Source organism: Stenotrophomonas sp. JAI102 (genome assembly GCF_013409105.1).
Taxonomy (GTDB): domain Bacteria; phylum Pseudomonadota; class Gammaproteobacteria; order Xanthomonadales; family Xanthomonadaceae; genus Stenotrophomonas; species Stenotrophomonas maltophilia_AA.
The window spans coordinates 281,516-337,557 of the sequence record NZ_JACCCI010000001.1; the positions used below are offsets into that span (position 1 = coordinate 281,516).

Annotated in this window: 50 protein-coding genes and 2 tRNA genes (2 of these 52 running past the window's edge); 26 read left to right on the forward strand and 26 right to left on the reverse strand. The window is 67.9% G+C overall.

Translation table 11 applies throughout. The features are described 5' to 3' along the window. The 6 genes from HDC96_RS01355 to HDC96_RS01380 form a co-directional block, all read right to left on the reverse strand. Window positions 1-1,490 carry the 5' portion of an acyl-CoA dehydrogenase C-terminal domain-containing protein gene (locus HDC96_RS01355; RefSeq protein ID WP_179458429.1) on the reverse strand. The gene continues 304 nt to the left of window position 1, outside the view, so the window shows 1,490 of its 1,794 coding nt (coding positions 1-1,490); its start codon is at window positions 1,488-1,490; its stop codon lies beyond the left edge, outside the window. Window positions 1,491-1,536: 46 nt separating this feature from the next. Then, window positions 1,537-2,022 carry an LEA type 2 family protein gene (locus HDC96_RS01360; protein WP_179458430.1) on the reverse strand — a complete coding sequence of 162 codons (486 nt, stop codon included), beginning with the start codon at window positions 2,020-2,022 and terminating at the stop codon, window positions 1,537-1,539. Window positions 2,023-2,219: 197 nt separating this feature from the next. Further along, a complete protein-coding gene (locus tag HDC96_RS01365; protein ID WP_179458431.1) occupies window positions 2,220-2,759 on the reverse strand; it encodes a lipocalin family protein in 540 nt (179 codons plus the stop codon). Between the two features lie 123 nt (window positions 2,760-2,882). Next, window positions 2,883-3,599, reverse strand: coding sequence for a hypothetical protein (locus tag HDC96_RS01370; protein WP_257018556.1), 717 nt, complete (start codon window positions 3,597-3,599; stop codon window positions 2,883-2,885). A 98-nt stretch (window positions 3,600-3,697) separates the two neighbouring features. Continuing rightward, a tRNA-Phe gene (locus tag HDC96_RS01375) sits at window positions 3,698-3,773 on the reverse strand. Window positions 3,774-3,976: 203 nt separating this feature from the next. Continuing rightward, the gene (locus tag HDC96_RS01380; RefSeq protein ID WP_179458432.1) at window positions 3,977-5,158 is read right to left on the reverse strand and encodes a YbfB/YjiJ family MFS transporter; all 1,182 of its coding nucleotides are present in this window, start codon (window positions 5,156-5,158) and stop codon (window positions 3,977-3,979) included. 94 nt (window positions 5,159-5,252) lie between these two features. Between HDC96_RS01380 and HDC96_RS01385 the strand changes: the two genes are divergently transcribed. Further along, window positions 5,253-6,059, forward strand: coding sequence for a helix-turn-helix transcriptional regulator (locus tag HDC96_RS01385; RefSeq protein WP_179458433.1), 807 nt, complete (start codon window positions 5,253-5,255; stop codon window positions 6,057-6,059). Here the strand turns inward: HDC96_RS01385 and HDC96_RS01390 are convergent. Further along, window positions 6,049-6,438, reverse strand: coding sequence for a hypothetical protein (locus tag HDC96_RS01390; protein ID WP_179458434.1), 390 nt, complete (start codon window positions 6,436-6,438; stop codon window positions 6,049-6,051). The two genes, HDC96_RS01385 and HDC96_RS01390, sit on opposite strands and share 11 nt — an antisense overlap. A 208-nt stretch (window positions 6,439-6,646) precedes the next feature. Here HDC96_RS01390 and HDC96_RS01395 point away from each other — a divergent pair, with 208 nt between their 5' ends. Then, window positions 6,647-6,817 carry a hypothetical protein gene (locus tag HDC96_RS01395; protein ID WP_176989378.1) on the forward strand — a complete coding sequence of 57 codons (171 nt, stop codon included), beginning with the start codon at window positions 6,647-6,649 and terminating at the stop codon, window positions 6,815-6,817. A 70-nt stretch (window positions 6,818-6,887) separates the two neighbouring features. Here HDC96_RS01395 and HDC96_RS01400 read toward each other — a convergent pair. Both HDC96_RS01400 and HDC96_RS01405 read right to left on the reverse strand, forming a co-directional pair. After that, window positions 6,888-6,963 (reverse strand) — tRNA-Ala (locus tag HDC96_RS01400). 103 nt (window positions 6,964-7,066) lie between these two features. Continuing rightward, entirely contained in the window at window positions 7,067-8,395 is a 1,329-nt protein-coding gene (locus HDC96_RS01405; protein WP_179458435.1) for an acetamidase/formamidase family protein, read from the reverse strand. Window positions 8,396-8,728: 333 nt separating this feature from the next. Here HDC96_RS01405 and HDC96_RS01410 point away from each other — a divergent pair, with 333 nt between their 5' ends. Then, on the forward strand, window positions 8,729-11,059 hold the full coding sequence (locus tag HDC96_RS01410; protein ID WP_179458436.1) for a TonB-dependent receptor: 2,331 nt from the start codon (window positions 8,729-8,731) through the stop codon (window positions 11,057-11,059). 119 nt (window positions 11,060-11,178) lie between these two features. On the opposite strand, the gene HDC96_RS01415 is transcribed toward HDC96_RS01410, so the two are convergent. The 4 genes from HDC96_RS01415 to rnd form a co-directional block, all read right to left on the reverse strand. Continuing rightward, window positions 11,179-11,559 (reverse strand): hypothetical protein, encoded by a 381-nt coding sequence (locus HDC96_RS01415; RefSeq protein ID WP_179458437.1) that lies wholly within the window; start codon window positions 11,557-11,559, stop codon window positions 11,179-11,181. A gap of 65 nt (window positions 11,560-11,624) precedes the next feature. Then, window positions 11,625-13,244, reverse strand: a complete 1,620-nt coding sequence (locus tag HDC96_RS01420; RefSeq protein ID WP_179458438.1) for a DUF4034 domain-containing protein — start codon at window positions 13,242-13,244, stop codon at window positions 11,625-11,627. Between the two features lie 99 nt (window positions 13,245-13,343). Then, window positions 13,344-14,438: a hypothetical protein gene (locus HDC96_RS01425; protein ID WP_179458439.1), complete on the reverse strand. Its 1,095-nt coding sequence runs from the start codon at window positions 14,436-14,438 to the stop codon at window positions 13,344-13,346. A gap of 105 nt (window positions 14,439-14,543) precedes the next feature. Then, entirely contained in the window at window positions 14,544-15,623 is a 1,080-nt protein-coding gene (gene rnd, locus HDC96_RS01430) for a ribonuclease D (protein ID WP_179458440.1), read from the reverse strand. Window positions 15,624-15,831: 208 nt separating this feature from the next. Between rnd and HDC96_RS01435 the strand changes: the two genes are divergently transcribed. Together HDC96_RS01435 and HDC96_RS01440 are read left to right on the forward strand one after the other, a co-directional pair. Further along, entirely contained in the window at window positions 15,832-17,706 is a 1,875-nt protein-coding gene (locus HDC96_RS01435) for a formylglycine-generating enzyme family protein (protein ID WP_257018557.1), read from the forward strand. 102 nt (window positions 17,707-17,808) lie between these two features. Beyond that, window positions 17,809-18,711, forward strand: a complete 903-nt coding sequence (locus tag HDC96_RS01440; protein WP_176989384.1) for a M48 family metallopeptidase — start codon at window positions 17,809-17,811, stop codon at window positions 18,709-18,711. Window positions 18,712-18,741: 30 nt separating this feature from the next. On the opposite strand, the gene xseA is transcribed toward HDC96_RS01440, so the two are convergent. Further along, window positions 18,742-20,082, reverse strand: coding sequence for an exodeoxyribonuclease VII large subunit (xseA, locus tag HDC96_RS01445; protein ID WP_179458441.1), 1,341 nt, complete (start codon window positions 20,080-20,082; stop codon window positions 18,742-18,744). A 60-nt stretch (window positions 20,083-20,142) separates the two neighbouring features. Continuing rightward, entirely contained in the window at window positions 20,143-21,231 is a 1,089-nt protein-coding gene (gene queG, locus HDC96_RS01450; RefSeq protein WP_179458442.1) for a tRNA epoxyqueuosine(34) reductase QueG, read from the reverse strand. 72 nt (window positions 21,232-21,303) lie between these two features. Here queG and HDC96_RS01455 point away from each other — a divergent pair, with 72 nt between their 5' ends. The 6 genes from HDC96_RS01455 (at window position 21,304) to HDC96_RS01480 (ending at window position 28,853) form a co-directional block, all read left to right on the forward strand. Further along, the gene (locus HDC96_RS01455; RefSeq protein ID WP_179458443.1) at window positions 21,304-22,782 is read left to right on the forward strand and encodes an NAD(P)H-hydrate dehydratase; all 1,479 of its coding nucleotides are present in this window, start codon (window positions 21,304-21,306) and stop codon (window positions 22,780-22,782) included. A gap of 2 nt (window positions 22,783-22,784) precedes the next feature. Continuing rightward, window positions 22,785-23,267 carry a tRNA (adenosine(37)-N6)-threonylcarbamoyltransferase complex ATPase subunit type 1 TsaE gene (tsaE, locus tag HDC96_RS01460; RefSeq protein ID WP_179458444.1) on the forward strand — a complete coding sequence of 161 codons (483 nt, stop codon included), beginning with the start codon at window positions 22,785-22,787 and terminating at the stop codon, window positions 23,265-23,267. Between the two features lie 88 nt (window positions 23,268-23,355). Next, on the forward strand, window positions 23,356-24,954 hold the full coding sequence (locus tag HDC96_RS01465; RefSeq protein ID WP_179458445.1) for an N-acetylmuramoyl-L-alanine amidase: 1,599 nt from the start codon (window positions 23,356-23,358) through the stop codon (window positions 24,952-24,954). Between the two features lie 107 nt (window positions 24,955-25,061). After that, on the forward strand, window positions 25,062-26,939 hold the full coding sequence (mutL, locus tag HDC96_RS01470) for a DNA mismatch repair endonuclease MutL (protein WP_179458446.1): 1,878 nt from the start codon (window positions 25,062-25,064) through the stop codon (window positions 26,937-26,939). 10 nt (window positions 26,940-26,949) lie between these two features. Continuing rightward, window positions 26,950-27,891 carry a DUF1684 domain-containing protein gene (locus HDC96_RS01475; protein ID WP_257018558.1) on the forward strand — a complete coding sequence of 314 codons (942 nt, stop codon included), beginning with the start codon at window positions 26,950-26,952 and terminating at the stop codon, window positions 27,889-27,891. Between the two features lie 2 nt (window positions 27,892-27,893). After that, on the forward strand, window positions 27,894-28,853 hold the full coding sequence (locus HDC96_RS01480) for a TraB/GumN family protein (RefSeq protein WP_179458447.1): 960 nt from the start codon (window positions 27,894-27,896) through the stop codon (window positions 28,851-28,853). A gap of 118 nt (window positions 28,854-28,971) precedes the next feature. On the opposite strand, the gene phaR is transcribed toward HDC96_RS01480, so the two are convergent. From phaR to gluQRS, 3 genes are all read right to left on the reverse strand, one after another. Beyond that, the gene (gene phaR, locus HDC96_RS01485; protein WP_152153446.1) at window positions 28,972-29,517 is read right to left on the reverse strand and encodes a polyhydroxyalkanoate synthesis repressor PhaR; all 546 of its coding nucleotides are present in this window, start codon (window positions 29,515-29,517) and stop codon (window positions 28,972-28,974) included. Between the two features lie 134 nt (window positions 29,518-29,651). Further along, window positions 29,652-30,392 (reverse strand): acetoacetyl-CoA reductase, encoded by a 741-nt coding sequence (phbB, locus tag HDC96_RS01490; protein ID WP_179458448.1) that lies wholly within the window; start codon window positions 30,390-30,392, stop codon window positions 29,652-29,654. Window positions 30,393-30,444: 52 nt separating this feature from the next. Next, window positions 30,445-31,347 (reverse strand): tRNA glutamyl-Q(34) synthetase GluQRS, encoded by a 903-nt coding sequence (gene gluQRS, locus HDC96_RS01495; RefSeq protein ID WP_179458449.1) that lies wholly within the window; start codon window positions 31,345-31,347, stop codon window positions 30,445-30,447. Between the two features lie 93 nt (window positions 31,348-31,440). Here gluQRS and htpX point away from each other — a divergent pair, with 93 nt between their 5' ends. Continuing rightward, window positions 31,441-32,313 carry a protease HtpX gene (htpX, locus tag HDC96_RS01500; RefSeq protein ID WP_176989394.1) on the forward strand — a complete coding sequence of 291 codons (873 nt, stop codon included), beginning with the start codon at window positions 31,441-31,443 and terminating at the stop codon, window positions 32,311-32,313. A gap of 162 nt (window positions 32,314-32,475) precedes the next feature. Here the strand turns inward: htpX and HDC96_RS01505 are convergent, their stop codons facing one another. Then, window positions 32,476-33,303 (reverse strand): inositol monophosphatase family protein, encoded by an 828-nt coding sequence (locus tag HDC96_RS01505; RefSeq protein ID WP_019182815.1) that lies wholly within the window; start codon window positions 33,301-33,303, stop codon window positions 32,476-32,478. Between the two features lie 119 nt (window positions 33,304-33,422). Between HDC96_RS01505 and HDC96_RS01510 the strand changes: the two genes are divergently transcribed. The 3 genes from HDC96_RS01510 to HDC96_RS01520 all read left to right on the forward strand — a co-directional run bounded on the left by HDC96_RS01510 (window position 33,423) and on the right by HDC96_RS01520 (window position 37,304). Then, the gene (locus HDC96_RS01510) at window positions 33,423-34,196 is read left to right on the forward strand and encodes an RNA methyltransferase (RefSeq protein WP_176989395.1); all 774 of its coding nucleotides are present in this window, start codon (window positions 33,423-33,425) and stop codon (window positions 34,194-34,196) included. Window positions 34,197-34,290: 94 nt separating this feature from the next. Continuing rightward, the gene (locus tag HDC96_RS01515) at window positions 34,291-35,181 is read left to right on the forward strand and encodes a phosphate/phosphite/phosphonate ABC transporter substrate-binding protein (protein WP_218842007.1); all 891 of its coding nucleotides are present in this window, start codon (window positions 34,291-34,293) and stop codon (window positions 35,179-35,181) included. Further along, window positions 35,178-37,304, forward strand: coding sequence for a GGDEF domain-containing phosphodiesterase (locus HDC96_RS01520; RefSeq protein ID WP_179458451.1), 2,127 nt, complete (start codon window positions 35,178-35,180; stop codon window positions 37,302-37,304). Before HDC96_RS01515 ends, HDC96_RS01520 begins: the two co-directional genes overlap by 4 nt. 7 nt (window positions 37,305-37,311) lie before the next feature. On the opposite strand, the gene epmB is transcribed toward HDC96_RS01520, so the two are convergent. Beyond that, on the reverse strand, window positions 37,312-38,316 hold the full coding sequence (epmB, locus tag HDC96_RS01525; protein ID WP_179458452.1) for an EF-P beta-lysylation protein EpmB: 1,005 nt from the start codon (window positions 38,314-38,316) through the stop codon (window positions 37,312-37,314). A 126-nt stretch (window positions 38,317-38,442) separates the two neighbouring features. On the opposite strand from epmB, the gene efp reads away from it, so the two are divergent. The 5 genes from efp to HDC96_RS01550 all read left to right on the forward strand — a co-directional run bounded on the left by efp (window position 38,443) and on the right by HDC96_RS01550 (window position 42,746). Then, entirely contained in the window at window positions 38,443-39,012 is a 570-nt protein-coding gene (efp, locus tag HDC96_RS01530; protein WP_179458453.1) for an elongation factor P, read from the forward strand. A 240-nt stretch (window positions 39,013-39,252) separates the two neighbouring features. After that, window positions 39,253-40,596, forward strand: a complete 1,344-nt coding sequence (locus HDC96_RS01535; RefSeq protein ID WP_179458454.1) for a TRZ/ATZ family hydrolase — start codon at window positions 39,253-39,255, stop codon at window positions 40,594-40,596. A 16-nt stretch (window positions 40,597-40,612) separates the two neighbouring features. After that, window positions 40,613-41,344 carry a bifunctional 2-polyprenyl-6-hydroxyphenol methylase/3-demethylubiquinol 3-O-methyltransferase UbiG gene (gene ubiG / locus HDC96_RS01540; protein WP_179458455.1) on the forward strand — a complete coding sequence of 244 codons (732 nt, stop codon included), beginning with the start codon at window positions 40,613-40,615 and terminating at the stop codon, window positions 41,342-41,344. After that, a complete protein-coding gene (locus HDC96_RS01545; RefSeq protein ID WP_179458456.1) occupies window positions 41,310-42,020 on the forward strand; it encodes a phosphoglycolate phosphatase in 711 nt (236 codons plus the stop codon). Before ubiG ends, HDC96_RS01545 begins: the two co-directional genes overlap by 35 nt. A gap of 18 nt (window positions 42,021-42,038) precedes the next feature. Beyond that, on the forward strand, window positions 42,039-42,746 hold the full coding sequence (locus HDC96_RS01550; protein WP_179458457.1) for a squalene/phytoene synthase family protein: 708 nt from the start codon (window positions 42,039-42,041) through the stop codon (window positions 42,744-42,746). A 31-nt stretch (window positions 42,747-42,777) separates the two neighbouring features. On the opposite strand, the gene HDC96_RS01555 is transcribed toward HDC96_RS01550, so the two are convergent. The 3 genes from HDC96_RS01555 to yidD are packed head-to-tail and all read right to left on the reverse strand — an operon-like array spanning window position 42,778 to window position 45,227. Further along, complete coding sequence (locus HDC96_RS01555; RefSeq protein ID WP_179458458.1) at window positions 42,778-43,623, reverse strand: M23 family metallopeptidase; 846 nt, start codon at window positions 43,621-43,623, stop codon at window positions 42,778-42,780. After that, window positions 43,623-44,969, reverse strand: a complete 1,347-nt coding sequence (locus tag HDC96_RS01560) for a dihydroorotase (RefSeq protein WP_179458459.1) — start codon at window positions 44,967-44,969, stop codon at window positions 43,623-43,625. Before HDC96_RS01560 ends, HDC96_RS01555 begins: the two co-directional genes overlap by 1 nt. Then, the gene (yidD, locus tag HDC96_RS01565; RefSeq protein ID WP_121038212.1) at window positions 44,970-45,227 is read right to left on the reverse strand and encodes a membrane protein insertion efficiency factor YidD; all 258 of its coding nucleotides are present in this window, start codon (window positions 45,225-45,227) and stop codon (window positions 44,970-44,972) included. Between the two features lie 272 nt (window positions 45,228-45,499). Here yidD and dksA point away from each other — a divergent pair, with 272 nt between their 5' ends. Continuing rightward, window positions 45,500-46,771 carry an RNA polymerase-binding protein DksA gene (gene dksA / locus HDC96_RS01570; protein ID WP_179458460.1) on the forward strand — a complete coding sequence of 424 codons (1,272 nt, stop codon included), beginning with the start codon at window positions 45,500-45,502 and terminating at the stop codon, window positions 46,769-46,771. Window positions 46,772-47,561: 790 nt separating this feature from the next. On the opposite strand, the gene HDC96_RS01575 is transcribed toward dksA, so the two are convergent. The 3 genes from HDC96_RS01575 to cysS all read right to left on the reverse strand — a co-directional run bounded on the left by HDC96_RS01575 (window position 47,562) and on the right by cysS (window position 50,772). Beyond that, window positions 47,562-48,815: an MFS transporter gene (locus HDC96_RS01575; protein ID WP_179458461.1), complete on the reverse strand. Its 1,254-nt coding sequence runs from the start codon at window positions 48,813-48,815 to the stop codon at window positions 47,562-47,564. After that, window positions 48,812-49,252 (reverse strand): SufE family protein, encoded by a 441-nt coding sequence (locus HDC96_RS01580; RefSeq protein WP_179458462.1) that lies wholly within the window; start codon window positions 49,250-49,252, stop codon window positions 48,812-48,814. Before HDC96_RS01580 ends, HDC96_RS01575 begins: the two co-directional genes overlap by 4 nt. A 152-nt stretch (window positions 49,253-49,404) precedes the next feature. Then, the gene (gene cysS, locus HDC96_RS01585) at window positions 49,405-50,772 is read right to left on the reverse strand and encodes a cysteine--tRNA ligase (protein WP_179458463.1); all 1,368 of its coding nucleotides are present in this window, start codon (window positions 50,770-50,772) and stop codon (window positions 49,405-49,407) included. 256 nt (window positions 50,773-51,028) lie between these two features. On the opposite strand from cysS, the gene HDC96_RS01590 reads away from it, so the two are divergent. The 5 genes from HDC96_RS01590 to HDC96_RS01610 form a co-directional block, all read left to right on the forward strand. Further along, the gene (locus HDC96_RS01590) at window positions 51,029-51,601 is read left to right on the forward strand and encodes a hypothetical protein (protein WP_179458464.1); all 573 of its coding nucleotides are present in this window, start codon (window positions 51,029-51,031) and stop codon (window positions 51,599-51,601) included. 372 nt (window positions 51,602-51,973) lie between these two features. Continuing rightward, on the forward strand, window positions 51,974-52,984 hold the full coding sequence (locus HDC96_RS01595) for an N-acetylornithine carbamoyltransferase (protein WP_179458465.1): 1,011 nt from the start codon (window positions 51,974-51,976) through the stop codon (window positions 52,982-52,984). 129 nt (window positions 52,985-53,113) lie between these two features. After that, entirely contained in the window at window positions 53,114-54,307 is a 1,194-nt protein-coding gene (locus tag HDC96_RS01600) for an argininosuccinate synthase (protein WP_179458466.1), read from the forward strand. A gap of 154 nt (window positions 54,308-54,461) precedes the next feature. Then, window positions 54,462-55,550 carry an acetylornithine deacetylase gene (locus HDC96_RS01605; protein ID WP_179458467.1) on the forward strand — a complete coding sequence of 363 codons (1,089 nt, stop codon included), beginning with the start codon at window positions 54,462-54,464 and terminating at the stop codon, window positions 55,548-55,550. Between the two features lie 73 nt (window positions 55,551-55,623). Next, window positions 55,624-56,042, forward strand: the 5' end (the start) of a protein-coding gene (locus HDC96_RS01610; protein ID WP_179458468.1) for an acetylglutamate kinase. Its footprint extends 907 nt past the window's final position; only the first 419 of its 1,326 coding nucleotides appear in the window; the start codon lies at window positions 55,624-55,626; its stop codon lies beyond the right edge, outside the window.

A 56,042-nucleotide genomic window follows, 5' to 3' on the forward strand; every position in this document is an offset into this window, starting at 1 on the left:
TCGGCCTTGGCGCGCAGCGGCGCGATGAACTCGGCCAGCGCCTCGTTGCCTTCATTGGCCTTGGCGAAGGCCTCGATCTCGGCGAGCATCAGCTTCAGTCCGGCGCCCTGGCTGGACGCGGTCTTGCGGCCGATCAGGTCCAGCGCCTGGATGCCGGTGGTGCCTTCGTACAGCGTGGTGATGCGCGCATCGCGGGCCAGCTGCTCCATGCCGTGCTCGCGGATGTAGCCGTGGCCACCGAAGCACTGCAGGGCGTTGTAGGTGTTCTCGATGCCCCATTCGGTCTGGCAGGCCTTGGAGATCGGGGTCAGGAAGCTCACCAGGGTATCGGCGCGCTCACGCTCGCCGGCATCGTCGGCGTGGTGGGCGATGTCGATCAGGGTAGCCGCGTGCAGCGCGAGCAGGCGGCTGCCTTCCACCAGCGATTTGATGGTCAGCAGCATACGCCGCACGTCCGGGTGGACCAGGATCGGATCGGCCGGCTTTTCCGGGTTCTTCGGGCCACTCAGCGAGCGCGACTGCAGGCGCTCGCGGGCGTACTTGAGCGCGTTCTGGTAGGCACGCTCGGACAGGCCGATGCCCTGCAGGCCGACCCCCAGGCGTGCGGTGTTCATCATGGTGAACATTGCCTGCAGGCCCTTGTGCGGCTGACCGACCAGATAGCCTTCGGCACCGTCGAAGTTCATCACGCAGGTGACCGAGCCCTTGATGCCCATCTTGTGTTCGATCGAGCCGCAGCGCAGCGCGTTGCGCTCGCCGACCTTGCCCTCGCGGTCGACCTTGAACTTCGGGGTGACGAACAGCGAGATGCCCTTGGCACCGGCCGGTGCGTCGGGCAGCTTGGCCAGCACCAGGTGCACGATGTTGTCGGTGAGGTCGTGCTCACCGGCGGTGATGAAGATCTTGGTGCCGGTGATCGCGTAGCTGCCGTCCGCGTTCGGCTCGGCCTTGGTCTTGAGCAGGCCCAGGTCGGTGCCGCAATGCGGTTCGGTCAGGCACATGGTGCCGGTCCAGCGGCCTTCGATCAGCGGCTTCAGGAAGGCGTCCTGCTGCCACGCCTCGCCGTGCTGCTTGAGCGCTTCGATCGCGCCGTGCGAGAGCAGCGGGAAGTTGCCCCAGGCCAGGTTGGCGGCGTTGATCATTTCGTTGAGCGGCACGCCCAGCGTATGCGGCAGGCCCTGGCCACCCAGCTCCGGCGCAGCGGTCAGGCCGGTCCAGCCGCCGTCGACGAACTGCGTGTAGGCCTGCTTGAAGCCGGGCGGGGTGGTGACCTCGCCGGTGGCCTGGTCGAGCACGCAGCCGATCTCGTCGCCCACACTGTTCAACGGTGCCAGCACGCTGGTGCTGAAGCGGCCGGCTTCTTCCAGCACGGCATCGACCACATCGGCGGTGGCATCGGTCAGGCCGAGGCGCGCGAACAGCGGCTCGACCTTCAGCACGTCATGCAGGGCGAAACGGATATCGGAAAGCGGGGCGGTGTAGCTGCTCATCGGGTACGGTCTCGATCAGTGGCGAAGGAAGGCGGAAAGCCGCCGGTCAGCGCAGGACGCCGGGCAGGCCGGGGGCCTGGTTGAGCGTGCTGCGGCTGTCAATCTCGAAGGTGCGTTGCTTCTTTTCCTGCGGGGTGGCGCTCACCGACCCCTTCAGCGAATACCCCAGGGTGCGGTTGCCGGCGAGTGCATCGGCCATTACCAGGCGTGCGCCCGAGCTTGGCTTGAGCTCCACGTTGACCACATCGGCCGACACCCCGCCGATCGACAGCGCGGGCTGCAGCTGCAGCTGGCCGGCGTCCTGGTCGCTGACCGTGAGCTGCAGCGAGACGGAATCGAAGGTCATCGGCATCGAGCTGAAGTTCTGTAGGCGCAGCGCGACTGTCCAGCTGCCATCGGCACGCACCGTCAACTCCTGCACGCTGGCGGCCGGCTCGGAGACACGTTTGACCGTCTTGTTGCAGGCGGTCAGGCCCAGCGAGGCGATGACGATCAGGGCAAGGGCGAGGCGGGGACGGAAGCGGTGGGACATGGCGCAATCCTCAGGCGGGTGTTGCATGGGTATGAGCATACTACGGCGTATGGTGTTCGCGCTGCCTGCGGCAGCGTGACGCAAGGGTAGGGCACCGGGATGACCGGGCCACGTGCTTTTAGTCTGGGGGGAGCAAGTCAGGCGGGCCGCCGGGCGGCGCGGTCGAGTCAGGCGGGCCGCCGGGCGGCGCGGTCGGGTCAGTCCAGCGGCGCCATCACCCGCAGCGGGGCGAGGTCATAGCCCATCGCCTCGGCGCGGGCCTTGAGCTGCTCGAACAGGGCCGTGTCCATGCTCGGCGAGCGCGACAGGATCCACAGGTACTTGCGGTCCGGCTCGCCGACCACCGCCCATTGGTACTCCGGGTCCAGTGCGATCACCCAGTAGTCGGCCCAGACCAGCGGCACCCAGGACAGCCAGTCCGGCACGAAGCGCACCTGCAATTGCCCAGGGTGGCCCTCGACCGGGCGCGCCACGCCATCGGCGGCCACGCGGTCGCCATCGGCTACGCGGCAGGCGTTGTGCACGCTGATCCGTCCATCGGCACGCAGGCTGTAGGTGGCGGTGATGTCGCCGACGCACTTCTTCTGGAACGAGACCGGCAGGTGCGCGATTTCATGCCACTGGCCGGCATAGCGGTCCATGTCCAGCGCCTCCACCGAGGTCACCGGCGCGGCGGCCCAGGCCGACCCGGAGGCGGCGAGGGCGAGCAGGGCACTGATCAGATAGCGGCGGCGCATTGTCGACACTCCACACGAGACGCAGCGAGCTTAGGCACAGGCAGGACGGAAATTGTGAATATTCCGTCATTCGGCGGCAGCATCACGCCGCTGACGTGCGAGTGGGTGCGTCCGACCCCCGCGCTACTGACTGTCGGCTGAGAGTTCCCGGGTTGCTTTGCCGTTCTCATCAAGGAAGCGCACGCTGGCATCCCCTGAGGGGGTGACCACCAGTTCGAGTCGCGGCTTTCCTTGGCCGTCGCGTAGCGTAAGCATGGCCTCGCGTGCATCCGATTTGCCCAGGAACACGCGCTCGGTGATGGCCGGAATGCCTTCGCGATGAAGTGACTCGTCCCGGTCGGAGAAGAACGGGCGGGACAGACCATCGGCAACGTCGTTGAAGGTCAGCCCCGCGGAGTGTGTCCCCGCGTCATCCACGCCCAGCAACTGCATCTGCTGATCCTGCTGATAGCGATCAAACGTCAGGCTCATGCCGCTGGAAGGCTTGCCGCTCCTGTCGAGCGAACCGTTGTAGATCAGCCCGCCGTTCTCCGTTCCTTCATCGTTGAAGAACAGCATGCCGGCCATGGGGCGGGGATGGGGTTGCTCCTTGTTGTGAATGATCACGCCCGGAAAGAGCGTGCGATTGGAGATCGCCAGCCGCAACGTTCCGTCAGGTTCCTTGATGTTGATGCGCTGTGCATCGATGACGTCAAAGCTGGCGCTGCGCTGTGACGTTGCACCCATCATCAACGCGGTCATGGTGAGGAGGCCGGCAGCTGCGCAGCCCAACGTCAGTCGCCGTTGCTTGCGCTCCAGATGCGCGATCTTCGCCCGTAGCGCTTCGATTCCTTCCGACATTCACTTCTCCCTGTGTGTGCCGCCGTGGGGACGAACAAAGTGCGGCCGAACGACAGACAAAAAAAATGACCTGCATTTCTGCAGGTCATCTGAAAGTGTGGTGGCCGGGGACGGAATCGAACCGCCGACACGGGGATTTTCAATCCCCTGCTCTACCAACTGAGCTACCCGGCCACTTCATCGCTGCGTTGCCGCTGGCGAGGACGCGAATAATACGGAGGTATGCAGGGTTCGGCAAGCGTTTCGCGAAAAAAATTTCACATTTGTTTCCGAACTCTTGTCCGCAGGCGTCCAAGTGCTTGATACAGCGGGTGAGGACGCGTCACCCGAGCGCATGAACATCGGTTCAGGCGACCGCGCGGCGCGGCTGCCATCGATCACGCCGCGGTCGATCCTGCATCGTCGGGCATGCACCACAACAGCACGATGCCGATCGCCATCATGACCGCCGCCAGCACCAAGGCCCCCTGGTAGCTGCCGCTCTCGCGCGCCAGCGTGCCGGCGATCGCGGGGGCGATGATCTGGGCGACGCCATAACTCAGCGTCAGCGTCGCCATCGCCTTGGCCGGGTTGTGCGGATAGTGGCGGCCGACCATGGTCAACGTCAGGCTGACGATGCCGGCAAAGGTCAGGCCGAACAACACCGCGCTTGCCGCGCCCGCCGCTATCCCATCGTCGAGCAGGGGCAGCACGAACGAGACCGTCTGCAGTGCATACGCGAGCATCAACGCGCGGATCAGCCCCAACCGTGCCGCCAGCCGGTCCCAGCCAAACGTCGAGGGAATCGCGGTGATACCGGCCAGTACCCACACCCAGCTGCCGCGACCGGCGAAGGCAGGGGTCTGCACCAGGATGGCGACGATGAACGTCGCGCTGACCACGAAGCCGAACCCCGCGCAGAAGTACGATGCGATCAACAGCCCGCGCCAGCGCCGGCCAGGCGCGGGAGGAGTGGCCGCACCGGTCGCGTTGGAGATCGGTACCGGCGCCGGCATCCAGGCCCAGGCCGGGACCAGGAACACGATCGCCAATGCGCCCAGCGCCATCCATTGCCGGGAGGAGGCCAGGTGATCGGCCATCGCCGCAGCCGCCAGCCCGGAGACCGCGATCCCCAGCCCAAGGCCCGCGAAGTGCAGGCCCAGTTGCGGCCGCCGCTGGTGGGCGAGCAGCCAGTTGAGCACCAGCCCCGAGGCGAGCAGGAGGCCGGCGGTGCTGGACAGGCCCGCCACGAAGCGCAGCACGCCCCAGCTGCCCATCTGGCCGGTCGCGCCCATCAGGCCGGTGGAGACCACCGCAAGCACCAGGCCGATGCGGTAGAAGCGGAACTTCAGCTGCATGTCCCCGACCCGGGCGACCAGCAGCGTGCCGGCCAGGTAGCCCAGATAGTTGAACGTCGCCAGCCAGCCGCCCCCGGCTGCCGACAGTCCCGCGTCGGCGCGCATCACCGGAAGCAGGGGCGTATAGGCGAAGCGTGCCAGGCCCACCGTAAGCACCAGGGCACAGATGCCGGCAGCGATGACCTGCCAGGCATGACGGGGCGGCGGGGCGACAGGGGGCATGTGCGTGGGTGGCAGCGGGGAGGCCCCTATCGTGCGGGCAACGCGGTGATGGTGTCTTTCGATAGAATGACCACTTCTGTCGATGAGGCGTCACATGGCCGCGGTCGAGCGAACTGCCCCGGGCTGGCGTGAAGTCGCCGTGCCGCCGCTGCGCCGGTTGCCATGGCCGGTGGTGGCACGCAGCCAGCGGCTGGATGCCGGCGAGCGGTTTCCGCCGCACGTCCACGCCTGGAACCAGCTGGTGTACGCCAGCACGGGCGTGCTCCAGGCCAGTGCCGGACACGCCCGCCATGTGATCACGCCGCAGCAGGCGCTGTGGGTGCCGACCGGTACGCTGCATCACACCGGTGCATTGAGTGCCTCGGCCTTCCGTAATCTGTATGTAGGTGACGATCCAGCGCTGGGGATGCCGACGCACTGCGTGGTGCTGGACGTGTCGCCGCTGCTGCGCGAGTTGATCATCGAACTCGACCGCACCGTGCCCGATCACGACCGCACCTATTACGCCACCGTGTGCACGCTGATCACCGCGCAGCTGCCGCGCCAGCCGCAGCACGCCCGGCATCTGCCGTGGCCCCAGGATGCCCGCCTGCAGCGCTGGTGCCAGGCGCTCTACGAGCAGCCTGCCGATACCCGCAGCGTGGAGGACTGGGCGCCGCTGCTGGGTGCATCACCACGCACCCTGGCACGCCACTTCGAACGCGAGACCGGCATGCGCCTGCGCGACTGGCGGTTGCGGCTGCGCCTACTGCGCGCCATCGAGTGGCTGGCGCAGGGGCGTTCGCCGACGGTGATCGCGCACGCGCTGGGCTACGCCTCGGCGTCGGCGTTCAACTACATGTTCCGGATCGAGATGGGCATGAGCCCGCTGCAATGGAAGCGGGCACGCACTACGGCGTGACCGGGCACGCCAGGCTGACCAGGCGCTCGTTCTCGAAGCGTGCGTGGATCGTGCCGTTGTCGGCTTTGCCTTCGGGCCACTCTGCTTCGTCGCCCGCACCTGGCAGGGGATCGCCCAGGTGGAAATACACGCGGCCACGGCTGTCGCCGATCTGCACCTTGTTGCATGCCGCGGCCGGCGAGGCCATCTGGCCGCAGTCGCCCTGCAGCAGGCACAGGCGCGTATGGCACTTGCCTGCACCGGACGACCAATGGCCCTGCGCGACCAGGCAACCGGGCTCGGTCGCCAGGATCGCCCAGCATGCCAGGCCGAACACGGTCGTGGCGGACATCAGCACCGGCAGCAGGTAGCGACGTCGGCGGGAAAATGAAACGTTCATGACGCGATGATGCGCCCTGACCGGCGGCGCGGGCAACGCATGCGCGGTGCAGCGTACGGATGGAATGCTGTGACGCCCTGTTGAGCGGCCCGGCGCGTGTGAGTGCGACGTGTGCAGGAGCGCGCCGATCATGATTCGTGCCTCACGATCGGCTGGTTAGTCTGCCCATGAACGCGCCGCGCCGGCGCCCGCACGAGTGAGTAGACCCATGGCAGATACCAAGCCCAGCGAACACGGCAAGCAGGAAGGCATCGAAGAGAGCCAGCAGGACCGTAAGCAGGATGAAACCGCCAAGCAGCGGCCGGGGCAGACCGATCAGGCGATCCACGATGCGGGCACGCGTCGGCCGGAGCGCAAGGACACTCCCGAGGGCGCGTAAGCAACGGCGCGCAGGCGGTGAAAACGAGAACGCCCCGGGAAGCTGCTTCCCGGGGCGTTCTGTTGAATAGTGGTGGAGCCAAGGAGGATCGAACTCCTGACCTCGTCGATGCGAACGACGCGCTCTCCCAGCTGAGCTATGGCCCCACGGGTGGTGCAACTGCGTGGCGTACCCGACCTCGGCCGTACCTCGCGATGGGCCTAGTCTAGCGCCGACCGGCGTTGCCTGCCAAGTGGGGCCGGGTCCGGATCACGGGCGGGCGCCGGGTGCACTGCCCGGTGCCCGTTCCACCTGCCGCAGCAGGGCTTTGTCCAGTTTGGCTGCCACCCCGACGCTGCGCCCGGCCAGATTGGCCACTACGAAGCTGACCGAACTGCCCAGCACCTGCGCCGTTTCGGACAGGCTCAACCCGTAGTCCTGTTCCAGCCACTGCGCCATGCCCGCGGTGGCCGCGCGCAGCGCATCATCCAGCGAGCCGGCCTGGCCCAGCACCATCACTTGCGTGGCCGATTCCACCCGGGGCGCAGATTGCGCGCGGGACTTGATCACGTCCACGCAGAATTCCACGTCCATGGAGGTCTCCAGCGCGTACTGCGAGGTTTCGCCATCGCCCTGCAGCGCATGCGCATCGCCCAGGTAGAGCAGGGCGCCGGGCTGGGACACCGGCAGGTACACGGTGGCGCCCTCGCGGATTTCGTTGAAATCCATGTTGCCGCCGAAACGGCCGGTATCACCGGTGGAGATCGGCGCGTTGCCGAAGCCGGGGGCGACCGCCAGCCCGCCGAGCATGGGCCGTACCGGCACCCAGAAATCCTTGAGCTTGCCGGTGGCGGCTTCCGGCCGCGCGCGCCCGCGCTGGCGGTCCAGCGTCCAGCGCACGGGCTTGTCCAGTGCCGTCGCCTTGGCGGCCAGCGCCGGCGTCTGTGCGCGGCCGACGATGCTGTCCAGGCTGTCGGCATAGTCGCGGTTCAAGCGCAGGCGCTTGATGTGGATGGCCAGCACATCGCCGGGCTCGGCATCCATCACGAAGAACGGGCCGGTCTGCGGATTGCCGAACAGGGCCCGGGTCTGGCCCTGCGCGTCCACGCCGCCGGAATCCAGCGTGGTGGTGCGTACGCTGTCACCCGGCCAGACGGTCAGTACCGGCGCGCGGTGGGGCGAGAATTCGTTGGCGTACGAGGTAGGCACGAAGTCGTGCTGCCGCGGGCCTCCGGCCGGCCGATCCGGCAGGCGGCGCGCGCTGAAGGGGTGGGTCGCGCGCCGCTCGCTGGCGTTGGTGTCGGGGTAGTCGGCGGTCCCGCGCAGCGTCGCGCCGGCCTGTGTGCCATGGAAGCGGTAGGTCGCCCCATCACTGCCGGTCACGACAAACGCCAGCGTGTCGCCCTCGCGGCTGCCCTGCAGCGCATCCCCGTCGAAACGACCCTGCAGTGGACCCTGCTGGTCGGGCAGGGTCAGCAGTTGATAGGCCGGGTTTCCCCACAGGTCGGTGGTGACCAGCCACTGCGCAGGGGGCTCCCCGGCCTGGGCGGCCGAGGCGGACAACAGCAGGAGCAGGGCGGCCAGGCGGCAACGGGACATGGGGGATTCTCGTGGGTGACCGGCGCAGTGTTTGCGCGAGATACACGGTCGACAAGTGCCGGGTGGCACGTGACAGATGGCAGGTAACGCGCCAAACGCGAAGCCCGCCCTTCCGGCGCGCGCGCGGGGCGGGCATAATCCGCGCCAGAAGACACGGCCGCATAGCCAAGTGGACCAGGGGGGCCGGACAGCCGTCGCCCATAACGCCCTGACACCAATCTGCAACATCCAGCCAATACCGTGCCGCATCGCTGTTTCCACAGCGATGTCGATTTCCTATGGTGCCCGGCCATGCCGCCGGCTGCCCCGATCTGTACTACCAGAGACCTCTGCATGCCCGCTCTACGCCACGCTTCAGTGTCGACGCGTCTTCTTTCCCGTTCCCTGCCGCGCCGCCGCGCCCTGGCGCTGGCCTGTGCCTCGGCCGCGCTGATGCTGTCCGCCGCCGCCTCGGCGCAGGACGCCCAGTCCGCCAGCGCCACCTCGCTGGACACCATCACCGTCACCGCCGACCACCGCGAACGCAACCTGCAGGAAGTGCCGGTCTCGGTCGGCGTGGTGCAGGGCGAGAAGATCCGCGACTACACCGCCGGCGGCGATGACACCCTGCTGGCGCTGTCGGGCAAGGTGCCGAGCTTCTACGCCGAAACCACCACCGGCCGCATCTTCCCGCGCTTCTACATCCGCGGCCTGGGCAACATCGACTTCTACCTGGGTGCCTCGCAGCCGGTGTCGATCATCCAGGACGACGTGGTGCTCGAGCACGTGGTGCTGAAGTCTAACCCGGTCTACGACGTGGACCAGATCGAAGTGCTGCGCGGCCCGCAGGGCACGCTGTTCGGCCGCAACACCACCGCCGGCATCGTCAAATTCGACACCATCAAGCCGAGCCAGGATTACAGCGGCCGCGTGCAGGCCAGCTACGGTTCGTACGGCAGCGTGGCGATCGATGGCGGCTTCGGTGGCCCGATCAACGACATCGCCTCGTTCCGCGTGTCGGCGCTGTACCAGCACCGCGATGACTACGTCGACAACACCTACAGCGGCCCGAGCGCCGATGGCACGGTCTCGCCGAAGAAGAACGCGATGGGCGGCTTCGACGACCGCAACGTGCGCGCGCAGCTGCTGCTGCAGCCGAGCGACAACCTCTCGCTGCTGGCCTCGGCCCACGCACGCGATTACGACGGCACCTCGACCCTGTTCCTGCGCAGCGCGCTGACCAAGGGCTCCAACAAGACCGACGTGGCGCGCGACAAGGTCGCCTACGACGAAGCCGACAACAACCCGCAGGCCTACAAGACCTACGGCGGCTCGGTGAAGGCCATCTACGATTTCGGCAATGTCTCGCTGACCTCGATCACCGCCTACGAAACCACCTCCGGCTACAGCCGTGGTGACACCGACGGCGGCGCGGCGGTGAACTACCCGGTCAACGGCGTCCCGAACGGCTACGGCCAGTCGATGGGCCAGATCCGCGATCTGGACCAGTGGACCCAGGAATTCCGTCTGGCCAACGCCGATGACAACCGCCTGAAATGGCAGGTCGGCGCGTTCTACTTCGACGGCCGCGACACCACCGATTTCTATCAGCGCGCCTGGTTCCTGAACACCGCTGCCCGCAACCCGAACAACTGGGTGCGCCTGCGCAACGTCAACACCTCCTGGGCCGGTTTCGGCCAGGTCAGCTATGACGTGACCGACAAGTTCACCCTGACCGCCGGCCTGCGCCAGACCAAGGACGAGAAGAAGACCCGTCTGCTCAAGACCGCCGATACCGCTGCCGGTGCCGTGACCTACAAGGGCCGCACCTACGTGGAAATGTCCGACACCACACCGAGCTGGGACCTGAGCGCGATGTATGCGTTCAACCCGCAGCTGAGCGTGTATGCGCGCGTGGCCCGCGGCTTCCGCGGCCCGACCATCCAGGGTCGTTCGGCCGTGTTCAATGCCGATTTCACCACGGCGAACTCAGAAACCATCCTGTCCTGGGAAGCCGGCATCAAGAGCAGCCTGTGGGACAACCGCCTGCGCGTGAACGCCGCCGCGTTCACCTACGTGGTCAACGACATCCAGCTCAACGGCAACGATTCGGACGGCAACGGCGTGCTGTTCAACGCCGACAAGGCCAAGGCCTACGGCCTGGAGGCGGACATGGAACTGCGTCCGATCCCGAACCTGGCTCTGAGTGCCGGTGTCAGCCTGCTGCACAGCGAAATCCAGGACGACCGCGTGTACGCGCAGGTCTGCGCCCTGAACGGCGCCGTGGTCTGCACGGTGAACGATCCGACCATCAAGGTCGGTGCCAACACCTTCGCGCAGATCAACGGCAACCCGCTGCCGAACGCACCGAAGTACAACATCAACCTGGCCGCGCGTTACGACATGCCGGTCAACGACAGCGATGTGTTCTTCGTCTCCACCGACTGGAACAAGCAGGGTTACACCAGCTTCGTGCTGTATGACTCGGCCGAGTTCAACTCCAAGGGCAGCTTCGAGGGCGGCCTGAAGCTGGGCTACTCCGCCAACTACGGTGCCTGGGAAGTGGCGCTGTTCGCACGCAACATCACCAATGAGAAGAACCTCAAGGGTGTGATCGAGAACTACATGGCCGCGGTCTACAACGAACCGCGCACTGTGGGCGTCTCGCTCAACATGAACTGGTAAGACACGCGACCACCGGTGCCGCAGGCACCGGTGACAGCGCGTGGTTCCGGCAACGCCCCGCGATCGCGGGGCGTTTCTGTTTGTGCACCCCGGTCAGCGACGTGGCGTAGTCATGCCGCTCATACCGACTGCATATCCTGGCGGTCCGGCACGGAGTCGAAGCCGAAGGTGAGCTGCCAGCTGCGCAGGTCCACAGTGTCGCGGTCGCGCGCCTGTTGCCTCGCTGCCCGGGTGGCGCCAAACAGCTTGCCCTGGCCGTCGATCAGCGGGCGCATGCGCAGTACGTCGGCATTGTCCGGCTCGGCTTCGGCCGCCCGGTCCACCCAGACCTTGGCCAGGAACGCGTTGGCGGGCACGCCGTTGCCGAAGTGGAACACGTCGGCCAGGAAGCCGGCAGCCCAGGCCTTGGTGGCAGTGTCGCCACGCCACCACAGCGGGCCGAGCAGGTCGAACACGGCTTCCTGTTTGTCGCGATCATCTTCGCCCTGGTACAGCAACACCGCCAGGTTCTTGTGTGCCGGCCGCCATACGCGGTCGTGAGGGGCGGCCTCATCACGCAACGGCGTTACAGCGCGCGCGACTGCCGCTGCACAGCCGGGTCGGGCGTGTGCTTGAGGGATTCGCTCAGCTCCCAGGCACGGTTGTAGATCGCCACCAGGTCGCCCGCCTCGATGGCGCGCTCGGTCCACGCCGCGGCCTGGGCCGGATCGGCGAACGCAGGGAAATCGCGGCCGGCCACGCGGCCACGGTACAGATCCACCATCGCCGCCATCGCGCGGCGGTCGCCGCCTTCGGCAAGCTGCTGCATCATGTGCAGGCCGGCTGGTACGGATACGTCGCAGAACAGGTTGGCCGCCACTGTGGAGAGGTTCACCTCGTCCTCGTCCGCCATCGCCATCGCGCGGTGCAGATGCCGTGCGGCCAGGGGCGTGTCGACGCTGAAACCGAACAGCCCGGTATGGCGCGCGGCGGACAGCCACGCCAGCGCATGTGCGCTGTCGGTGGACATCTCGACGCTGGCCAGCACCTGCGCGAACAACGCATCGGCGCCTTCGACGTGGGCGAACAGGGCGCAGGCTTCCAGCACGTTCATGCCTTCCTCGACCACGGTGGCCGGGTCCAGCGCGAATGCCTCGACCAGGCAGTCGCATGCATGCGTCATGCGTGCCGCGTCCCAGCGCACGTCGTTTTCTTCGGGCTCATCGCGGCCCAGCTTGTAATCCAGCGTCGCCCACCAGCACAGCACCAGCGCGCGCGTGGGCGCATCCAGGTGCAGGTCGAGCAGGTTCGCGTAGGCGTTGTCGTGCTGGGCGATCGCCTTTTCTTCATCGGCCTCCGGCGCGAACCAGAGCCAGTCGCGTTCCTTCATCACCCGCAGGCGGTTGCGCTGCGGCAGCATCAGCCGGGCCGCATACGGGCCGTCGATGAAGTCCTGCATCTGCGCGTGGCTGCCGCCCCAGCGCGGGTACAGGTAGTACAGGAAAGTTTCGAGCAGGTCGACATCGTCCGCGCGCAACGCCAGCGCGTGCTGCAACCAGTAATCGGCGGCGTACTCGAAGTCGTCTTCGGTGCGCTGCGCCAGCCGTGCTGGCAACACCGGCAGTTCCGCCAAGGGGGCGCCGTAAGGTGCCAGCAGCGCCAGCGCCGACGCGTAGCCGTCCGGATCCTGCTGCTGCAGGGATGCGTACAGCTCCGCTCGCCCGCCGCGCTGCAGCTGGTGCAGCCAGCGCGGTTCACCCAGGTAGCAGGTCAGTCGCATCACCTTGCCCATCACGAAGGCCGGGCGCGGATGCAGCGCGATCGCGTGCAGCCACGCGGCCAGTGCATGGTCGCGGGCAAGGCTGGCCCCGGTCCACTGCGCGTCGCGGATCAGGTCGGCGGTCTCGCTGGACCGTATCTGGCTGGCCACGCGCTCCCACAGCGACCCCAGTGCCACCCAGGGATGGGGGCTGTGTGGCTGTTGCGCGCACCAATGTTGTGCCTGCTGAAGTCGTGCGGGCAGGGTCTGCGCCGGGTCGATCAGGGTGGACAGCAGCCAACCGTAGCCGTAGCGGGGCGACCCGCCATCGAGCCAGCGCTGTTCGAGCCCGGTCAGCAGCCGGTCGAGATCGTCGAAGTGCGCCTGCTGCAGCGCGTCGCGTGCGCGCTGGCGCAGCTCAAACGCGTCGCTGGGGGAATCGGTCATGGGGACCACGTCCTTGTCGAAGATCAATCGCGCATTCTAGGCAATCGGCGTGCAGGAAAGTACGGAAGGGAAATACCCATGGTTGCGCGCGATCAAGGTCTACTTGGCGGCATTAAACACAGCCGTGACCGGCGTTCCAAACACCGGATCGACCGGCCCGGTCGTCCCGATCAGATCGACTTGCAGTGAGTCGATGTTCTTCATCCGCTGTAGCATCTTTTTGCTGACTGCGCGGTAGGGGGTGTTCAGCAGCAGGGTGAAACGCGCATCGCGGGCGCTGATCGGTTTGACGTGGAAGGTGAGCTGTTGCAGCGGGCAATCCACAGCCTTGTCCGGGCCCGTGCGACAGCGCTTGGAGTCGATGCCGATGCCGCCGTTGCCGACGCTGACATGGCTGGCCACCACCAGTTGCCCGGCCGCCACGGTGAAGCTGGCAGGCGCCTGCACGGCCGGGATTTCCGTTTCAAGGCGGGTGGCTACCACCTTGCGCTGTTTGACCGCGTCCACATACATGCCCGCGTGGGCCTGCTGGGTGGTATAGGTTTCCTTGGCCGTGGCCGTGCACTCTCCGGAGACGACACGCACGGTCGTGCAGTACGTGCGGCTATGGTCGGTGGAAGTGACATAGCCCGGGCTCCACTGCCGGGTCAGGTAGGCCTGCTCGAAATCCACATTGCGCAGCCGCACCGTGCCGATGGCAGGCGGACCCTTGCTGGCGGCCGCTGGCTTGCCGGTGGGCTTGGGCAGCGGGCTGTCCAGTTGATAGCCGACCGCCCCGGACAACAGGTAGGTGCCGGCCGGAATGACCTGCACCTCGAACGTCTCCCCCAGATACACTGCCTTGGGGTTTTCTTCCAGCGTATTGGTCGGAAACGACTGCAGGAAGCCGACCGACGCATTGTCGCGGTTGCGCCAGATGACCTGAGTGGAAACCGGGGTGCGGTCGACGATGGTGTCGCGCAGGTAGAAGTCGATGCTGCCGGGCCGCACACCGAGGTCGCCCTTGGCCACCGCGTCGTGCGGATTGGGAATCAGTACGACTGCCAACCCCTCTCCGAGCGAATTTTCGATCAGCGCCAACAGTTTCAGATCGTGCTCCTGCGCGGGGTCCAGTGACTTGCGTGCCAGCGCGGGCGGGGTCGACAGGAGGGCCAACAGGGTGGCGATCAGCAGCGGAGAGCGGTGTCCAGGCATGGCGTACTTCCTTGTGGGGTTTGGCTGGCGACGGGTTGCCGCCAGCGGCTACGCGCCCCTCCGGCGCGTCGGGTCCAACGCTAGCATGTGCCGCGCCTGCCCGGCTCAGGCGGCAGGCAGCAGCGGATGCAGGCGCGATTCCAGTTCCTGCTGGCGCCAGCCCGCCAGCGCGGCCGGCCACTGGCGGCGTTCCAGATAGCTTTCCAGATGCTTGCGCGAGGCCAGTACGCCGTCGGGCAGGCCCAGTTCGGTGCTGCGCGCGGTGACGGCATCCTGCAGCCGCTTGAGGGCCTGCTTGTTGGCATCGTTGGCCGGCAGCGCCAGCGGTGCCTCGGCTTCGTCGGCAAGCGGGGTGATCAGTGCCTGCCATACCTGCGCGGCCAGCTTGCGGGGGGCCTTGGGGAAGCCTTCCATCAGCTTGGACAGCGCATCCACATCGGCGGGCGGGGTGCGTGCGAGCACGGCGGCCAGCTCGTTGTCGAGCACCCAGCTGCGCGGTTTGTCGCTGGCACGCGCCTGCACGTCGCGCCAGCGCAGCAGCCGCAGCAGACGCAGCTGCGCGGGGGTGTCCATGAACTGTGCCGAGCGCATCGCCACGTGCGGCCAGCGCTCTTCATCGTTCTCGACACTGGCGAGCAGGCGCTCGGCGTCATCCTGCAGCCACTGGCGGCGGCCCAGTTCTTCCAGGCGCGCGTCGATGGTGTCGTGGATCTGGAACAGGTATTCGACGTCGTCGGCGGCGTACTCCAGCTGCGCCTCCGAGAGCGGGCGGCGCATCCAGTCCGAGCGGGTCTCGCCCTTGGCCAGGGTGACGCCGGTGACCGCAGTGACCAGTTTCTGGTAGCCCATGCCGCCGCCGATGCCGGCCAGCGATGCGCCGATCTGGGTGTCGAACAGCGGGCGCGGCAACACCCCGCAGGCCACCTTGAAGGTGACCAGGTCTTCGCTGGCGCTGTGCATGATCTTGAGGATGGCGGTATCGGCCAGCCACGGCGCCAGCGCCTCGTTCATGCCGGGGATCAACGGGTCGATCAGCAGGATTTCGTCACCGACCGCCATCTGCACCAGCGCCAGTTGCGGCCAGTACGTACGTTCGCGGATGAACTCGGTGTCCAGGCCGATGCGGGTGGGGCGCTGGCGGTAGCGCTCGTCCAGTTCCGCCGGGGTTTTGATCCAGTAAGCCACGTGGGATTCCATGTACTGCAAAGGGGGTGCTCAGGTCGGGGAGGATAGCGTAACCCCGTGTTACGCCCGGCATGCCGCCGCGCGGTGATGAACGCCCGGGCCGTTGGCGGTCGCCGCCCACGACGGTGGCGATTATGATGATCCCCTGTCCGTGCCGTCGGCATGCCGCCTGGTCTGCACTGCGCCCGGCACACCCCGAGGAGTTCATTTGCGACCGTCAGGCACATTGCCGCTGCTGTTCACTGCACTGTTGGGCCTGCTGGCCGCGTGTTCGCCCGCGCCGGCCCCCGCGCCTGCGGCAACGCCTGCCGCCGCCCCGGCCAAGGCAGCGGGCAAGGCGAGCGCGCCGGTGGCGCAGGTGACCATCGGCGGTGAGGACGCCGCCGAGACCGTGGAGCGCTGGGAGCCGCCTGCCGTGACCCTCGCCGAGGACGGGGTCGCGCAGGCCCGCCGTGATGCCGCACGCGCGTTCGAGGAAGACCGGCTGTACCGCACCGCCGAGGACGCGATTCCGATCTGGCTCGCGCTGCTGCAGCACGATCCCAAGGACCGCGCGGCCGAGGCTGGCCTGAAACGCGCCCGGCAGCGTCTGCTGGACGAGGCCTCCGTCTTGCTGGATCGCCCGCTCAAACAGCGCGAGGCGCTGGCCGAGGCCAGCGAAATGGCCCTGGTCCTGCTCACCCTGGCGCCCGACGATGCCAAGGTGCGCGAGCTGCAGTCGCGGGTGGAGATCGCGCAGCGCGTGGTGGCCTACAACCGCGCCGGCGAAGAGGATCTGCGTGCCGACCGCATCGGCGAGGACGGCGATGGGGCCATGCCCAATTTCCGCGAAGCGCTGGCGCTGGATGCCGGCAATTCGCGTGCCCGGCAAGGACTGGCGGCGGCCGAGAGTGCACTGATCCGGCGTGCGGAAACGGCTGCGCGGGCCACCGATTTCGCCACCGCGGGAACCTGGCTGGCGGAAGCGGCCAAAGTCCGTGACTCCTCGATCACCATCGCCGATGCTTTCGAACGCATCGAGAAAATCCGTGCCGATACGCTGGCGCGGCTGCGCAACGAGGGCTTGCGCGATCTGGCCACGCCGCAGGGGCTCAAGCCGGCGCGGCAGAAGCTGGAGGACGCGCTGCGCATCGCCTTGCCTGGCGATCCCGTGGTGGGACAGCTGCGCGAGCGCATCGAACTGGTCACCCATTACGGCAGCTTCCGGCCGCGCCAGGTCTTCAGCGATGCGCTGCGCGATGGGGGTCGCGGGCCGCAGATGATCGTGGTGCCGCATGGCGGGTTCCAGATGGGCGCGGCCGAGAACGAGCTGGGCGCGACCGATGCCGAAAAGCCCTCGCACTACGTGCGGTTCGAACGCGGGTTCGCGATGTCGATCACCGAAGTGACCGTCGCCGATTTCCGTCGCTATGTGCAGGCCACCAAGGCCCGCCCCCGCGCCACGCGGCGCGGCCATTCGATCGTGTACGACGAGCGCAGCGGCAACTTCGTGCGGCGCAGCGGGGTGGACTGGCAGTCCGATTACAACGGTGCCGAGGCCATCGCCAACCTGCCGGTGATGCATGTCAGCGTGCGCGATGCGGAGAGTTACGCCAGCTGGCTGTCCGAGCAGACCGGACGCTCGTACCGGCTGCCCAGCGAGGCCGAATTCGAGTACGCCCTGCGCGCGGGCAGCAGTGGCCGCTATCCGTGGGGCGATGCGGGTACCCCGCCGGCGCGTGCGGGCAACTTTACTGGTGCCGAGGATGTCTCGCCCTCCGGGCGGCACTGGTACAACGCCTTCGTCGGCTATGGCGATGGGTATTGGGGGCCGGCGCCGGTCGCCAGCTTCGATCCCAATCCCTGGGGCCTGCACGACGTCGCCGGCAATCTCAGCGAATGGGTGGCCGACTGCTGGCATGCCAGCTACCGGCGCGCGCCGTCCGACGGCCTGGCCTGGTTCAACCCGGGCTGCCGGCAGCGCGTGATCCGCGGCGGCAACTGGGCCAATGCGCCGGCTCAGACCCGCGCCGCGTGGCGGCAGTCGCAGGACTCGGACACCACCAGCGCACGGATCGGCTTCCGGCTGGTGCGCGGAATCTGACTGATCGCCCGTGCGGCCGGATTTCACCCGGCCGCACGGCGCGCGTTCTAGGATTGGCACAGCGTCGGGCAGGGTGCCACGGCCATCTCAGGAACCAAGCGCATGCGCAACGATCCATTCGGCGGTCAGCAGCAGGGCCGCGCCCGGCGGCCGGGCCTGTTCGGCAACATCCGCTGGTGGGTGCTGCTGGCGTTTGCCGGCTATGCCGCGTTCTACTGGTTCTCCAACCGGGCGGTGGATCCGTACACCGGCGAAAGCGTGCTGATCGACAGCTCGCTGGATGCCACGCAGGAAAAGGCGCTGGGCCTGCAGGCCTACCAGGAGATCCTGGCGCAGGAGCGGCCGCTGGATCCCAACGCACCGCAGTCGCGCGAGATCCAGGCGATCGCCCAGCGCCTGATCGCCAAGGTGGACGTGGTGGAAACCGCCCTCGCCGAAGAGCATGGGCTGAAGCCGGCGCATTTCGCGCGTGATTTCGAGTGGGAGGTCAACGTGATTCCCTCCGAGCAGGCCAATGCGTTCTGCCTGCCGGGCGGCAAGATGGCGGTGTATACGGGGCTGATCCCGGTGGCGCGCACGGTGGATGCGATGGCCGTGGTGATGGGCCATGAGATCGCGCATGCGTTGCTGCGCCATGGTGCCCAGCGCATGGCCCAGCAGAAGATGACCCAGATCGGGCAGATGGCCGGCGCCGCCAGCGGCATGGACCCGCAACAGCAGCAGATGATGATGTCGGCGATGGGCTACGGCTACCTGCTGCCGTACGCGCGCAGCCATGAAACCCAGGCCGATGAAGTGGGCCTGATGCTGGCCGCGGCGGCCTGTTTCGATCCGCAGGAGGCGATCCCGTTGTGGGAACGGATGGGGCAGGCCAGCGGCGGGCAGTCGACCTCGGAATTCGCGTCTACGCATCCCAATCCCGGCACGCGCATCCAGAACCTGCAGGCGTTGATGCCCAAGGCGATGGAGTACCGGCAGACGTTCTGCGAGAGCGCGGGGCGCTGACCGTCAACGCCTTGTCGGCGATGCGCTGGATCAGCGCGCCGGGTCGTTGACCGTTACGTCGATCACGCCGTCCTGCACGCGCGCCTTGAGCGTATCGCCCGGACGCACCTGCAAGGGCGAGCGCACCAGGCTGCCATCGTCGTCACGGGTCAGGATCGCGTAGCCACGCGCAACCGTGGCCAGCGGACTGACCGCTTCCATGGAGCGGGCAAGCGCGCGCAGGCGCAGGCCCTCGCGCTGCAGCTGGCGGCCGATCGCACTGTCCGCGCGCGGCTGCAGGCGCTGCAGGCGCTCACGCAGCGCGTCCAGCCGGCGCTGCGGATGGCCGCTGCGCAGTACGGCCGCGGCGTGGCGCAGGTGGGCAAGACGGTTCTGATGCTGCGTGGTCCAGGCCGCGTGCAGACGGCGCGCGACGTCCTGCTGCCGGCGCTGCAGCAGCTGCAGGCGCGACTGCGGGCTCTGGGCGTTGAGGCGGAGCAGGGCACGGTCGGCGCGCTGCATCGCCTGCCCCAGGCTGTGCCGCTGCAATTGCGCCAGGCGTGCATCGAGGCGACGCACGCGCAGCAGCAGGTCGCGCTGGTCGGGGACCAGCAGTTCGGCCGCGACCGAGGGCGTCGGCGCGCGCAGGTCAGCGGCAAAGTCGGCCAGGCTGAAGTCGGTTTCGTGACCCACCGCAGACACCACCGGAGTCTGGCTGGCCGCGATCGCGCGGGTCAGCTGCTCATCGTTGAAGGCCCAGAGATCCTCCATCGAGCCGCCACCGCGGGTCAGCAGGATCACGTCGTAGCGGCCGCTGGCATCGGCCGAGCGCAGCAGCGAGGTGAGCTGCGCGGCGGCGCTGTCGCCCTGCACCAGGCTGGGCAGCAGATCGACCTCGAGCATCGGGAAGCGCCGCTCCAGCACGCTCAGCACGTCGCGTACCGCCGCGCCGGTCGGCGAGGTGATCACCGCCAGGCGACGCACATGCGCCGGCAGCGGCCGCTTGCGCTCGGGGGCGAAGAGACCCTCGGCCTCCAGGCGTGCCTTGAGCTGCTCGAAGGCGCGGCGCAGGGCGCCTTCGCCGGCTTCTTCCATGTGGTCGAGCACCATCTGGTACTCGCCGCGGGCTTCGTACAGGGTCAGCCGGCCACGCGCGAGCACGCGCATGCCTTCGCGCGGCACGAACTTCAGCCACTGGCTCTTGGGCTTGAACAATGCCGCGCGGATCTGCGAGCGCGCATCCTTCAGCGTGAAATACATATGGCCCGAAGCCGGGCGCGTGACGCTGCCCAGTTCGGCCTCCACCCAGATCAGCGGAAACGCGCCTTCCAGCAGGTCGCGGGCCAGGATGTTGAGCTGGCTGGGCGTGAGAATCTGCGCGCTGCGGTCCATGGAGGGATCAGGCCAAACGGTACGAACGGGAGGCCATGGTCGCACGTCGGCGGCGATGCTTCATCCCGCCGTGGCGCGCGCGGCGTGCTGCTGCAGGGCCCAGGCCACATGCTCGCGCACGATCGCCGAAGGATGCTCGCGCCGTGCGTGCAGCGCGGCGAGTGTTTCGGCGTGGGTCGGCGCATTGCCCAGTGCCACGGCGATGTTGCGCAGCCAGCGCTCATGCCCGCTGCGGCGGATCGGGCTGCCTTCGGTGCGGCGCAGGAACTCGTCTTCCTCCCAGGCGAACAGCTGGGCGAGCGAGGCGGTGTCCAGGTCGTTGCGCGCACGGAAATCCGGCTCGTCGGTGCGCTTGGCGAACTTGTTCCAGGGGCAGACCAGCTGGCAGTCGTCGCAGCCGTAGATGCGGTTGCCCATCGCCGTGCGCATTTCTTCGGGAATCGCACCGTCGTGTTCGATGGTGAGATAGGAGATGCAGCGGCGTGCGTCCAGGCGGTGCGGGGCGATGATCGCCTGGGTCGGGCAGACATCGATGCAGCGCGTGCAGGTGCCGCAGTGCGCACTGGCCGGCGTATCCACCGGCAGCGGCAGGTCGATGTAGATTTCGCCGATGAAGAACCACGAGCCGCCCTGCTTGTCGATCAGGCAGGTGTGCTTGCCGATCCAGCCCAGCCCCGCGTTGCGGGCGAGTGCGCGCTCCAGCACCGGAGCCGAATCGACGAAGACGCGGTAGCCGAACGGTCCGATTTCGGCGGCGATGCTGTCGGCGAATTTCTGCAGCCGGTTGCGCATCAGCTTGTGGTAATCACGGCCCAGCGCATAACGCGCCACGTAGGCGCGGTCGCCATCGTGCAGGGTGTTCCAGGCTTCGGCGTCGTCCTTGTGGCCGTAATCCATGCCGACCGAGATCACCCGCACGGTGCCCGGCAGCAGTTCGTCCGGCCGCGCGCGCAGCGTGCCGTGCCGCGCCATCCACGCCATCGTGCCGTACAGGCCCTTGCCCAGCCAGTCGGCCAGGTGCGCTTCGTCCTCGCGCAGATCGATGCCGGACACGCCGCAGCGCTGGAAGCCGTGCACGCGCGCGATCGCACGGATGCGTTCGGCGGCGCGGGCCAGGTGGACGGGGGCGGGCAGGGGGACGGCGGACATGGCCTGGGCGGAAACGGAGCCTGGGAAGGGCGCGACAAGGCTGCGCCTGGGCGACAAGTATAGAATCCCGGCATGCCCGAGCTTGCTGAACTGTTCGATATCGCCGCCGCGCGCCGCCTGGATGCGCAGGCCAGTGCCCTGCGGGGCGATGGCGGTGCCTCATTGATGGAACAGGCCGGCCAGGCCGCCTGGCACTACCTGCTGGAGCGCTGGCCGCAGGCGCAGCGGATCGGGGTGGTGGTCGGTGCCGGCAACAACGGCGGCGATGGCTACGTCGTGGCGCGCCTGGCCCGCGAGGCCGGCCGCCCGGTGACGGTGCTGCGGCTGGATACCGATGCCCCGGCGACGCCGTTGTCCCGGCAGGCCGAGCAGGCCTTCATCGCCGCCGGCGGTGGGGTGGAACGCTTCGATGGCCGCATGCCGGCGGTGGACCTGCTGGTGGACGCGCTGTTCGGCATCGGCCTGAACCGTGTCCCGGCTGGCGCGGCGGCCGATCTGATCACGGCCATCAACGCGGCGGGCGTGCCGGTGTTGTCGCTGGACGTCCCCAGCGGCGTGGATGCGCAGACCGGCAACGTGCCGGGCGTCGCGGTCCGCGCCACGCTCACGCTGCAGTTCATCGTGCGCCACCAGGGCCTTTACACCGGCGCGGCGCTGGAACATGTCGGCGGACGTCGCCTGGCGCCGCTGGAGCTGCCTCAAGCCGCAGTGGCAGGCGTGCAGCACAGCGCCGAGTGCTGGCAGCCATCGCGACTGCGTGCGCAGCTGCCGGCGCGCCGCGCCAACACCCACAAGGGCGAATCCGGCCACGTGTTGTGCGTGGGCGGCAATCTCGGCAGCGGCGGGGCGGTGATGCTGGCCAGTGAATCGGCGTTGCGCGCCGGCGCCGGGCTGGTCAGCGTGGCGACCCAGTCACCGCACGTCGCACCGCTGCTCGCGCGCCTGCCCGAAGCGATGGTGCATGCCGTGCAGGACGCGCAGGAGCTGCAGTCCCTGCTGCCCCGTGCCGGGGTGATCGCGATCGGGCCTGGCCTGGGCCAGGACGACTGGGCGCACGAACTCTGGCGGCAGGTGCTGGCCAGCGGCAAACCGCTGGTGATCGATGCCGACGCCCTGAATCTGCTGGCCAAGGCGCCACGGACACTCAGCGACGCGATCCTGACCCCGCACCCGGGCGAGGCGGCGCGGCTGCTCGGGCTGAGCACCGCGCAGGTGCAGGCCGACCGCTTCACGGCGGCGACCGCGGTGGCCGCGCGGTTCCACGCCGTGGTGGTGCTGAAGGGCGCCGGCACCGTGGTCGCCGCGCCCGACGCGCTGCCGCGGGTGGTGGCCGCCGGCAACCCCGGCATGGCCGTGGGTGGCATGGGCGACCTGCTCACCGGCATCATTGCCGCCCTGCGCGCGCAGGGGCTGGGCGCCTTCGACGCCGCCAGCACCGGCGCGCTGCTGCACAGCCTGGCCGGCGATGCCGCCGCCAGTGACGGCCAGCGGGGCCTGCTTCCCACCGATCTGCTGGCGCCGCTGCGCCGGCTGGTCAATCCGGACGTGTGAACATGATCGAGTTTTTCCTCGCGCAGACTGAAGACACCGACCTGCTCGGGCAGTGGCTGGCCGCGACCCGGCCGCCGCAGGCGGTGATGCAGCTGCAGGGCGACCTGGGCGCCGGCAAGTCCACTCTGGCCCGCGCCCTGCTGCGCGCGCTGGGCGTGCAGGGCGCGATCCGCAGCCCGACCTATACCCTGGTGGAGCGTTACCCGCTGGCGGACGGCCATGAGGCCTGGCACCTGGACCTGTACCGCATCGGCCAGGCCGAAGAGCTGGATTTCCTGGGGCTGGACGAAGGCAGCGCCTCGTTGTGGCTGGTCGAATGGCCCGAACGCGGGGCCGGCGCGCTGCCGCCCACCGACCTCGAAGTCGCGTTGGATATCCAGGGACAAGGACGCCGTGCCCGGCTTACCGGGACCAGCCCGGCGGGTCGTGAATGGCTGCAACGGCTGCCTCAACGGGGCGACTTGCAGGCCCTTTCTGCCGGCTGACACTAGGAAACACCGGCAGGTTACGGATTATTAAGGGAAAAGGAGTTGCATTTCATTCAGCGCAGTGATTGAATCCTGACCTATGCCAATGGGGAAATCTCTCGCTGCCCTCTGCACTGCCGTCGGACTCTGTCTGGCGAGCGCGCTGTCGTGGGCGGGCGAAGTCCGCCAGGTGGCCGTGGAGACCGGCGCGACCGGGACCCGTGCGGAGATTTCGCTGGCCGGCAGCGGGGGATACAAGACCCTGTCGCTGGCAGGGCCGAACCGCCTGGTGGTCGATTTCCCGGACTCCAGCGCGATCCGCAACCTCAAACTGCCTGCGCCGAAGGGCGTGGTTACCGCGGTCCGCACCGGGCAGCCGGTGCCGGGCACGTTCCGCGTGGTGTTCGACCTGGCCGAATCGGTGGCGCCGTTCCGCCCGCAGATGATCAAGCAGGGCGATCAGTCGCGGCTGGTGATCGAGTGGCCGGGCGATGCGCCGGCCGCGACCACCGTTGCCACTGCACCCGCGCCGCTACCTGCCGCTGCGCCTTCGCCGGCGCCAGCGTCTTCGACGCCGGCCGCCGCGCCGGCACCGAGCCCCGCGCAGACCGCCGCACAGGCGCGCAGCGATGCCGCGCGCGCCACGGCCTTGCTGACGGCTTCGGTGCGCCAGCAGGCCAGTGCCACGGTCGCCACCTCGGCGCCTGCCCCGGGCCCGACGGCGACCACCGCGACCACCGTGAATGTCGCGGCCGCCGGCACCGCCAACGCCGCCAGCAACAGCGCCTCGCCGGCGGCGATCCTGGCCGGTCAGGCAACCGGCGCCGTCGTCGCCAGGGCGCCGGTTCCCACGCCGGTGCCGACGCCGTCCCCGGTCACGCCGCAGGACAATCCGCGCCCGGCGATGCCCAGCGACGCCTCGCGGGTCAAGATGCGTGCCGGCATGCGGCCGCTGGTGATCGCGATCGATCCGGGCCATGGCGGCCAGGATCCCGGCGCGGTCGGCCCGACCGGCAAGCGCGAAAAAGACATCACCCTGGCAGTGGCGCGTGAACTGGCCCGCCAGCTCAACGCAACGCCCGGCCTGAAGGCCTACCTTACCCGCGACAGCGACGTGTTCATCCCGCTGCCGATGCGCGCGCAGAAGGCACGTGCGGCCAAGGCCGACATGTTCATTTCGATCCATGCCGATGCCGCAGAAAACCGTGCGGCGACCGGCTCGTCGGTGTATGTGCTCTCGACCAAGGGCGCCTCCTCGCAGCGCGCCCGCTGGCTGGCCGACAAGGAAAACGCCGCCGATCTGGTCGGTGGCGTACGCCTGCAGCAGACCGAAGGCACCCTGGCCAACGTGCTGCTCGATCTGGCCCAGAGCGGCTACATGAAAGCCTCCGAAGACGCGGCCGGGCACGTGCTCGGCGGCCTGAAGCGGATCGGCAAGAACCACAAGCCCAACATCGAACGCGCCAACTTCGCGGTGCTGCGTACCTCGGACATGCCGGCGATGCTGGTCGAAACCGCCTTCATCTCCAATCCGGATGAAGAGCGCCGCCTGATCGACCCGGCCTACCAGCGCCAGATCGCCGGTGCGGTGCTCGACGGCGTGCACACCTTCTTCAGCCGCCAGCCGCCGCCGGGTACCCTGTACGCCGCGCGCGCCCAGGCCGAAATCGACGCCGCCGGCACCGTGGCGGGTGGCAGCAAGTAACCCCTGCGGGTTGCATCGCCCGGCGCACGCTATCATCACGGGATGACGTCCGTTTCCCGCCTCCGCCCCGCCGCCCCGCCTGCCACCTCCGCTGCCGGGAGGTGCGCATGAGCATCCGCCAGCTCCCCGAGATCCTGATCAACCAGATCGCCGCCGGCGAAGTGGTCGAACGCCCTGCGTCCGTGGTCAAGGAACTGGTCGAGAACGCGCTGGATGCGGGCGCCACCCGGGTCGATATCGACCTGGAAGAGGGCGGCGTGCGGCTGATCCGGATCCGCGACGACGGCGGTGGCATCGCACCGGAAGAACTCGCGCTGGCGGTGTCGCGCCACGCCACCAGCAAGATCGCCAGTCTGGATGATCTGGAATCGGTGGCCACGCTCGGCTTCCGCGGCGAAGCGCTGCCATCGATCGCCTCGGTCAGCCGTTTCACCCTGAGCTCGCGCCGCGCCATCGACGCGCATGGCTCCGCCCTGCAGATCGAAGGCGGCCGGCTCGGCGAAGTGACCCCGCGCGCGCACGCGCCCGGCACCACGGTGGAAGTGCGCGAGCTGTTCTACAACGTGCCGGCGCGCCGCAAGTTCCTGCGTGCCGAGCGCACCGAGCTGGGCCATATCGAAGAGTGGCTGCGTTCGCTCGCGCTGGCGCGCCCGGATGTCGAGCTGCGCGTATCGCACAATGGCAAACCTTCGCGCCGCTACAAGCCCGGAGATCTGTATTCCGATGCGCGCCTGGGCGAGACGCTGGGCGAAGATTTCGCCAACCAGGCACTGCGCGTGGACCACAGCGGTGCCGGCCTGCGCCTGCATGGCTGGATCGCGCAGCCGCACTATTCGCGGGCCAGCACCGATCAGCAGTACCTGTACGTCAACGGCCGCTCGGTGCGTGACCGCAGCGTCGCGCACGCGGTGAAGATGGCCTACGGCGACGTGCTGTTCCATGGCCGCCAGCCCGCGTATGTGCTGTTCCTGGAACTGGACCCGACCCGCGTCGACGTCAACGTGCATCCGGCCAAGCATGAGGTGCGCTTCCGCGATTCGCGGTTGATCCATGACTTTGTCTACCGCACGCTCAAGGAAGCCTTGGCGGAAACGCGCGCTGGCATGACCGCGGCCGGTCCGCAGGTGCATGCCGCCGAGAGTGTTGCCACTGCGGCGCCCGCCTACGGTCTGCCGTCTTCCGGCGGCACCGGCCATGCACTCGCCGGTAATGGAGCAGGCGGTGGGGGTGGCATGGGTGGCGACTGGCGCCCGCAGCAATCACCGCTGGGGCTGCGCGTGGCCGATGCGCCATCCGCCTATGCAGCGCTGTATGGCGCACCCGGCGGAGCCTCCGCGGCGGGCACCTTGCCGCCGATGCCGACCGAAAACGGTCTGCCGGTGACCGCCGCCGACAGTGGCGTGCCACCGCTGGGCTATGCGATCGCGCAGCTGCATGGCATCTATATCCTGGCCGAGAACGCCGAAGGCCTGATCGTGGTGGACATGCATGCCGCGCACGAACGCATCGGCTACGAACGCCTGAAAACCGCGCACGATGGCATGGGCCTGCATGCGCAGCCGCTGCTGGTACCGATCACCCTGGCGGTCGGCGAACGCGATGCCGATACCGCCGAGCGCGAGGCCGAGACCTTGACCTCGCTGGGCTTTGAAATCACCCGCGCCGGCCCCGGCTCGCTGCACGTGCGCAGCATCCCGGCACTGCTGGCCAATGCCGAACCCGAGGCGCTGCTGCGCGACGTGCTGACCGATCTGCGCGAACATGGCCAGAGCCGGCGCATCGCCAGTGCCCGCGACGAACTGTTGTCGACCATGGCCTGTCACGGAGCAGTGCGCGCCAACCGGCGCCTGACGGTGCCGGAAATGAACGGACTGTTGCGCGACATGGAAATCACCGAACGCTCGGGTCAGTGCAATCACGGCCGACCGACCTGGGCGCGTTTTTCGCTGGCGGAAATCGACCGCTGGTTCCTGCGCGGACGTTGAGGGGAAGGTCATGGGGAAGCACTGGGGAGTGTGGGCCGCCGCGTTGCTGCTGGCAGTGGGCGTGTCCGCGTGTGGCGGCAAGGACGAGGCGGCGCCGGCCAAGGTCGCCATCGATCCGGCCTTCGAAGCCGGACAGCAGCAGTGGCGGCAACAGCGCTACGAGGAACTGCATGCCGCCGATGGCTGGACCAGCCTGGTCGGCCTGCATTGGCTGGAGCACAAAGCGCATTACATCGGTCGCGGGCCCGGCAGCGGCATCCGCCTCGCCGTGGGCCCGGACAAGCTCGGCATGGTCGCGCGTGAAGGCACGACCGTCTGGTTCACGCCGGAGCGTGGCGTGCCGATGCGCGTGGACGGCAAACCGGTCACCGGCCGCATCCGCTTCTTCAGCGATCGTGATCCCACCCCGACGGTCATCGCCTTTGACGACGACAAGGGCCGGCTCAGCCTGATCCATCGGGGCGAGCGTTTCGCGCTGCGGGTCAAGCATGCCGATGCGCCGTCGCGGACGAATTTCACCGGCCTGACGTACTGGCCGGGTGGTCCCACCTGGCGCGTCACCGCGCGCTTCGTGCCGCATCCGGCCGGCAAGACGCTGCCGATCGTGGACATCACCGGGTTGACCACCAACATGCCCAATGCCGGCGCACTGGAATTCGAGCGCGACGGCCGCACCTGGCGGCTGGAAGCGATCGGCGAACCGGGCCGCGACCTGTTCGTCATCTTCGGCGACCGCACCAGCGGCCACGGCAGTTATCCGGCCGGCCGCTATCTGGATCTGCCCGCGCCCGATGACCAGGGCCGCGTGGTGATCGATTTCAATCACGCCTACAACCCACCGTGCGCGTTCACCCCGTTCGCGACCTGCCCGCTGACGCCCCCTGAAAACCGCCTGGACCTGCGCGTGGACGCGGGCGAGCAGGCGTACCACGCTCCCGAAGGAGAGGTTTGAACATGTCGATGTTGTCGCGCCTGTTGTCCCCGATGCTGATCGCCGCGGGCCTGTTGATCGGTACCGGTGCTGTCGCCGCACGCCCGGCCGCGCCCGCCGCGCCCGTGGCCAAGGCCACGCCGCCGGTCCCGCTGCTGTGGAAAGTGACCGGCCCTGGCGACAGCCGCCTGTACCTGCTGGGCTCGTTCCACCTGCTGCAGCCCAGCGATTACCCCCTGTCGCCGGACGTCGACGCGGCGTTCGCGGCCTCGCAGCGCGTGGTGTTCGAGCTGTCCCCGCAGGACATGGAATCGCCGCAGCTGGCGCAGAAAATGGTGCAGGCCGCGGTGCGTACCGATGGTTCGGAACTCAAGCGCGACCTGGATGCGGCGACCTGGACCAGGCTGCAGGCCTACGCACAGGAGAACAAGCTGCCGCTGGCCCAGTTGCAGGGCATGAAGCCGTGGTTCGTCGGCCTGACCATCACCCTGAGCCAGTTCACCAAGATGGGCCTGGACCCGGCGCTCGGGCTGGATCGTCATTTCATGGCCCGCGCCGCGAGCGCAGGCAAGGCGACCGACGGGCTGGAGGACATCGACACCCAGGTCGCGGTGCTGTCGGGAATGTCGGCCAAGGAACAGCAGCAGATGGTGGCCGAGGCGCTGGAGCAGGCCGGCAAGGGCGATGAGATGGGCCGCAAGCTGCACGATGCCTGGCGCCGGGGCGACGACAAGCTGCTGTGGACCTCGATGGCCACTGAAATGCGCGGCCAGTACCCGCAGCTCTACAAGCGCATCAACAGCGACCGCAACGACGCCTGGGTGCCCAAGCTGCAGCAGCACCTGCAGGCCGGGCAGGGCGGCACGATGGTGGTGGTCGGCACCCTGCATCTGCTGGGCAACGATGGCGTGGTGGAAAAGCTGCGTGCCAAGGGCTACAAGGTCGAGCGCGTCTGCACCGGCTGCGCCAAGCCCAAGCGCTGACGTGCGCGGGCGGGACGGCGACAGGGCCGGCCGGCGACGGTGACGTCGCCCGGCCCCTGAACGAAAAAAGGCGCGGCCCGTGGGCTGCGCCTTTTCTTTGTGTGCGGGGTGCCTGGATTCAGCGGCGGGTCTTGCCCGCGCCCGGTGCCGGGGTTTCCGGCTTCTTGCCGGTGCCGGTCCCCGTGCCTGTGCCGGTACCCGTCCCGGTGCCACCCGGGCGGCCGCCGAAGCCGGTGCCCATGTTGCGCTGGAAGTCCTGCCACATTTCCATGTTGCGCTCGGTCAGCTGGTTCATCATCGCCCACGGGGTCTGGCCGAGGAGATTGCCCATCTGCTGGCGGAACTGCTGCTGCTGGTCCAGGAAGACCTGCATGCTGCGCTCCAGGTAGTTGCCCATGAAGCCCTGCAGCGAGTCGCCGTAGAAGCGGATCAACTGGCTGAGCAGCTGGGTGGACAGCATCGGTTCGCCGTCCTGCTCCTGGTCGGCGATGATCTGCAGCAGCACCGAGCGGGTCAGGTCATCGCCACTCTTGGCGTCACGCACCTCGAAGTCCTCGCCATCCAGGATCAGCTGGCGCACATCCTCTATGGTGATGTAGCTGGAGATTTCCGTGTCGTAGAGCCGGCGGTTCGGATACTTCTTGATAATGCGGGTCGCAGCCATGAAGCAGTCACTCATCACAGTAGGCGCGCAGCATGGCGCAGTGCAGCAGCCTATGCAACCGCCATAGGTAGCAAGGGGCCGCATTTATGTTGCGCAACATGGGGTGCAGCAAATGTGCCCTTTTCTCCGGGCCCTTACCACCCCATGTGGTGGCCGCCGTTGATGTCCAGGTTGGAGCCGGTGATCCAGGACGCTTCGTCGTTGACCAGGAAGGCCACCGCGTAGGCGATCTCTTCCGGCTTGCCGAGGCGGCCGGTGGGGATGTCGGCGATGATCTTGGCGCGCACCTCGTCCGGCACGGCCATCACCATGTCGGTGGCCACATAGCCGGGCGAAATCGTGTTCACGGTGATGCCGAAGCCTGCGTTCTCACGTGCCAGCGAAATGGTGAAGCCGTGCATGCCGGCTTTGGCGGCGGCGTAGTTGGCCTGGCCATACTGGCCCTTCAGGCCGTTGATCGAACTGATCTGGATGACCCGGCCCCAGCCGCGGCGGCGCATGCCCTCGATGACCGGGCGGGTGACGTTGAACACCGAGTTGAGGTTGGTGTTGATCACATCGTGCCACTGGTCCGCGCGCATGCGGTGGAACGTGGTGTCGCGGGTGATGCCGGCGTTGTTGATCAGGATCTCGACCGGGCCCAGCGCCGCTTCGACGGCCTGCACCATGCGCTCGGCGGTGCCGGGGTCGGACACATCGCCCGGGAAGATCGCCACATCGCAGCCGCGGGCCAGCATCTTCTCGCGCCAGGCCTTGGCTTTGGCTTCGTCACGGTAGTTGGTGGCGACCCGATGGCCCTGGTCGGCCAGACGTTGGCAGATGGCGGTACCGATACCGCCGGTACCACCGGTGACCAGTGCGACGCGAGATGTCATGAGCAGCTACTCCGAAAGGCAGGGCCAACAAGGGGAAAGCGATTCTGCAACATCAGCGGGCAAAAGGGGCAGCCTCGCCAGCCACGTGCAGGGTTGGAATGTCACCCGGTGGCAACCGTGCCGGATCGAAGCCGGCGGCGGCCTCCCGCAGCCAAGGGTCGACCTCGTCGACCGCCGCGCCGATGGTCGGGTCCTGGCCCAGCTGCCGCCACGCCTGGCGCAGGGCCGGCAGCGGTCGGGCGGGGTCGATCGGCAGCGCGGCCTCGGACTTGGACAGCTTGCGCCCGTCGGGGCCGAGCAGCAGGGGCAGATGCAGGTAGCGCGGCGTCGGCAACCCGAGTGCCCGCTGCAGCAGGATCTGGCGCGGGGTGGAGTCGAGCAGGTCGGCCCCGCGGACCACGTCGGTCACGTGCGCGCCATCGTCGACCACCACCGCCAGTTGGTACGCCCAGTAGCCGTCGGCCCGGCGCAGCACCACATCGCCGACCTCGGAGTGCACGTCCTGCACGATCGTGCCCTGCAGCCCGTCATTGAAGCGGACCACGCTGCCCGGTGGCACCCGCAGCCGCACGGCAGGGTGCGCACGTTCGGCGCGGGCCACGCAGCGGTGGTGGATGCCGCCCTGCGCGGCCAGCTCGCTGCGGCTGCAATGGCAGACAAACGCCTTGTCCTCGCGCAGCAGCTGCTCCAGCGCCGCCTCATACAGCGCGTCGCGCTGGCTCTGGTGCAGCACCGGCCCGTCGCTGACCAGTCCGCAGGCGGCCAGCATGGCCAGCTGGCCGCTCACCGCGCCGGGCACCGTTCGAGGAGGATCGACGTCCTCCACCCGCACCAGCCAGCGGCCGCCGGCGTGGCGCGCGAGCAGCCAGCTGCCCAGCGCCGCCAGCAGGGAGCCGGGGTGCAGGGGGCCGGTGGGCGAGGGCGCAAAGCGCCCGCAATAGGAGGGATCGGACATGGACTATGAATCGTCGGTCAGTTTGCGACTTGAATTCAAGCTGAAGTCACCGCAGATTTGCACTCATCAACCTCCCACGAGCGTCCTTTTCCCATGTTCAGTCGCATTGCTCTCTTCCTTCTGACCAACTTTGCGGTGCTGATCCTGGCCGGCATCGTGATGTCGGTACTGGGCGTCAATCCCAACCAGATGAGCGGTCTGCTGGTCTTTGCGGCCATCTTCGGCTTCGGCGGCTCGTTCATTTCACTGCTGCTGTCCAAGTTCATGGCCAAGCGCTCCACCGGCGCGGTGGTGATCACCGAGCCGCGCAACCAGACCGAGCGCTGGCTGCTGGCCACCGTGGAACGCCAGGCCCGCGAAGCCGGCATCGGCATGCCGGAAGTGGCGGTGTATGAAGGCCCTGAAATCAACGCCTTCGCCACCGGCGCCAACCGCAACAAGGCCCTGGTCGCGGTCTCCACCGGCCTGCTGCACAACATGAGCGAAGACGAAGCCGAAGCCGTGCTCGGCCATGAAATCGCCCACGTCGCCAATGGCGACATGATCACCATGGCGCTGCTGCAGGGCGTGCTCAACACCTTCGTGATCGTCCTGGCCCGCATCGTCGGCGGCTTCATCGACAGCGCCCTGTCCGGCAACCGCGAAGGCGGCGGCCGCGGCTTCGCGTACTACATCATCGTGTTCGTGCTGGAAATGGTGTTCGGCCTGTTCGCCACCATGATCTCCATGTGGTTCTCCCGCCACCGCGAATTCCGCGCCGACGCCGGCGGCGCCCACCTGGCCGGCCGCCAGAAGATGATCGCCGCGCTGGAACGCCTCAAGGTCAACCACGGGCAGAGCACCCTGCCGACCCAGATCGCCGCCTTCGGCATCGCCGGCGGCGCTGCCAAGAAGCTGTTCATGAGCCACCCGCCGCTGGACGAGCGCATCGCCGCGCTTCGCGCCGCCAACAACACCGTGGTGTAACCCACACCGCAGTGCGCTGACCAGAACGCCCGGCTTTCGCCGGGCGTTTTTGTTGGGCGTGCCTCACGCCCTCAGCAATGGAACCGCTGCCTATGCCCCTGCCGCTGCAAACGCAGACGGCGCCCGAAGGCGCCGTCGTCATGCAGATCGCGACCCGCCCGATCAGAACTTCGCGTCGAACTCCGCCGCGTAGCCCGTATTGACCAGGACCTTCTGCAGCGCATCGCTGATCTTCACGTTGCCCGCCACGATCTGCTGGGTTTCCGGACCACGGCTGTCCATGCGGGCCGGGGTCGCACCCTTGAAATCGCAGACCCGGCCGCCGGCCTCACGGACCAGCAGCACGCCGGCTGCGATATCCCACGCCTTCACGCCGGCCTCGAAGTACGCATCGGCGCGGCCACAGGCGACATAGGCCAGATCCAGCGCCGCCGAACCGGTGCGGCGCACATCTTCGGCCTGCACCAGCAGCGCATCGACGGCCTTCAGCTGCGCACTCGTGCGCTGGCGCTCACGCGGGGCAAAGCCGGTATGGATCATTGCGCCGCCCAGATCCTTGCGCTCGGCAATACGGATACGGCGGTCGTTGAACACCGCGCCCGCGCCACGGCTGGCGGTGAACAGCTCATTGCGGAGCGGATCGAAGATCACCGCGTCGATCGGCTCACCGTTCTCGACCAGGGCGATGGACACGCAGTAATGGGGGAAGCCGCGCAGGTAGTTGCTGGTGCCGTCCAGCGGATCGATGACCCACATGTAACGGTTGACCGACTGCACGCCACCTTCCTCACCCATGATCCCGTACTCGGGATAGGCGCGCTTGAGTTCCTTGACGATGACCTTTTCCGCATCTGCATCGACTTCACTGGCATAGTCCATGCGGCCCTTCTGCACGACGTTCAACGCCTCGAGCTTGTTGATGTTGCGCAACAGGACGTTGCCGGCGAGGCGGGCGGCCTTGACCATGACGGTGACGGCGGGTTTCTGCATGGCGAAAAGCTCCCGTAAAGGCAGAGTAGGGGTTTGGCGGGGGAAAAGAGCGGTCCCGGCGCAGAGGCCGGTCGCACAGTTTACCATTTGTCGCTGTCCTGCTCCCATTTGGCCTGTTCATGTCCGTTGAAACCGCTCCCGCCCGCATCCGTTTCGTCCTGGTCGGCACCCAGCACCCCGGAAACATGGGGGCGGCCGCGCGGGCCATGAAAACCATGGGCCTGGGCCGCCTGGTCCTGGTGGCCCCGGAAAAACCGCTGGATGAAGAGGCCTTCCGCCGCTCCGCCGGCGCCGAAGATGTCCTCGGTGACGCCCCGGTCGTGGCCACCCTGGCCGAGGCCGTGGCCGATTGCCGCTTCGTGCTGGGCTGCACCGCCCGGTCGCGTCGGGTGCAGCTGGAAGAACTGCTGCCGGCCGTGGCTGCCCAGCGGGTGCTGGCCAAGGCCGCCGAGCCGGCCGAAGTCGCCTTCGTGTTCGGCCGCGAGCGCACCGGCCTGACCAATGAAGAGCTGCAGCTCTGCCATGCGGCCGTGCACATTCCCTCCAACCCAGAGTTCAGTTCCTTGAACCTGGCCGCCGCCGTCCAGGTGCTGGCCTATGAAGTGCGCATGGCCATCCTCGGCGCCGCCGAGGCCCCGGTCGCGGCCCCGGCCGAGCCCGGTTTTGGCGAAGCGCCGGCCAGCCATGCCCAGGTCGAAGGCCTGTTCGGCCAGCTTGGCGACACCCTTGATGAGATCGATTTCCACAAGGGCCGTGCGCCCGAATCGGCGATGCGCAAGCTGCGCCGCCTGTTCCTGCGGACGGAACTGAGCGAACAGGAAGTGCGGCTGCTGCGCGGCATCCTGTCCGACGCGCAGAGGATGGCGCGGTTGGCGACGAATAAGCCCCTGTAAGCCGACGCAGTTCTCATTTTTTCGGGTAGTCTGTCTCGATTCCTTGGGGGGAGTGATGGGCTTGTCGAGACTGCGAAGGCTGCTGCAGAGCGTAATGCTGTGTCTGGCCATCGCCGCGATGACCGGTCCGGCGCTGGCCGGACCCGGCCATGTCCTGGTGCTGGGCCGGATCAGCGACGACCCCAAGTCACACTACGCGCAACTGCAGCCCCTGCTCGATTACGTGATCCCCCGCATGCATGACGTCGGTATCACCGAAGGCCGGATCCTCATGGCGCGCGATGCCCAGCAGATGGGCAGCTACCTGCGCCGTGGCCGCGTCGACTGGGTGACCGAAACCTCCGGTACCGCCGTGGCCCTGGGGTTGCGCAGCGGCGCCAAGCCGCTGCTGCTGACCGAGCGCAGCGGCGTGCGCGATTACCACACCGTGTTCTTCGTGCGCCGCGACAGTCCCATCCAGACCCTGGAAGACCTGCGCGGGCACACTCTGGCCCTGCAGAACGTGGCGTCCACCAGTGCCTATCTGGTGCCGGTCATGACCTTGCTGCAGCATGGCGAAACGCCGGAGATCCTGGCCTCGATCGGTGATGTCGCCGCACCGGATACGGTGGGCTACGTGTTCGCACGGTCGGAATCGAACATCGCCACGTTCGTCCACAAGGGGCTGGTCGACGCGGGGGCGGTGAGCAGCGTGGACTGGTCCGATGGCAAGCGCATTCCGGCCAATTTCCTGCGCGATTTCCGCGTCATCCATCGCACCGCGCCGTATCCGCGGGCGGTCGAGATGGTGCGCGAGGGCCTGGACCCGCAGGTGCGCGACCGCCTGCAGCAGGTGCTGCTGGACGCCGCGTCCGATCCGCAGGCACGGCCGGCATTGAAGACGTTTTTTGGTACTTCCGGGTTCCACCGCGTGGATGCGCAGATGCAGCACCGGTTGGATGAATTGAAACAAGGCTTGACGCGCGTGCGGATGGTAGTGGAATGAGTCGCTTGGGTTCCGGAATGCAGGCCCGCTTCGTGCTGGCGATGGGCGGCGCGATGCTGGTCGTGGTGGCGATCGTGGCCGTGGTGCTGGGGCGCCAGGCCACGATGCAGGAGGAGGTGCAGCACCTCAGTGGCACGGTCATCCATGACCTGTTCGACCGCAGCGTGCGCAGCCGGGGCGAAGCGCTGGCGCGTGAGCTGTCCGATGCGCTGGCCAACCCGCTGTACTACAACGACCTGGAGCAGGTCGGGGCGCTGGTGCGCAATACGTCCCGGCAGCAGGTGGTGCGCTACGTGCTGGTGTTCGACGACCAGGGCCGGCTGATCCACGATGGCACGGTGGACGTGCTGGAGTTCGGCCAGCCCATGACCGACCCGCTCGCTGCGGGCGCCGCCGGCGCACGCGAGCTGGTGGTGCAGGCCTCGCCCAAGGTGCTCGACAACGCGATGCCGATCATGATCGGCAACCAGCGCATTGGCGGGGTGCGTGTGGGCATGGCGCTGGATGACGTGCAGGCCATGGAGCGGCGGGCCAGCCAGACCCTGGGCGATCGCCTGCAGCAGGTCGGCAAGCGCCATCTGGGGTGGCTGCTGCTGATGCTGGGCCTGCTGATCGGGATCGGCGCGGTGGTGATCATCTACGTGCAGCGCACGCTGGTCACGCCGATCCGCTGGCTGGCCGGTGCTGCCCGCCAGATCGAGGCGGGCGATTACACCCTGCGGATGCCGGAGATCCGCAGGCAGGACGAGGTCGGCGAGTTGATGCGTGCCTTCGACCGCATGAGCCAGGCGATCGCGCGGCATGACCGTGAAGTGCGGCACATGGCCTATACCGATGCGCTGACCGGCCTGACCAACCGGCTGGCGTTCCGCGAGGCGCTGGACCATCGCCTGATGGCAGCGCGCGCCTCCGGACACCGGCTGGGGCTGCTGTTCGCCGACATGGACGATTTCAAGCGGGTCAACGACACCCTGGGGCACGAGGCCGGCGACGAGGCGCTGCTGCAGTTCGCGCAGCGGATCAGCGCCGCGGTCGCCCAGGCCGGCGGCGACGAGGCGTTGTTGGCACGCTTTGGCGGCGATGAGTTCGTGATACTGATCGGGGATGGGGATGTCGCTGCCGGGGCCCGCGAGCTGGCCGAGATCCTCGTGCGCGAGCTGGGCAAGCCGCTGGTGGTGCAGGGCCGGGAGCTGTTCCTGGGGAGCTCGATCGGCGTGACCCTGTTCCCCGATGACGCCGCCGATGCCACCACGCTGCTCAAGAATGGCGACATCGCGATGTACCAGGCCAAGATGGCCGGTAAAAATTGTTATCGGTATTACAGCCGGGCGATGGATCATGCGGTCGAGCGGCGCGTACACATGGAGCAGGAGCTGCGCGGTGCCTGGGAGCGCGGCGAACTGCGGCTGGCCTACCAGCCGATCTTCCGCACCCGCGACCGCCGAATGGTCGGGGTGGAGGTGCTGCTGCGCTGGCAGCACCCGACCCTCGGCACGATTCCGCCCTCGGTGTTCATCGAAGTGGCCGAGCAGAGCGGCCTGATCGAAGTGATCGGCCCCAAGGTCCTGCGCGCCGCCTGCACCGAGGCGGTGCAATGGCCGACCGGCGTGGACGGCGAGGGCCTGTTCGTGTCGGTCAACGTGTCACCGCGCCAGCTGCGGGGTGGGGAACTGCCGACCCTGGTCGCCGACTGCCTGCACGATACCGGCCTGCCGGCCTCGCGCCTGCACCTGGAGCTGACCGAAACGGCGGTGATCGGCGATGAAATGCTGGCCGCGGCGCTGCTGGACAAGCTGCACCGGACCGGCGTCAAGGTCTGGCTGGACGATTTCGGAACCGGCTTCTCGGGCTTGAGCCACCTGCGCCAGGTGCCGGTGGACGGGGTCAAGATCGACAAGAGCTTCGTCGCCGACATGCAGCGCGACCCGGACGACCTGGCCCTCACCACGGCGATCATCGCGATGGCCCATGCGCTGGGGATCACCGTGGTGGCCGAAGGCATCGAGCAGGAAGTGCAGTTCGACCTGCTGGCCCAGCGCGGCTGCGACCTGGCCCAGGGCTACTGGCTCAGCCATCCGGTCAGCGCGACCGAAGTCGTGCAGCTGCTCGAATCGGGCAGCTGATTAAGAATTACACCGGCCGCTTGCTGCTGTCGCCGGAGATCTCGCGGACCAGCTTCGGCACCAGGTAGCCGGACAGACGCGCGGTCAGCTGCGCATGCAGGTCCTTGGCGGTGTCGTCGTCCACTTCGAAATGGGCCACGCCTTCGACCCGGTCCACCTGGTACAGGTAGTAGGGCAGCACGCCGGCGGCGAAGCTGCGCTCGCTCAGCGCCTGCAGCGCCTCGATCGAATCGTTGACCCCGCGCAGCAGCACCGCCTGGTTGAGCAGGGTGGCGCCGGCCTCGCGCAGGCGCGCCATCGCGGCATCCACCGACGCGTCGAATTCGTTGGCATGGTTGGCATGGATCACGAACGCCACCGGCCACGGCAGGCTGCCCAGCCACTGCACCAGTTCGTCGTCCACCCGCTCGGGCAGCACCACCGGCAGCCGGCTGTGGATCCGCAGGCGGCGCAGGTGCGGGATCTGCCTGAGCGCCTGGGTCAGCTCGACCAGCTTGTGCGTGGCCAGCGACAGCGGGTCGCCGCCGGACAGGATCACCTCGTCGATGTCCGGGTCCTGTGCGATCGCGTCCACCGCATCGCGCCAGCCCTCGCGGGCCGCGTTCTCGGTGCCGTAGTCGAAATGGCGGCGGAAACAGTAGCGGCAGTTGATCGCGCAGCTGCCGGTGGTGACCAGCAGGGCACGGCCGCGGTACTTCTGGATGACCCCGGTGGCCTTCTTGGCCGCGCCGTCGCCGACCGCGTCCAGGCTGAAGCCGGGGACGATCTTCAGCTCGTCCGTGATCGGCAGCACCTGGCGGAGCAGGGGGTCGTGGCGGTCGCCGTGGCGCATCCGGGCCGCGAAGCCCTGCGGCACGCGCACCGCGAACTGGCCGGCCGCTTCGTCCGAGACGCCCAGCGCCACCGGATCCAGCCCCAGCTGCCGCAGCAGCTCGCGCGGGTCGCGGATCGCCTCGCGCCACCGTTGCTGCCAGCGGACGGGGGCGGCCAGGGGCGTGGCGGAAAGCTGCATGGAATGGGGGCCTGCGGTTATCATGTGGGTCAGAAATATCGAGTCACCCCACCGGTGTCGGTGGGATTTCCCATTCTATCCGGCTCGCCGCGCCTGCGCGGCGTTTGCCCATTCAGGAGTTTCAGCATGGCCACTGTCGGCATGAACGACGTCAAGAACGGGATGAAGATCCTGGTCAACAATGAACCAGCGGTCATCACCGAGACCGAATACGTCAAGCCGGGCAAGGGCCAGGCCTTCACCCGCATGAAGTACCGCTTCATCAAGTCGGGCCGCGTGGTCGAAATGACCATGAAGGCGACCGATGACGTGGAGAAGGCCGACGTCGTGGATACCAACATGGACTTCATGTACAGCGACGGCGAGTTCTGGCACTTCATCGACCCGGAATCCTTCGAGCAGGTCCAGGCCACCAAGGCCGGCATGGGCGGCGCGGAGAAGTGGCTGAAGGGCGAAGAGTCCTGCATCGTCACTCTGTGGAACGGCGAGCCGATCTTCGTGCAGCCGCCGAACTTCGTCGAACTGAAGATCACCGAAACCGACCCGGGCGTCCGTGGCGATACCTCGGGCGGCGGCGGCAAGCCGGCCACCCTGGAAACCGGTGCAGTGGTCCGCGTGCCGCTGTTCGTCAACCAGGATGAAATCATCAAGGTCGACACCCGCTCGGGCGAATACTCCGCGCGCGCAGGCAAGTAATCCGGCGAAGCCGGATTACGGTAGCACCGAGCCATGCTCGGCTGGCCCTGCGTAACGCCGATCGTTGATCGGCCGGCCCCTGGTAGTGCCGACCATTGGTCGGCACCCACGCGCAGCCCGGCGGCACGTCCCGGCGTTCATGATGCCGACACCACGCGCAGCCGAGCATGGCTCGGCTCTACCTCCAGAGCGCCCCGGTCGCACACGCCTTCGGGTCGCCGCCCAGCACAGTGAGTCCGCATGACCGACACCGCCCGCCTTCCCGAAACCTGTGACCTGTTGATCGAAGCCGGTTACGTGGTCCCGATCGAACCGCATGCGGTGGTGCTGGAAGACCATGCCGTAGCCGTGCGCGGTGGTGAGATCATCGCGATCCTGCCGCGTGCCGAAGCGCGCGAGCGCTTTGCGCCCAAGCAGACGGTCTCGCGCCCGGAGGCGGCGCTGATGCCGGGCCTGGTCAACGCGCATACCCACAATCCCATGACCCTGCTGCGGGGCGTCGCCGACGACCTGCCGCTGATGGTCTGGCTGCAACAGCACATCTGGCCGGTGGAAGCGGCGGTGATCGGGCCGGAGTTCGTGGCCGACGGCACCACCCTGGCGATCGCCGAGATGCTGCGCGGCGGCACCACCTGCGCCAACGAAAACTACTTCTTCTCCGACGTCCAGGCCGCCGTCTACAAGCAGCACGGGTTCCGTGCGCTGGTCGGCGCGGTGATCATCGATTTCCCGACCGCCTGGGCCAAGACCGACGACGAGTACTTCGCCAAGGCCGGCGAGCTGCACGACCAGTGGCGCAACGATCCGCTGATCGGCACCTCGTTCGCGCCGCACGCGCCGTACACCGTCAACGATGCCAATTTCGAACGCGTGCGCATGCTGTCCGATCAACTGGACATGCAGGTGCACCTGCACACGCATGAGACCGCGCAGGAAATCAGCGACTCGATCAAGCTGCACGGCCAGCGCCCGCTGGCGCGGCTGGACCGGCTCGGCCTGGTCAACGACCGCCTGATCGCCGTGCACATGACCCAGCTGACCGAGGCGGAAATCCACCTGTGCGCCGAGCGCGGCGTCAGCGTGGTGCACTGCCCGGAATCCAACCTCAAGCTGGCCTCCGGCTTCTGCCCGGCCTGCGCCCTGCAGCGCGCAGGCGTGAACCTGGCGATCGGCACCGACGGCTGCGCCAGCAACAACGACCTGGACATGTTCAGCGAGAACCGCACCGCGGCGATCCTGGCCAAGGCCGTCGCCAACGACGCGACCGCGCTGGACGCGGCCACCACGCTGCGCGCGGCCACGCTGGGCGGCGCCCGCGCGCTGGGCTTCGGCGACCGCATCGGCTCGATCGAGGTCGGCAAGCAGGCCGACCTGGTCTGCGTGGACCTGTCCGCGCTGGAAACCCAACCGCTGCACCATGTGCTCTCGCAGCTCGTCTACGCCGCCGGCCGCCATCAGGTCAGTGATGTCTGGATCGCCGGCCAGCCCAAGCTGGTCCAGCGCGAACTGATTGGCATGGACACCGCGGCGATCGTTGCCAACGCCCGCCAGTGGCGCGAGCGTATCCGACACATCCGTGCTTGATGCACCAAGGATCCCCATGAACACCCCCCATGCCTCCACCAATTTCGATCAGGCCGAACTGGACAAGTTCGCCGCGCTCGCCAACCGCTGGTGGGATGTCGACGGCCCGCAGAAGCCGCTGCATGCGCTGAACCCGGTACGCCTGAAGTATGTCGCCCAGCGCGTCACCCTGCGGGGCGCCCGCGTGCTCGACATCGGCTGCGGCGGCGGCCTGCTCAGCGAGGCGCTGGCGAAGGAAGGTGCGGACGTCACCGCGATCGACCTGGCCCCGGAGCTGGTCAAGGTCGCGCGCCTGCACGGGCTGGAGTCCGGCGTCAGCGTCGATTACCGCGTGCAGGCCGCTGAAGACCTGGCCGCCGAGCAGCCGGGCAGCTTCGACGTGGTCACCTGCATGGAAATGCTCGAGCACGTGCCGGACCCGGGCGCGATCATCGCCGCCTGCCACCGCCTGCTGAAGCCGGGCGGCCAGCTGTTCCTGTCCACCGTGAACCGCACCCCGGCCGCGTTCGCCGTGGCGATCGTCGGTGCCGAGTACGTGGCGCGGCTGCTGCCCAAGGGCACGCATCACTACCAGGATTTCATCAAGCCGGCCGAGCTGGGCAAGTGGCTGCGCGAAGCGGATTTCAACCTGCGCGATGTCAGTGGCATGGCCTATGAGCCGTGGCGCAACCGGGCCCGCCTGAGCACGCGCACCGACATCAATTACCTGGCCCATGCGGTCAAGCCGGACGCCGCCGCCCGTGTCTGAGCTCGGTTTCCCGCCGGCGGTGCTGTTCGATCTGGACGGCACCCTGCTGGACAGCGCGCCGGACATGCTGGCCACCGCCAACGCGATGCTGGCCGCCCGCGGACGTGCGCCGATCACCCTGGGCGCGCTGCGCCCGGTGGTCTCCAAGGGCTCGCGCGCGATGATTTCGGTGGCCTTTCCCGAACTGGGGCAGGTCGAGCGCGATGCGCTGGTGCCGGAGTTCCTGGCGCGTTACGAGGGCCTGATCGGCCAGCACGCGGTGCTGTTCGATGGCATCGCCGGCATGCTCGACGCACTCGATGCCGCCGGCTGTGCCTGGGGCATCGTGACCAACAAGCCCGAATACCTGGCCCGCCTGATCGTGCCGCAGCTGGGCTGGGAACAGCGCTGCAAGGTGCTGATCGGTGGCGACACCCTGGCCCAGCGCAAGCCGCATCCACTGCCGCTGCTGGCCGCGGCCGAGCGCATGGGGATCGCGCCGGGCACCTGCGTTTACGTCGGCGATGACGAGCGCGACATCGTCGCCGCCAACGCCGCCGGCATGGCCTCCGTCGCCGCCCTGTGGGGCTATCGGCTCGATGCCGACGATCCGATGGCCTGGGGTGCCGACACCCTCGTCGATCTGCCCGAATACCTGCAACATGCCAAGGCGTGGCCGCTTCCGCGCACGCTCTAGCCTTTCAAGGAATACACCGTGAGTACTTCCAGCGCCCTGGACAGCTTCCTGGACAAGTGGCGGACCCGCTGGCCCGAGTGGCAGGTGGCCGAACGCTTCGTTCCCGAGAACCAGCGCACCCTGGTGGTGGCGTGGTTCTCGCTGCTGCAGGAGTTCGACGACATCCTCAACACTGCCGGCGACCCGATGCCGTCGGACGCCAAACTGGCGTGGTGGGGGGAAGAGCTGCGCAGCTGGGCGGCGCAGCGTTCGCGCCATCCGCTGGGCCGGGTGCTCGAGCCGGTGCGTGCGCCGTGGGCAGAGCTGGCCGGGACCCTGCCGGATCTGATCGACGCGCGTGCGGTGCCGGTCGATCCGGCGCAGGCGCTGCGCGCGTTGCAGGCCTATGCGGCCGCCGTGGCTGCGGTCGAAGCGGTGATGTTCGACAGCCCGGCGCGTGGCGATGTCGCCACCCCGGTGCTGGTGCAGACCCTGGCCCAGCGCCTGCACGAGAGCGGTGTTGCTGCCATTCCGCGTTCGCTGCTGGCCGAGGATGACAGCGCCGCGCCGCGCAAGTGGGCGCAGCAGTTGCTGGCGAAGTGGCCGGCGCGGGTAGTCGGCCCGCGGCCCCGCCGGCTGTACGCCGCGTTGGCCCGTGCCCGCCAGCAGACCTGGGCGCAGGATCGCCAGTACCAGGCCACGCCGATGCGTACGCTGTGGCTGACCTGGTGGGCTGCGCGCGGCTGAGTGTGCGTGCCGGCCAGCGGCCGGCACCCCGTTATTTCCCGCGTTCCAGCACCAGCAGCGGGTCGATACGGGTATCGAACCAGTTCATGCCCCAGTGCAGGTGCGGGCCCGTCGCGCGACCGGTCGCCCCGACCGCGGCGATCACCTGGCCCTGTTCCACGCGGTCGCCGACCTTTACGTCGATGCGTGACAGGTGCAGGAAGTTCGAACTGATCCCGAACCCGTGATCCAGCAGCAGCGTGCCGCCGGTCAGGTACAGGTCCGGGCCGGCGAAGGTGACCACGCCGGCGGCCGGTGCCTTGACCGGGGTGCCGGTGGGGACCGCGATGTCCATGCCGGAGTGGCCGGAACCGGGCTGCCCGTTGTAGACGCGCGCATTGCCGAAGCGGCCGCTGATGCGGCCCTGCACCGGCCAGATGAAGGCCTGCGCGAAGTCGGCGCGGTTGTCATCGCGGGCACGCGCGGCGGTGACCTGGGCCTGCTCGCGCTTGATCCGCTCGGCGATCGCCGGCGGCGGGTTGACCGTCTTCGGTGGCACGCCGTTGACACGCTCGGTCGGCCAGTCACGCGGGGTGACGGCGATGCTGACCGTTTCGTTGCCGCCATCCGGGCGCTTTACCTGGACCTGCAGCGGCCCCTTCTCATCGCGGCCGATGCCGAACACCACGCTGCCGTACCCGCTCACGCGCAGGCTGCGGCCGCCGTACTGCACGACGCTGCCGGCGGGCACCTTGCCGATCACCATCGCGCCCTGCGAGGCGCTGGCTGGAAACACCACCCGCGCATCGGCCTGGGCCACGGCGGGCGAGGGCAGCAGGCTGCCCATCGCCGCGACGCCTGCGGCGGCCAGGGCCGCACTCAACAGTCGTGCCCGCATCAGCGGTCGAAGCTCATGCGCTGGCCGTTCGGCGAACCCACCAGCTTTTCGCCATCCCACGCCAGCTGCCCGTTGACCCAGGTCGAGGCGATGCGCGAGCGGAACGTGGTGCCTTCGAACGGCGACCAGCCGCACTTGGACAGCACGTCTTCGCGTTTGACGGTGAAGGGCACGTCCTCGACCAGCACCAGATCGGCGAAGTAGCCCTCGCGCAGGTAGCCGCGCTGGCTGACGTCGAACAGCTGGGCCGGCGCGTGCGCGAACTTCTGCACGACCTGGGTGATCTCCAGCTTGCCTTCGTGCACCAGCTCCAGTGCGGCGACCAGTGCGTACTGGACCAGCGGCAGCCCGGACGGCGCCTGCGCATAGGGCTTCTGCTTCTCTTCCCAGGTGTGCGGCGCGTGATCGGTGGCGAGCACGTCGATCACGTCATCGGCCACGGCGCGGGTCAGCGCTTCGCGGTCGCTGGCTTCCTTGATCGCCGGGTTGCACTTGATCAGGTTGCCCAGGCGCGCGTAATCGCTGCGGTCGAAACGCAGGAAGTGGATGCAGGTTTCGGCGGTGATCTGCTTGCGGCTGCCATCGGCGCGGATCAGCGGGCCCCGTTCGAACAGGGCCAGCTCGTCGGCGGTGGAGATGTGCAGGACGTGCAGCCGGGTGCCGTGCTTCTTCGCCAGCGACACGGCCAGCTGGGAGGACTTCAGGCAGGCCTCGCGCGAGCGGATGTCCGGGTGCTGTTCGGCACTGAGGGCATCGCCGTACTTCTCGGCGTACTCCTTGGCCTTGGCATCGATCATCGGGGTGTCTTCGCAGTGCGTGATGATCGGCGTGGGCGCGTCGCGGAAGATCGCGTCCAGCGTGTCCGGGTTGTCGACCAGCATGTTGCCGGTGGAGGCGCCCATGAACACCTTGATGCCGGGTGCGGTCTTGGGATCCAGCGACTGGATGTGGGCCAGGTTGTCGTTGCTGGCGCCCATGTAGAAGCCGTAGTTGGCGCGCGCGCGGCCGGAGGCGGCGTCGTACTTGGACTGCAGGATCTCGGCGTTGAGCGTGGGCGGGTTGGTGTTGGGCATGTCCATGAAGCTGGTCAGGCCCCCGGCGACGGCCGCGGCCGATTCGGTCGCGATGTCACCCTTGTGGGTCAGGCCGGGCTCACGGAAGTGGACCTGGTCGTCGATCATGCCCGGCAGCAGCCAGCGGCCGGCGGCGTCGACGACGGTCTCGCCCGGGCGTGCCTCCAGGCCAGGACCGATCTGGGCGATGCGGCCGTCTTCGATGCGCAGGTCACCCTGGGTGATGGTGCCTTCATTGACGAGGCGGGCGTTGACGATGAGCGTGGAGGACATTCAGTGTTTTCCTGTGCAGCGGCAGGTGGCGTCATGCGCGGCGCGCGGAGGCACCTCGTCGATACCACCGGGATGGAAGGGATGGCAGCGGCCCAGCCGGCGCGCGGCCAGCCAGCTGCCGCGCGCGGGGCCATGGGTGGCGATGGCTTGCATGGCGTATTCAGAACAGCTGGGCATGAAGCGGCACCGCGGCCCCAGCAACGGGCTGATGAAGCGCTTGTAGAAGCGCAGCAGGGCGATGAGCAGGCGTGAGATCACCCCCCAATCTTATTCCAGTTGGCATGAAGGCCGCATTTGTCGCAGGATGGGGCGTTGGACCCGTCCGCACCCACGCGCGCGACGGGCCGCCCCGGCGGTGTCGCCGGGTCAGGTACCGAACTGCGCACGTTGGCCCGCCTGCCAGGCGGACCGGTCGCACGCCTTGCGACTCCGGGGCTGAACGGAGTAGGCGGTGTGGTTGCTGCTGCTGGTCGGGTAGGCTATAAAGGCCCGCTTTCCCGGGCCCCGGGGAATCCAAGGAAGAGCGTTTCGTGGCTGCTAAAAAAACTGCAAAGAAGGCCGTCAAGGCCGCCAAGAAAACCGCCAAGCCTGTTGTAAAGAAGTTGGCGGCCAAGACCGTTGCCAAGAAGCCGGCTGCCAAGCCGGTTGGCAAGCCTGCATCCAAACAACCGGCGGCCAGGACGGCACCCGTTAAAAAGGCGGCCAGCAAGTCGCCCGCCAAGGCCGTCAAGAAGGCTGTCGCCAAGAAGCCTGCTGCCAAGACGGTGGTGGCCAAGAAGACCGTCGCCAAGAAGGTCGTTGCCAAGAAGTCGACGGTCGCCAAGCCGGTTGCCACGCCCGCCAAGCGCGCGGCAGGCAAGCCGGTAACCAAGGCGCCCGTCAAAAAAACCGCGGCCGGCAAGCCGGCGGCCAGGAAGACCGTGACGCCTGCCGCCGCCAAACCCGCGGCCAAGCCGGCCCCGGCGAAGAAGACCGCAGTCAAGCAGGCACCGGCCACGCCGGTGAAGGCCAGCAAGACCGCCAGCAAGCCCGTGGCATCCAAGCCGGCTGCCAAGCCGGTTGCAGCACCCGTAGTGAAGTCCGCACCGAAGCCGGCATCGCCGGCGCCGGCCAAGTCTGTCCCGGCCAAGAGCGCGGCCAAACCTGTCACCTCTCCGGCCTCCGCGCCGGCGCCGGTCGCAGCGGCCCCCGCCTCCAAGGCCCCGCAAAACAAGAATCCCGTGCCCGTTTCGAAATCGCCTGCAAAAACCCCCGCCAAGTCCGAGTCCGCCCCCAAGCCGGTGTCCCGTCCGGTCGGCAAGGTCGCCGTTGCCGTGGCAGCGCGTTCGGCCGCCCCGGCCCCGCGCACCAAGGTGAAGGTGGTGGAATACAAGACTGACGAAGCCACCGGTCGTCCGATCCTGCCCGACGGTTACAAGCCGAGCGCGGAAGAGGAATACATGAGCCCGCTGCAGCTGGAGTATTTCCGCCAGCGCCTGCAGCACTGGCGCAATGATCTGGTGGAAGAATCCAAGCAGACCATCGCGAATCTGCAGGAAGAAGTGCGTGACATCGGCGATGAGGCCGAGCGCGCCACCCGCGAGACCGAGAACTCGCTGGAACTGCGTACCCGTGATCGTTACCGCAAGCTGATCGGCAAGATCAACAGCACGCTGAAGCGTCTGGAAGACGGCGACTACGGTTTCTGTGTTGATACGGGCGAAGAAATCGGCCTGGATCGTCTGGAAGCCCGCCTGACCGCTGAGCGCACGATCGATGCGCAGGAGCGTTGGGAGCATCTGCAGAAGCAGCAGGGCGACTGATCGCGCTGTTGGTGTTGCTCTTCTACGGAAAACCCGGCTTCGGCCGGGTTTTTTGTGGCTGTTCGTTTTTGGGTTGTGTTGGTTTGTGTTGGTCGCGAAGGGCGTAGGCGCCTTGGAGGCTGGCGTTAGAGTGGGTCGGGCAGCCCGGTCCGGGACGCGCCGTGAACCCATCCATGGGGGCTCGTAGTGCGGCATCCATGCCGCACACGGTCCCGGACCGGGCTGCCCGACCCACTCCCGACAGGTTCATGGGTGGGCGGATGGAAGAGCTTGGACTCCCGCTTCTGACGCTGTTTCGGCAGGCTGCCAGTGCCGGCTGGATCGTCGGGACATGCCGGGTGCTGGTCCGGATGTTTGTGCCGCGCTTTGCGCGGCATCCACGCATGGCGTGGATCTACAGGCGTGGCGGGCAGGCCAAAAATTGCGCAGTCCGCAGTCCGCAGTCCGCACTAATGAGTCAGCCGAAGCCGTGAGCGGTGAGCCGTGCGGAAGTCCTGAAAGCCGTCAGGCGTCAGCTATCTGCCGGTCGCCGGTCGCTCTTCGCCGTTAATTCCGCGCAAGGAACTGACTGTCTATGGGTGGACGGGCAGCGCAGTGAAGGACCGTGTGCGGCATGGATGCCGCACTACGAGCCCCCATGGATGGGTTTACGGCGGGTCCTGCACTGCGCTGCCCGGCCGCCCAACCGCAGAATCAGGAAGGCGCCGAGCCGACAGCGCACGCAGCCCAATCGCGCAGCGCCAGCCAACCAGCCAGCTGGGGAGCCCCAAGCGGCCGGCCGGGCAAATGCTCAATGCAGATCGCGCAGATTCAACCGCCGCAGCGTCGGGTTCTTCCAGGCCGTGATGCCCGCCACGCTCAACACCGCAAAGCCACCCAGCACCACCGCCGGGACCAGCCCCAGCAGCTTCGCCATCGTGCCCGCATAGAACGCACCCAACTCATTCGACGAACTGATGAAAATGCCATTGATCGACGACACCCGGCCGCGCATCTCCTCCGGCGTCGCCAACTGCAGGATCGTCGAACGCACCACCACCGACACCCCGTCGAACGCACCGTAGAACAGCAGGATCGCCGCCGACAGCCAGAAATTCGACGACAGCCCGAACCCGATCACACACAGACCGAACCCCGCCACCGCGAACAACAGCACGCGCCCCGCATTGCGCTGCAGCGGCCGCCGCGCCAGCCACAGCCCCACGCACACCGAGCCCAGCGCCGGCGCCGCACGCAGCACCCCCAGCCCCTCCGGACCGTGGTGCAGGATTTCGTGCAGGAACGCCGGCAGCATCGCCACCACGCCGCCGAGCAGCACCGAAAACATGTCCAGCGCCATCGCCCCGACCATGATCCTGTTGCCCAGCACGAAACGACCGCCCTCGGCGATGCTCTTGAAGATCGGTGCCGCCGGGCCGGTGTGCACCGGCTCGGAGACCCGCAGCGCCGCCAGACAGCCCAGCGCGATCAGCGACACGCCGACCGCCACGCCGTAGGCCACGCCCTTGCCACCCCAGGCCACCAGTGCGCCACCCAGTGCCGGGCCGAGCACCATGCCCGCCTGGAACACCACCGCGCCCAGGCCCGCGCCACGCGCGTACTGGGTGCGCTCGAGCACGCGCGCGAACAGCGCGTTGTAGATCGGCGACAGGAACGCGCGGACCATGCCGGTCAGCGCGATCGCCGCATAGATCGGCCATACCCCGTGGAAGGGCAGCCAGCCCTGGGCGACCGCGGTCAGCACCAGGGCCGTCATCACCAGCCCGCTGCAGGCGACCATGCCCAGCCGGCGGCGCGGCAGGTGGTCGACCAGGTAGCCGGCAAACGGGGCCACGCAGAAGAACGGCAGCACCTCGGCCAGGCCGACCAGGCCCAGCGAGAACGGATTGCGGGTGACTTCGTAGATGTGCCAGCCGACCGTCACCGCGACGATCTGGTAGGAGAGCATCGCGAAGATGCGGTACGCCAGCACCAGCGAAAAACCCGGGCGCGCCAGCAGCTGCAGGGCGCTGTCGGGCTCCTGCGGATCGGCGGAGAGGGTCACGACTGTGCTTGGGCGGTGTCGCGGATGAAGGCCAGCATCGCCGCCACGCCATTGCTGCGGGTCGGCGACAGGTGGCGCGACAGCCCGATGTCCTGGATGTAGTTCGGCTCGGTGGCCAGGATTTCGGCCGCGGAACGGCCCGAGTACACGCGCAGGGCCAGGTAGATCAGCCCGGAGACGATCGCCGAATCACTGATGGCGTGGAAGCGCAGCGCCTCGGCATTGCCCTCCGGCACGATCCAGACCATGGACTGGCAGCCGAGCAGGCGATGCTCCTCGGTCTTCCACTCGTCCGGGAAGGTGGGCAGTTTACGGCCGAGGTCGATGAGGTACTGGTAACGCTCCGACCAGTCACCGAAGAAGGCGAATTCCTCGGCGATGGCGGCCTGGGCCTCGGCCGGGGTGGGTTCGAGCGGGAACGGGGATGCAGGGGTCATGGGGGTACTCCAGGCCGGTCATGCGCCTTCCGTGGTCTGGCCGTGATGGTTCGAAGGAGGCACCCGGCCATCCGTGGCCGGGTCTGTGTCGTGGCAACGCCCAATGGGTCGGGCAGTCTCTGGTAGCGCCCGGCTGTCAGTCGGGCGGTCTTTCAGCGCTTGCGCGACCAGCGCACGCCCTGGGCGGTGTCTTCCAGCACGATGCCTTCCGCGGCCAGCTGGTCGCGGATCGCATCGGCGCGGGCGAAATCGCGGGCCTGCTTGGCGGCCGCACGCGCATCGATCAGGGCCTGGATGGCGGCATCGTCATCGTGGCCGACCGCCGTGCCGAACCACGCGCCCGGATCCTGCTGCAGCAGGCCCAGCGCCAGGCCGGCGCCGAGCAGGGTGGACTTCCAGTGCGCCTTGTCGGCGTCGGCGGCCTTGCGCGCCTCGCCGGCGATGCGGGCCAGTTCGGCCAGCGCCTGCGGCGTGTTGAGGTCGTCATCCAGCGCGGCCTCGATCTCGGCCGGGATCACCGCCGTGGCTTCCACGTCGACCAGGTCGCGCAGGGTGCCGTACAGCCGGTCCAGGGTGCGCACCGACTGCTCGATCAGCGCATCGGACCAGTCCAGCGGCTGCCGGTAGTGGGCCGACAGCAGCGCGTAGCGCAGGGCCTCCGGGGCATGCTGGCGGACCAGGTCGTGCACCCGCTCGATGTTGCCGATCGATTTGCTCATCTTGGCGCCGCCGAAGTTGAGCATGCCGTTGTGCAGCCAGAACCGGGCGAAGGTCTGCCCGCCGTGCGCGCACTCGCTCTGCGCGATCTCGTTCTCGTGGTGCGGGAACTGCAGGTCCACGCCGCCGGCATGGATGTCGATGGTCGGGCCCAGGTGGGCGGCGGCCATCGCCGAGCACTCGATGTGCCAGCCCGGGCGGCCGCGGCCCCAGGGCGATGCCCAGCCGGGCAGGTCGTCGCTGGAGGGCTTCCACAGCACGAAGTCACCCGGGTCGCGCTTGTACGGGGCCACGTCCACGCGGGCACCGGCCAGCATCTCGTCCGGGTCGCGGCGCGAGAGCTTGCCGTAGTCGGCGTAGGAGCCCACCGAGAACAGCACGTGGCCCTCGGCCGCGTAGGCGTGCCCGTTGGCGATCAACTGCGCGATCATCGTGACGATCTGCGGGATGTGCGCGGTGGCTTCCGGCTCGATGTCCGGCGGGACCACGCCCAGCGCCGCCATGTCCTCGCGGTAGGCGGCGGCGAAGCGGTCGGTGATCGTGCTGATCGGCACGCTCTGCTCGCGCGCGGCCGTGTTGATCTTGTCATCCACGTCGGTGATGTTGCGGGCATAGCGCAGGCCACCGAAGCGGCGCCGCAGCAGATCGGCCAGCACCCCGAACACCACCGGGCCACGGGCATTGCCGATGTGGACGTAGTTGTAGACCGTGGGGCCACACACATACAGGGTCGGACAGGTCGGATCGAGCGGGGTGAACGGTTCGAGCTGGCGTGTCAGGTTGTTGTGCAGGCGCAGGGTCATGAGGGTCGGGAGCGGGGGTAAGCGGTCGATTTTAGAACGTGTCGGGGGCTTTGGGGGGATGCGGGGCAGGGCAGGTGGGTGGCGGGGCCGGCCGGCGGGATCGCTGAAGGCTTCAGCCGATCCGGCCCGTGGGGGGCGGGTTCCGGGGCCACGCGTGGGTCCGGCCTATGGGCATAAACGCCACGGAAGGGTAATGTTCAGCCCCTTGTGCCTGGCACTGCCTAAACTATCCCCCTTGTCCTCTTCCTTGTTGCCAATGAAATCCGCTTCGTTGTTGACGCTGGTCTGCCTGCTCGGAAGTGCCGCCTTCGGGGCGTGCGCCCAGGACGGTGAGGTGCGCAACCGGGTGGTGATCGTGGAGAACGTCAAGTTCGACTACGCCCAGGTGCTCAACGTCGAGCCGGTGTTCCAGACCCTGCGCGCCACCCGCACCGAAGAACACTGCGTGCCGATCTCGACCCGCACGCTGGCCCCGGTCAACGTCACCGGTGAGGAACCGCAGGAAGACAAGGGCCGGTTCGGTCGCTTCATGGACTCGGTGCGCTCGATCTTCCGTCGTGAAGACGGCAGCACGGACGAGAGCGGCTATTCCGAGACCGTGGTCGTCGAGACTGCCCCGGCCAATACCGGGCCGCTGCTGACCCGTGACTGCAAGATCATCCCGGTCGGCCGCGAGTTCCGCCGGCCGATCGCCTACGACGTGGACTACGTCTACAAGGGCACCAAGTACCGCTCCCGCCTGCCCGAAGATCCGGGCAACCGGCTCAAGATCCGGGTCTCGATCACCCCCTGGGTGGGCAACGAGCAGGCCGGCGGCGCCAACCCGTGACCCCCGGCATCGCCCCGGGGGTGGATGCCTTCAACCTGAATTGTCATTCAGGCCTTGCACGCACCCCGGGTGCATGCAAAGATGGGCGGCCATGAAACTCACCGACTTCCAGCACGACACCAGCGCCGCCCGTATGGCTACGGGCATGACGTCGCGTGCCCGCCGACCGGAACCCCACATTTTCGCTGGGTAACCGGAGCTTCGTGCTGTCTGTTCGGAAAACCCAGCCCCCGCGCTGGGTTTTTTCGTTTCTGCGTCGGTAAAAAGTTTGCTTGAAAAGTTTCATCTGTACGTTTGTTGAGCCCTGAATGCGCCCCGGCGCCCCCAACCTCCGCCGGAAACGGTGGAAAACCAGCCGCAAAGGATCGATCGATGTCCCTGAAGCACTTCCTGAACACCCAGGACTGGAGCCGCACCGACCTGGATGCCCTGCTGACCCAGGCCGCGCTGTTCAAGCGCAACAAGCTGGGCGACGAGCTCAAGGGCAAGTCGATTGCCTTGGTGTTCTTCAATCCCTCCATGCGTACCCGCACCAGCTTCGAGCTGGGCGCGTTCCAGCTGGGCGGCCATGCGATCGTGCTGCAGCCGGGCAAAGACGCCTGGCCGATCGAGTTCAACCTGGGCTCGGTGATGGACGGGGACACCGAGGAGCACATCGCCGAAGTGGCCCGGGTGCTGGGTCGTTACGTCGACCTGATCGGCGTGCGCGCCTTCCCGAAGTTCATCGACTGGACCAAGGACCGCGAGGACGAAGTGCTCAAGAGCTTCGCCAGGTACTCGCCGGTGCCGGTGATCAACATGGAAACCATCACCCACCCGTGCCAGGAACTGGCCCACGTGATGGCGCTGCAGGAGCACTTCGGTACCCAGGACCTGCGTGGCAAGAAGTATGTGCTGACCTGGACCTACCACCCCAAGCCGCTCAACACCGCGGTGGCCAACTCGGCGCTGACCATCGCCACCCGCATGGGCATGGACGTGACCCTGCTGTGCCCGACCCCGGATTACATCCTGGACGAGCGCTACATGGGTTGGGCCGAGCAGAACGTCGCCGAGAGCGGCGGTTCGCTGCAGGTCAGCCATGACATCGCCAGCGCCTACGCCGGCGCGGACGTGGTGTACGCCAAGAGCTGGGGCGCGCTGCCGTTCTTCGGCAACTGGGAACCGGAAAAGCCGATCCGCGACCAGTACAAGCACTTCATCGTCGACGAGGCCAAGATGGCGATGACCAACAACGGCGTCTTCAGCCACTGCCTGCCGCTGCGCCGCAACGTGAAGGCGACCGACGGCGTGATGGATTCGGCGCAGTGCATCGCGATCAACGAAGCCGAAAACCGCCTGCATGTGCAGAAGGCGATCATGTCGGCGCTGGCAGGACGATAAGCAGCACGGCGGCCGTAGAGCCACGCCATGCGTGGCTTCGCGGCGCCCACCCGGGAGCAGCCACGCATGGCGTGGCTCTACCCGCCCCAACACACATTCTTACCGCATTCCCTATTGGACCTGACCCCCATGAGCAAGAAAGACATCGTCCTGGCCTTCTCCGGCGGACTCGACACCAGCTTCTGCGTGCCCTACCTGCAGGAGCGCGGTTACAACGTGCACACCGTGTTCGCCGATACCGGCGGCGTGGATGACGAAGAGCGCGATTTCATCGAGAAGCGTGCCGCCGAGCTCGGCGTCACCAGCCACGTCACCGTCGATGGTGGCCCGGCGATCTGGAGTGGCTTCGTCAAGCCGTTCGTGTGGGCCGGCGAAGGCTACCAGGGCCAGTACCCGCTGCTGGTGTCCGACCGTTACCTGATCGTGGATGCCGCGCTCAAGCGCGCCGCCGAACTGGGCACCAACATCATCGCCCACGGCTGCACCGGCATGGGCAACGACCAGGTCCGTTTCGATCTGGCCGTGAAGGCACTGGGCGATTACCAGATCGTCGCGCCGATCCGCGAAATCCAGAAGGAACACACCCAGACCCGCGCCTACGAGCAGAAGTACCTGGAAGAGCGCGGCTTCGGCGTGCGCGCCAAGCAGCAGGCCTACACCATCAACGAGAACCTGCTCGGCCTGACCATGTCCGGCGGCGAGATCGACCGTTGGGAAGCGCCGGGCGAGGGTGCCCGCGGCTGGTGCGCCCCGCGCAGCGAATGGCCGGTCGAGCCGCTGACCGTGACCCTGACCTTCGTCGAAGGCGAAGCCGTCGAGCTGGACGGCAAGGCGCTGCCGGGTGAGCAGATCCTGGCCAAGCTCAACAAGCTGTTCGCCGCGTACGGCGTCGGCCGTGGCGTCTACACCGGTGACACCGTGATCGGCCTGAAGGGCCGCATCGTGTTCGAAGCGCCGGGCCTGGTCTCGCTGCTGGCCGCGCACCGCGCGCTGGAAGATGCGGTGCTGACCAAGCAGCAGAACCGCTTCAAGCCGGACGTGGCGCGCAAGTGGGTGGAGCTGGTGTACGAAGGCTTCTACCACGACCCGCTGAAGACCGACATCGAGGCGTTCCTGAAGTCCTCGCAGACCAAGGTCAACGGTGAAGTGGTGCTGGAGACCCGCGGTGGCCGTGTCGATGCGGTGGCAGTGAAGTCGCCGCACCTGCTCAACACCAAGGGCGCTACGTATGCACAGTCGGCCGATTGGGGCGTGGAAGAGGCCGAGGGCTTCATCAAGCTGTTCGGCATGAGCTCGACGCTGTACGCGCAGGTAAACCGCTAAGGCGATTCACCGGGGTGCCGGCCGCTGGCCGGCGCCTCGCAAGGCCGATGGAGGGTAGTGCCGGCCGCTGGCCGGCTCGTGGCACGGCTGGATCATTGCAGAGCCGGCCAGCGGCCGGCACTACCGATTTTGAACCCTACGGATATCCAGAAACATGTTGGAACAGACACTCGATCACCTGCAGCAGCTCGTGTCCTTCGACACGCGCAATCCGCCGCGTGCGATCACCACCGGCGGCATCTTCGATTACCTGCGCGCGAACCTGCCCGGGTTCAACGTGGAGGTGATCGACCATGGCGACGGTGCCGTCAGCCTGTATGCGGTGCGTGGCACCCCGAAGTACCTGTTCAACGTGCACCTGGATACCGTGCCGGACTCGCCGCATTGGACGGCCGATCCGCACCTGATGCGGCGCACGGACGATCGCGTGATCGGCCTGGGTGTGTGCGATATCAAGGGCGCCGCGGCTGCCCTGGTGGCGGCTGCGAACGCCAGCGATGGCGACGCCGCGTTCCTGTTCTCCAGCGACGAGGAGGCCAACGATCCGCGTTGCATCGCCGCCTTCCTCGCCCGTGGCATTCCGTATGAAGCGGTGCTGGTGGCCGAGCCGACCATGAGCGAAGCGGTGCTGGCGCACCGTGGCATCAGCTCGGTGCTGATGCAGTTCACCGGCCGCGCCGGGCATGCCTCGGGCAAGCAGGATGCGGCCGCCAGCGCGTTGCACCAGGCGATGCGCTGGGGCAACCGCGCGTTGGACCATGTGGACACCCTGGCCCATGCGCGCTTTGGCGGGCTGACCGGCCTGCGCTTCAACATCGGCCGGGTGGAAGGCGGGATCAAGGCGAACATGATCGCGCCCGCTGCCGAAGTGCGTTTCGGCTTCCGTCCGCTGCCGTCGATGGACATCGATGCGCTGCTGGCCACGTTTGCCAGCTTCGCCGAACCGGAGGCGGCGGTGTTCACCGAGACCTTCCGCGGGCCGAGCTTCCCGGCCGGCGACATCGCCGAGGCCGAGAACCGCCGCCTGCTCGCGCGCGACGTGGCCGATGCCCTGGATATCCCGATCGGCAACGCGGTGGATTTCTGGACCGAGGCCTCGCTGTTCTCGGCCGGGGGTTACACCACCCTGGTGTACGGCCCGGGCGACATCGCCCAGGCGCACACCGCCGATGAGTTCGTGACGCTGGAGCAGCTGCAGCGTTACACCGCGTCCGTGCACCGCATCATCGCGCGCGGCGCGTGATCCAATGATGCCGTCGTGGCTCCCCACTGACGGAACTCCCATCGCGGCCCCGGCCGCCTGCGACGATATCGAAATGCCTTCTTCCCAGCCCCACCGCCAGACCCGTCAGACCATCGTGCGCCTGCTTTCGAGCATGGCCAGCGCGAAGGAGATCAGCCAGTACCTCAAGCGTTTCTCGCAGCTGGACGCCAAACGCTTCGCCGTGGTCAAGGTCGGCGGCGCGGTGCTGCGCGATGACCTCGAGGCGCTGACCTCCTCGCTGTCGTTCCTGCAGGAAGTCGGCCTGACCCCGATCGTGCTGCACGGCGCCGGCCCGCAGCTGGACGCCGAACTGTCGGCGGCCGGCATCGAGAAGCAGACCGTCAACGGCCTGCGCGTGACCTCGGCCGAAGGCCTGGCGATCGTGCGCCGGGTGTTCCAGGCCTCCAACCTGCAACTGGTCGAAGCGCTGCAGCAGAATGGTGCGCGCGCGACCTCGATCACCGGCGGCGT

What these genes read in the sequence shown, in the direction of transcription:
- HDC96_RS01600 (WP_179458466.1), top strand. Translation starts at nt 53,114, where the DNA reads ATGAGCAAGAAAGACATCGTCCTGGCCTTCTCCGGCGGACTCGACACC.
- HDC96_RS01555 (WP_179458458.1), bottom strand. Translation starts at nt 43,623, where the DNA reads ATGCGGGCACGACTGTTGAGTGCGGCCCTGGCCGCCGCAGGCGTCGCG.
- HDC96_RS01380 (WP_179458432.1), bottom strand. Translation starts at nt 5,158, where the DNA reads ATGCCCCCTGTCGCCCCGCCGCCCCGTCATGCCTGGCAGGTCATCGCT.
- HDC96_RS01465 (WP_179458445.1), top strand. Translation starts at nt 23,356, where the DNA reads ATGGGGAAATCTCTCGCTGCCCTCTGCACTGCCGTCGGACTCTGTCTG.
- HDC96_RS01515 (WP_218842007.1), top strand. Translation starts at nt 34,291, where the DNA reads ATGCTGTGTCTGGCCATCGCCGCGATGACCGGTCCGGCGCTGGCCGGA.
- ubiG (WP_179458455.1), top strand. Translation starts at nt 40,613, where the DNA reads ATGAACACCCCCCATGCCTCCACCAATTTCGATCAGGCCGAACTGGAC.
- HDC96_RS01505 (WP_019182815.1), bottom strand. Translation starts at nt 33,303, where the DNA reads ATGCAGAAACCCGCCGTCACCGTCATGGTCAAGGCCGCCCGCCTCGCC.
- epmB (WP_179458452.1), bottom strand. Translation starts at nt 38,316, where the DNA reads ATGCAGCTTTCCGCCACGCCCCTGGCCGCCCCCGTCCGCTGGCAGCAA.
- cysS (WP_179458463.1), bottom strand. Translation starts at nt 50,772, where the DNA reads ATGACCCTGCGCCTGCACAACAACCTGACACGCCAGCTCGAACCGTTC.
- HDC96_RS01455 (WP_179458443.1), top strand. Translation starts at nt 21,304, where the DNA reads ATGCCCGAGCTTGCTGAACTGTTCGATATCGCCGCCGCGCGCCGCCTG.
- queG (WP_179458442.1), bottom strand. Translation starts at nt 21,231, where the DNA reads ATGTCCGCCGTCCCCCTGCCCGCCCCCGTCCACCTGGCCCGCGCCGCC.
- HDC96_RS01395 (WP_176989378.1), top strand. Translation starts at nt 6,647, where the DNA reads ATGGCAGATACCAAGCCCAGCGAACACGGCAAGCAGGAAGGCATCGAA.
- efp (WP_179458453.1), top strand. Translation starts at nt 38,443, where the DNA reads ATGGCCACTGTCGGCATGAACGACGTCAAGAACGGGATGAAGATCCTG.
- htpX (WP_176989394.1), top strand. Translation starts at nt 31,441, where the DNA reads ATGTTCAGTCGCATTGCTCTCTTCCTTCTGACCAACTTTGCGGTGCTG.
- tsaE (WP_179458444.1), top strand. Translation starts at nt 22,785, where the DNA reads ATGATCGAGTTTTTCCTCGCGCAGACTGAAGACACCGACCTGCTCGGG.
- HDC96_RS01420 (WP_179458438.1), bottom strand. Translation starts at nt 13,244, where the DNA reads ATGACCGATTCCCCCAGCGACGCGTTTGAGCTGCGCCAGCGCGCACGC.
- HDC96_RS01545 (WP_179458456.1), top strand. Translation starts at nt 41,310, where the DNA reads ATGCGGTCAAGCCGGACGCCGCCGCCCGTGTCTGAGCTCGGTTTCCCG.
- HDC96_RS01425 (WP_179458439.1), bottom strand. Translation starts at nt 14,438, where the DNA reads ATGCCTGGACACCGCTCTCCGCTGCTGATCGCCACCCTGTTGGCCCTC.
- HDC96_RS01595 (WP_179458465.1), top strand. Translation starts at nt 51,974, where the DNA reads ATGTCCCTGAAGCACTTCCTGAACACCCAGGACTGGAGCCGCACCGAC.
- HDC96_RS01405 (WP_179458435.1), bottom strand. Translation starts at nt 8,395, where the DNA reads ATGTCCCGTTGCCGCCTGGCCGCCCTGCTCCTGCTGTTGTCCGCCTCG.
- HDC96_RS01370 (WP_257018556.1), bottom strand. Translation starts at nt 3,599, where the DNA reads ATGTCGGAAGGAATCGAAGCGCTACGGGCGAAGATCGCGCATCTGGAG.
- HDC96_RS01475 (WP_257018558.1), top strand. Translation starts at nt 26,950, where the DNA reads ATGGGGAAGCACTGGGGAGTGTGGGCCGCCGCGTTGCTGCTGGCAGTG.
- HDC96_RS01605 (WP_179458467.1), top strand. Translation starts at nt 54,462, where the DNA reads ATGTTGGAACAGACACTCGATCACCTGCAGCAGCTCGTGTCCTTCGAC.
- HDC96_RS01535 (WP_179458454.1), top strand. Translation starts at nt 39,253, where the DNA reads ATGACCGACACCGCCCGCCTTCCCGAAACCTGTGACCTGTTGATCGAA.
- HDC96_RS01385 (WP_179458433.1), top strand. Translation starts at nt 5,253, where the DNA reads ATGGCCGCGGTCGAGCGAACTGCCCCGGGCTGGCGTGAAGTCGCCGTG.
- HDC96_RS01510 (WP_176989395.1), top strand. Translation starts at nt 33,423, where the DNA reads ATGTCCGTTGAAACCGCTCCCGCCCGCATCCGTTTCGTCCTGGTCGGC.
- HDC96_RS01390 (WP_179458434.1), bottom strand. Translation starts at nt 6,438, where the DNA reads ATGAACGTTTCATTTTCCCGCCGACGTCGCTACCTGCTGCCGGTGCTG.
- phaR (WP_152153446.1), bottom strand. Translation starts at nt 29,517, where the DNA reads ATGGCTGCGACCCGCATTATCAAGAAGTATCCGAACCGCCGGCTCTAC.
- HDC96_RS01520 (WP_179458451.1), top strand. Translation starts at nt 35,178, where the DNA reads ATGAGTCGCTTGGGTTCCGGAATGCAGGCCCGCTTCGTGCTGGCGATG.
- gluQRS (WP_179458449.1), bottom strand. Translation starts at nt 31,347, where the DNA reads ATGTCCGATCCCTCCTATTGCGGGCGCTTTGCGCCCTCGCCCACCGGC.
- HDC96_RS01560 (WP_179458459.1), bottom strand. Translation starts at nt 44,969, where the DNA reads ATGTCCTCCACGCTCATCGTCAACGCCCGCCTCGTCAATGAAGGCACC.
- mutL (WP_179458446.1), top strand. Translation starts at nt 25,062, where the DNA reads ATGAGCATCCGCCAGCTCCCCGAGATCCTGATCAACCAGATCGCCGCC.
- HDC96_RS01440 (WP_176989384.1), top strand. Translation starts at nt 17,809, where the DNA reads ATGCGCAACGATCCATTCGGCGGTCAGCAGCAGGGCCGCGCCCGGCGG.
- phbB (WP_179458448.1), bottom strand. Translation starts at nt 30,392, where the DNA reads ATGACATCTCGCGTCGCACTGGTCACCGGTGGTACCGGCGGTATCGGT.
- HDC96_RS01360 (WP_179458430.1), bottom strand. Translation starts at nt 2,022, where the DNA reads ATGTCCCACCGCTTCCGTCCCCGCCTCGCCCTTGCCCTGATCGTCATC.
- HDC96_RS01590 (WP_179458464.1), top strand. Translation starts at nt 51,029, where the DNA reads ATGAAATCCGCTTCGTTGTTGACGCTGGTCTGCCTGCTCGGAAGTGCC.
- HDC96_RS01410 (WP_179458436.1), top strand. Translation starts at nt 8,729, where the DNA reads ATGCCCGCTCTACGCCACGCTTCAGTGTCGACGCGTCTTCTTTCCCGT.
- HDC96_RS01580 (WP_179458462.1), bottom strand. Translation starts at nt 49,252, where the DNA reads ATGACCCCTGCATCCCCGTTCCCGCTCGAACCCACCCCGGCCGAGGCC.
- HDC96_RS01480 (WP_179458447.1), top strand. Translation starts at nt 27,894, where the DNA reads ATGTCGATGTTGTCGCGCCTGTTGTCCCCGATGCTGATCGCCGCGGGC.
- HDC96_RS01365 (WP_179458431.1), bottom strand. Translation starts at nt 2,759, where the DNA reads ATGCGCCGCCGCTATCTGATCAGTGCCCTGCTCGCCCTCGCCGCCTCC.
- xseA (WP_179458441.1), bottom strand. Translation starts at nt 20,082, where the DNA reads ATGGACCGCAGCGCGCAGATTCTCACGCCCAGCCAGCTCAACATCCTG.